The organism is Aeromonas sp. QDB17, assembly GCF_027705305.1.
GTDB lineage: Bacteria > Pseudomonadota > Gammaproteobacteria > Enterobacterales > Aeromonadaceae > Aeromonas > Aeromonas caviae.
On the sequence record NZ_JAPDBP010000027.1, the window covers coordinates 9,504 to 55,508 of the forward strand.

Genomic DNA, 46,005 nt, shown 5'->3' on the forward strand with positions numbered 1-46,005 from the left:
GGTCTGCTGGCTCAGCTTTGCAGCAGCTGGCTGCGGATAAACTGCCACTGATCTTCAAAGCCTGCAGTGGGCTTGATTGTGAACTCGGAGCGGGACGTGCATTGGTTGATGCGGTCTGCTGGCTCAGCTTTGCAGCAACTGGCTGCGGATAAACTGCCACTGATCTTCAAAGCCTGCAGTGGGCTTGATTTTGAACTCCGAGCGGACGTGCATTGGTTGATACGGTCTGCTGGCTCAGCTTTGCAGCAGCTGGCTGCGGATAAACTGCCACTGATCTTCAAAGCCTGCAGTGGGCTTGATTTTGAACTCCGAGCGGACGAACTGGCTGATGCGGCCCTCGGTATAGGCCAGCAGCAGGTTGGCCAGCATGGTCTCGTCGAGCTGGAAGCCCTGGCCTTCCCGCAGCCGTTTCTCGCGCAGTACCTGCTTGATCTGGGTCTCCAGCTTGTCGAACAGAATGCTGATGCGATCCCGCAGCCGATCGTGTTCGCCCAGCAGGGCATCGCCATTGAGAATGCGGGTGATGCCGGGGTTGCGCTCGGCAAACACCAGCAGCAGCTGCAGTATGTGATGGCAGCGGGCCATGGTGTCCTTCTCTTCGGCCATGATCAGGTTGACCCGTGACAGCAGGGAATCCTCGATAAAGTCGATCAGCCCCTCGAACATCCTCGCCTTGCTGGGAAAATGCCGGTAGAGAGCCGCCTCGGACACGCCCACCTCGGCCGCGAGGCGTGCCGTGGTGATGCGCTGGCCCGGGCTGGTTTCCAGCATGTGGGCGAGTGCCTGCAGGATCTGATCGCGCCGACTCTGTTTCTGGTTACTGCTTGCCATGGATTCCCCTAAAAAAACAATGGCTTGATTCTATTATTTGGCACGTGCCCCAGGGGGCCGTGTGGTCTTGTTATTGGCGACCAGAAGAACCAAACCCGCCTTCACCCCGTTCACTCTGATTGAATTCGTCGACCAACTGGAAGCTGGCCTGTACCACCGGCAGGATCACCAGCTGGGCGATGCGCTCGCCAGGCTGCATGGTGAAGCTGTCGTTGCCACGGTTCCAGACCGAGACCATCAACTGACCCTGGTAGTCGGAGTCGATGAGGCCGACCAGGTTGCCCAGCACGATGCCGTGCTTATGGCCGAGGCCGGAGCGGGGCAGGATGGTGGCGCACAGACCCGGATCCTGGATGTGAATGGCCAGCCCGGTCGGCACCAGCGTGGTGTCGCCTGGGGCCAGGGTCAGCGGGGCATCCAGCAGGGCGCGCAAGTCCATGCCAGCGGAGCCCGGTGTGGCGTAAGCGGGCAGCGGGAAGTCGGTGCCGATGCGGGCATCCAGGATTTTCAGTTCAATTTGTGTCGTCATGAATCTTTTTCAATTGGATCGCCTGGCGATCGGGTGGTACTGCAGGAGCCTGGGGCTCCCGGCATGTTCAATGGACTCAGGGTCGATAATGGCGTGCAATCAGGGCGACAAGATGACGGGCCAGCGTCAGCTTATCGGCCAGGGGCAGGGCGGCTTGACCCCCTTGCCAGAAGACGGTCAGGGCGTTGTCATCGGCATTGAAACCCTGGCCTGCACGGGACACATCGTTGGCTGCGATCATGTCCAGCCGCTTACGTCGAAGTTTGTCGAGGGCGTATTGTTCCACATCCACGGTTTCGGCGGCAAATCCGACGGTGAAGGGTTTGTCTGACAACGCCCCCACATCGGCGATGATGTCGGGGTTTTTGACCAGGGTCAGCTGCATCTGGTCGTTGTCGCCGGTCTTCTTGATCTTTTGCTCGGCCACCTGGGCGGGACGGTAGTCGGCGACGGCAGCGCAGCCGATAAAGAGGTCGCACTCACCGACCCGGCTCATCACCGCTTCGTGCATCTGCAGGGCGCTCTCCACATCGATGCGGGTAAGGCCGGCCGGGGTGGCCAGTGCCACCGGGCCGCTCACCAGGGTCACCTCCGCGCCCGCTTCGCGCGCGGCGCGGGCGATGGCGTAGCCCATCTTGCCGGAGCTGTGGTTGCTGACATAGCGCACCGGATCCAGCGCCTCGCGGGTCGGCCCGGCAGTGAGCAGCAGCCTGACGCCTGCCAGGAGTGGCTCGGCGGCGAGCTGCTGGCAGCAGCGTTCCACCAGTTCCAGGGGATCCAGCATCCGGCCCGGGCCCACATCGCCGCAGGCCTGGCTGCCGGAATCCGGCCCCCACAGCTGAATGCCGCGCTCGGAGAGGGTCTGGAGGTTGGCCTGGGTAGCGGCGTTGCGATACATCTGCTGGTTCATGGCTGGCGCCAGGGCGACAGTCGCCGGGGTGGCCAGGCAGAGAGTGGTGAGCAGCTCGTCCGCCATGCCGGCGGCCATGCGGGCCATCAGATTGGCGCTGGCGGGGGCGATCAGCACCAGATCGGCCCACTTGGCCAGCTCGATGTGGCCCATGCCCGCCTCGGCAGCCGGGTCCAGCAGACTGTCGGCCACCGGGTGGCCTGAGACGGCTTGCAGGGTCAGCGGGGTGATGAACTCCTTGGCGGAGCGGGTCATCACCACTCGCACCTCGGCCCCCTGATCTTTCAGGCGACGTACCAGTTCGGCACTCTTGTAGGCGGCGATCCCGCCACTGACACCCAACAGGATGCGTTTATCGGCCAATCTCATCTGCTGCTTCTCTTCCGGCTCACTCTGACTGGTCGGCTAAGATAGCACAGGCAATGGGTGGCGACAGAGGCTGACATGGGGGAGTTGTGGTCGGGCTCGCGGGATTCTTTGCTATGTTTTCTCTCAATAGCCATGAGGGAGAGACAAATGAGCATCAAGGAGTGGCCGGAAGAGGAGCGCCCGAGGGAAAAGCTGCTGCGCCGAGGGGCGGCGACGCTCTCCGATGCCGAACTGCTGGCCATCTTCCTGCGCACCGGGGTCAGCGGGTTGAGTGCGGTGGATCTCTCCCGCCAGTTGTTGCAACAGTTTGGTTCCCTGCGGGCACTGCTGGGAGCCGAGCAGCAGGATTTTTGTGGTGCTCACGGGTTGGGACCTGCCAAGTATGCCCAGTTGCAGGCGGTACTGGAGATGGGGCGGCGCCATCTGGCCGAACAGTTGCAACGGGGAGAGGCGCTCACCTCGCCCGGGCTTACCCGTGACTTTCTGCAAGCCCAGTTGCGGGATCGGGGGCGGGAGGTGTTCGCCCTGCTGCTGCTCGACAACCAGCACAGGGTCATCCGGTTTGTCGAACTTTTTTACGGCACCCTCGACTCGGCGAGCGTCTGGCCCAGAGAAATCGTGCAGATCGCGCTCAAACATAATGCAGCCGCCGTGATTCTGGCGCATAATCACCCGTCCGGCGTGGCCGAGCCCAGTCGGGCGGACCGCCAGATCACGGATCGGATCCTGGCCGCCCTGGCCCTGGTCGATATCAGAGTGCTTGATCACCTGGTGATCGGTGATGGCATCACGGTTTCTTTCGCAGAGCGTGGTTGGTTGTGACTGGGCTCTGGCACTGTATTAGTTGATCTTTGATCACGGATGCTGTATAAAATGCCGCCTTCTGTTTGCCCCGCAATCGAAGGCCAGCGGGGCAGATATTTGCTCGAGCAATGAAGTAAGATTTGGAGAGACTGACATGTCTAGAGTATGCCAAGTAACCGGCAAGCGCCCGGCAGTTGGTAACAACCGTTCGCACGCTAACAACGCTACCAAGCGTCGTTTCCTGCCGAACCTGCACACTCACCGTTTCTGGGTTGAGAGTGAAAAACGCTTCGTGAGCCTGCGCGTATCCGCAAAAGGCATGCGTATCATCGACAAGCGCGGCGTTGAAGTGGTTCTGGCTGAACTGCGTGCCAGCGGCGTTAAGGTATAAGGAATTAGATCATGGCTAAAGGTATTCGCGATAAGATTCGCCTGAACTCCAGCGCCGGTACTGGTCACTTCTATACCACTACCAAGAACAAGCGCACCATGCCCGAAAAAATGGAGATCAAGAAATTTGATCCCGTGATTCGTCAGCATGTGATCTACAAAGAAGGCAAAATCAAGTAATTACTTGGTTTCGCTGCAAAAACCCGGCCTCGTGCCGGGTTTTTTTATGGCTGGAATTCAGTACACTGCCGATTCGAAGGGAGGCTAGCCATGTTCAAACTGAGCCGCAAAGGCTGGAACAACGTGATCATCGTGGTCGTGTTGATCGTCATTACCCTGTTGCACCGGCTGGAGCAGGCCCAGCAGGAGAACAGTGCCAAACGCGCGCGTCCGCTGTTGCCGGAGAGTGCCGTGGTGTTGACCTGGCAGGGGCCGAGCTGGCAGATAGAGCGTATCGGCCAGGGCTGGCGCAGCGTGCCGGATCTGGGGCTCGGCAGCGCCCAGCTGGCGGCCCGCATCGAGATGTGGCAAGGCTGGCTGCTGCCCCCCGGCGAGCCCGTGCGCGGCACCCCGGTGACCCTCAAGATCTGGATCGCCGGACAGAGCGATCCGGTGGAAGTCGGGCTCTATCAGGACGACGGCAAGTTTGCCGCCCTGCTGCCCTCCTCGACCTGGCTCAGCCTGAGTCAGGCGCAATACCGTGACCTGATGCGTCCCATTCCCTGAACGAGAGATCGCCCATGCCTGAATTACCGGAAGTCGAAGTCAGCCGCCAGGGCATCTCCCCCTGGCTTACCGGCATCAAGGTGACCCGCGTGGTGGTGCGGGACGGCCGCCTGCGCTGGCCCGTGCCCGGCGAGATCCAGGAGCTGGTGGATCTCGTCATCCACCGCGTCAGCCGCCGCGCCAAATACCTGTTGCTGGAGACCGACTTCGGCACCGCCATCCTGCATCTCGGGATGTCCGGCAGCCTGCGGGTGCTGGACATCGGCACCCCGGCCGAGAAGCACGATCATGTGGATATCGAGCTGGCCAACGGCAAGCTGCTGCGGCTCAACGATCCGCGCCGTTTTGGCGCCCTGCTGTGGACCCGCGAACCGGCCGAGGCCCATGCCCTGCTCGCCAAGCTGGGGCCGGAACCCCTCACCGATGCCTTCCATGCCGATTATCTGCGGGAGCGGGCGAAGGGGCGCAGCACCGCCATCAAGCAGTTCCTGATGGACAACCACGTGGTGGTCGGGGTGGGCAACATCTACGCCAACGAGGCGCTCTATGCCGCCGGCATTCATCCCAGGCGGGCGGCAGGCAACATCAGCGCCGAGCGGCTGGGCACCCTGGTGAGCGAGATCAAGCGGGTGTTGGCCGAAGCCATTCGCCAGGGGGGCACCACCCTCAAGGATTTCACCAGCGCCGACGGCAAGCCGGGCTATTTCGTCCAGCAGCTGCAGGTTTACGGCCGTGGCGGCCAGCCCTGTTTCCACTGCCACACCCTGCTCACCGAGGTGAAGATGGGCCAGCGAACCACGGTGTTCTGCTCCCACTGCCAACGCTGAAAGTGGGATTTTTGAGCCGGAACCGGCCAAGTTGTAAGAGAGTATTTCCAGTCTGTTGAAGCGGCGTCAGCCCATGACTACTATCTCGCCAGTTCAGGCTGCGAGGTAATAAAATGACAGCTAAATCAATAGACTGGGAGCAGTTATCCCGGCAGGGGCACTATTGTGCCCACGATATGGCCCGCTTCCTCTATCCCGAAGACAGCGCCCGCAAGACCTTCAATCGCGGCAAGTTTTTGCTGCGCAGTCTGCTCTACCGTGCGCAGTTGAACCGGGTATTCGAGCTGTTCCAGAGCGCCCCCCTGCGGGCGCTTCCCGCCCGCCACCCCGAGCTGCTCGACAAGCCGATGCGCCCCTATCGCTTCGCCTGCTCGACGGTGAACCAGCGGGTCAAGATGGTGGAGGATCACTACCGCCTGCTGCTGGGCCTGTACCCCGAGCTCATCGACCCGCTCTATCTGGGGGAGGGGATAGTGCTGGGCCATTATCCCGATGGCGGCTGGCGCATCGTGCTGCGTCACGACGGCACCTTCCGCAGGGAGGCGGAGCTGGCGCTCTCCATCGTCAACGCGCGGGGGGAGCGACTCTACAGCTGTGCTTTCTCCCTGGCGGGCAGCGAACAGGAGCTGGCCCTGGTGATCGGGTCGGTGCAGGGGCCGGAGCCCTGTGTCGAACAGCCCCAGGAGCAGGTACGGGCATTGACCCGGGCGGGTCAGGGTCTGAGACCCAAGTCGCTGGTGGTGATGCTGGTGATGGCGCTGGCCGGGGCCATGGGGGCCCACCGGGTCTGTGCGGTGCGCATGAAGGCCCACATCTTCCAGGCAAGACGGTACAGCAAGAAGAAGAAAGCCTGCCTGCAGGCGGACTACGACGAGCTGTGGCAGGAGTTTGGCGCCCTCGATCAGGACGCCAACTTCATGCGGCTGCAACCCGTGGTGCGCAAGCCGCTGGAGGAGGTGGCCGCCAAGAAGCGGGCCATGTACCGGCGTCGCTACGAGTGGCTGGACGGGCTGGAGCGGGCGATCCGCCAGCAGTTTGCCCGCAGCTAGGCGTGCAGTGCGTTGATGCAACAAGGGCTACCCGTAGGTAGCCCTTGTTCGTTTCTGCCCATCAGGGGAGGGGATTAGCGCTGCTGCCTGGCGGCAATGGCCTGAGCCACCAGGGGGTCGACGAACTGGTGGATGTCGCCACCGTGCAGCGCCACCTCCTTCACCAGGGTGGAGGAGATGAAGGAGTTCTCCTCCGCCGGGGTGAGGAAGACGCTCTCCAGGGTGGGCATCAGGCGACGGTTCATGTTGGCGAGCTGGAACTCGTATTCGAAGTCGGAGACGGCGCGCAGGCCGCGGATCAGCACGTTGGCCTGCTGCTCCCTGGCAAAATCCACCAGCAGGCCGGAGAAGCCCACCACCTTGACGTTGGGCAGGTGAGCCGTCACCTGCCTAGCCAGCTGAACGCGCTCCTCGAGATCGAACAGCGGCCGTTTGCTCGGGCTGTTGGCCACCCCGACCACCACCTCGTCGAACAGTCTGGCGGCGCGGCCAATGAGATCGGTATGGCCGTTGGTGATGGGATCGAAGGTGCCGGGATAGATTACCTTGTTGGTCATGCTGCTGATTCCTGAAACCGGAAAACTGGTCGCATTATAGGGGCTGTTGCCGGTTTGTCGCGACCGGGATGGCGCGGATTTCTGGCGCTGATCGGCGGCCGGGGTCGCACAAATCGGGGTCCCGTGGTGTCTTCGCTTGAGAATCGCCCTGCATCAGGCAAGAATACCCGCATCGCGCATCAAGCCTCCTTCGCTGGTGACAGGGAGCATAGGGATTTTTTATGAAACGTATTCTGGTAGTCCGCAATGACAAGATTGGTGACTTCATGCTGGCGTGGCCGAGCTTTGCCATGCTCAAGCGCTCCATGGAGTGTCATGTGACTGCCCTGGTTCCCGCCTACACGGCGCCCTTGGCCCGCCTCTGCCCCTGGATCGACGAGATCATCCTGGATCCGGGCGCCCGGGCCGACAAGGAGCAGCAACGCGCCCTGCTGGCGCGCATCAAGGCGGCCGCCTTCGATGCCTCCATCTGCCTCTTCTCCAACACCCGCAATGCCAAGCTGGTGTGGAAGGCGCACATTCCCTACCGGCTGGCCCCGGCCACCAAGCTGGCCCAGGTGCTCTACAACCAGCGCCTGGTGCAGCGCCGCTCCCGCTCCCAGAAGCCGGAGTACGAATACAACCTGGATCTGGTGCGCCGCTTCCTCGCCGATCAGCATCAGACCGTGGTGGAGCCACAGGGCCCCTACCTCGACTTCGACCCCGAGAGCCTGCTGCAGGTGCGCGAGCAGGTTGCCGCCCGTCTCAGGCTCGACGCCAGCCGCCCCTGGCTGATGGTGCATGCGGGCAGCGGCGGCTCGGCCAACAACCTCTCCATCGAGCAGTACTCGCGCCTCATCATCAAGCTCAACCAGGCCTGTCCCGAGTTGCAGTGCGTGCTGACGGCAGGCCCGGGGGAGGAGGGGAAGGCGGAGCAGTTGGCGGCCGAACTGCTGGCCCATGGGGGCAACGGCTGGATCTATCGCTCCGACGAGGGGCTGCCGAAGTTCTGCCAGGTGATGGCCAACGCCGCCCTGTTCGTGGCGGGCAGCACGGGGCCCCTGCACATCGCCGCGGCCATGGACGTGCCGACCGTCGGTTTCTTCCCGGCACACCGTTCGGCGACGCCGCTGCGCTGGCGGCCGCTCAACGGCGAGGGGCGCCATCTGCCCTTCAGCCCGCCGGAAGACAGCGACCACCCGGAGGACATGAGCCAGCTCGATCCCAAGGCCATGGCGGCAGAGATCGCCCGCTGGGCGCCGCCCTTCTGGCGCGCCGAGCGCTGAGAGCGCACACAGAACATACAGACAGGGCCCCGCGGGGCCCTGTCTTGTATGGGGATGCGCCCTGCTGGTAGACCGGCCTACCGGGCGTGGCTCCCGACAGCCCATTGACGGGCCTGCCCGGACCCCGGGCAGGGGAAACCTGTCGGTATAAGCCGGAGTCGGGTCATGTTGCCAATATCCATGCATTCGGCTTATAGCGGCCAGTTTTCGTCCGTGGCGCCCGGGTTTGCGCCGTGAGCGGCCCCGCGAGGGCTGCGCCCGCTCCATGGCAATAGGGTTTGCCCCTTGTCCCGCTGGAACAAGGGGTGAGTGATTAATGGGATGTTTGAGGCGCGATACCCTATTTCGGCTGCTGGGGCTGCTGGCGAACCCAGAGATCGGCGTATTTGACGAAGGTGGAGTGGGCGGAGAGGATGGCCAGCAGCAGGCCCTGCTTGCCGTCGAGGAAACCGGCCTTGAGCAGGTACATCTTGAGGAAGCAGCCGACGGCGTGGACCAGCCCCTGGCCGAGGGATCCCTTCTTGCCGCGGGCGGTGCGCTGATCGGCCCATGCGCGGGCGTAGCCGGCGGATTTGACCAGGTAGTGTTCCAGATCCCGGTAGGTGTAGTGGAGGAGGTCGCCCTGCAGGTTGACGATCTTCATGTTGGCGCGCACCTCCACCTTCTCGTGTACCAGCGCCTCGTTGTAGCCGGTCAGCGCCTTGGGGTAGAGGCGCAGCACCCGATCCGGGTACCAGCCGCTGTGGCGGATGAAGCGGCCGAACACCCAGGAGAGGCGCGGGATGGAGTAGATGGTGTCGCTGGCCGGGTTGGCCATGACCCCCTGGATGGCTTCCCTGAGTTCCGGGGTGAGCCGCTCGTCCGCGTCCAGCCACAGCACCCATTCCGACTGGACATGGGACTGGGCGAGGCGGCGCTGACGGCCGAAACCGGGCCAGGTGGTGTTGACGAAGAAGCGGGCGCCAAATTCGGCGGCGATGGCCGGAGTGTCATCCTGACTGCCGGAGTCGAGAATGACGATTTCATCCGCCAGGCCTTCGAGGGAGGCGAGGCAGGCACGGAGGTTGTCGGCTTCGTTCTTGACGATCAGGACGGCCGCCAGGGTCGGTTTTTTCACAGGCAAGGGACTCTTGTTGGTGCCCGGCGGGCGGGTCATGCTCGGATTGGCGCCCATTCTAGCCTAAAACCCCGCGCGGGGCATGACCCGAGGGCCCGGTGGGCCCGCTTTTGAATGAGGGGGAAGGGGGATCTCTGCTACCCGGCAGTCGGTGGCCCAGGGCACGCCGTGTCCGGGTCGAAGAGGGCCTCAGGAGGGATGCACGGGGGAGCAGATCCTGCCAGGTAGGCGTTTTGCGGGGGCAGACGGGTATCTTCTGTTATTTCTTCGGCCTTTCTTGGGGCATAATCTCGCCCAGTAACGATCAACAGCCGGGCCAGTCCCGAGAGAAGACGCGCGATGAAGATATTGGTGATCGGCCCCTCCTGGGTCGGCGACATGGTGATGTCCCAGAGCCTCTACAAGGCGCTCAAGAGCAACCACCCGGGCAGCGAGCTCCATGTGATGGCGCCGGCCTGGTGCGTTGCGCTGCTGGAGCGCATGCCCGAGGTGGACAAGGCCATCCCCATGCCGCTTGGCCACGGTGACTTCAAGCTGGGGGCACGCCGCCGCCTTGGCAAGCAGCTGGCCGCCGAGCAGTACGATCAGGCCATCATCCAGCCCAACTCCATGAAGTCGGCCCTCATCCCCTGGTTTGCCAGGATCCCGGTGCGCACCGGCTGGAAGGGAGAGCACCGCTTCGGTCTGCTCAACGACATGCGCAGCAACAAGCAGGCCTTTCCGCTGATGGTGGAAGGCTATGTGGCTCTGGCCTATCCCAAGGGGCAGATGAAGAGTCGGGACGACATTCCCGCTATTCCCCATCCCTCCCTGCACGTGGATCTCATCAACCAGGGCAAGGCGCTGGAGCGGCTCGGCCTGAATCGTGCCCGCCCCGTGCTGGTGCTCTGTCCGGGGGCCGAGTTCGGCCCGGCCAAACGTTGGCCGGAGGGGCACTACGCCGTGGTGGCGCAAAAGCACCTCGACGAGGGATGGCAGGTATGGATCTTCGGCTCGGGCAAGGACGTGGACGTGGCCAACACCATCCGCGATCGGATCAACCCCCTGTCGCGCCCCAACTGCCACGTGCTGGCGGGCAAGACCAGCCTGCACGAGGCGATCGATCTGATGGCGCTGGCCGGTCGGGTCATCGCCAACGACTCGGGCCTGATGCACGTGGCGGCCGCCCTCAACCGGCCGCTGATCGGCGTCTACGGCTCCACCTCGCCCCTCTATACCCCACCGCTGGCGGACAGGGTCGAGATCGTCCACACCGACATCGAGTGCCGCCCCTGCTTCAAGCGCACCTGCAAGTTCGGCCACCTCAAGTGCCTGATCGAGCTGATGCCGGAACAGGTCATCGAGGCGGGAAATCGGCTGGAGCGTGGTGAAATGGCAGATCTGACCATAGTGCGGCAGCCGGTGGAATCCTCTGCTGCTGAACCAGGTAATAGCTAGCATGATCTACCGGTTGCTCTACAACCTGCTGATCCACCTGGGGTTGCCCCTGGCGCTGCTGGCGCTCTACAAGCCCAAAAAAGGCAAGCCCGGCTTCGGGGCGCGCTGGGCCGAGCATCTGGGACAATTGCCGCCGACCGGACAGGAGGCTCCCCTCTGGATCCATGCGGTGAGCGTGGGGGAGACCCTGGCTATCACCCCCTTCATCCGCGCCCTCAAGGCCGAGCGCCCCGAGCTGCCCATCCTGCTCACCACCACCACCCGCACCGGCGCCGAACAGGCTGCCAAGCTCGGGGATCTGGTGGTGCACCGTTATGCGCCTCTCGACTACCCCTGGGCCGTCTCGGCGTTTCTGAGCACCGTCAAACCCCGCGCCCTCTGGGTGATGGAGACCGAGCTGTGGCCGAACTGGCTGGCGGCCTGCGAGGCACGCCACCTGCCGGTGACCATCCTCAATGCCCGCCTCTCGGAGCGATCCTGTCAGCGCTATGGTCGCTTCCAGGGCGCATTCGATGCCCTGAGCCGCCCGCTGACCCACCTGCTGTGCCAGCATCAGGACGATGCGGATCGCTTCCATCGGCTGGGGATAGGGCGCAACCGGCTGGCGGTGACCGGCTCCATCAAGTTCGACATCCAGTTTGGCGACGAGGTGCAGGCCAGGGGCCGCGCCCTGCGCCAGCAGCTGGGGGAGGCACGACCTGTCTGTATCGCCGCCAGTACCCACCAGGGGGAAGACGAGCAGGTGCTGGCCGCCTTCGATCGGGTGCTCAAGGCCCACCCCTCCGCCCTGCTGATTCTGGTGCCGCGCCATCCCGAGCGTTTCGATCGGGTGGCCGAGCTGTGCGCCCCCTACGGTTGCGTGCGGCGCACGGCGGGCAGTGCGGTCGGCGAGAGGGACAAGATCTACCTGGGTGACACCATGGGCGAGCTGCCGCTGATGCTGGCGGCGGCGGATATCGCCTTTGTCGGTGGCAGCCTGGTGCCTGTGGGCGGTCACAACCTGCTGGAACCGGCGGCGCTGGGCAAACCCTGCCTGACCGGCCCCGTCTATTTCAACTTCAGCGACATCACCCGCCAGCTGGTGGCCCAGGGGGGCGCCGCCGTGGTGGCGGATGCCGAGGCGCTCGGCGACAAGGTGAACGCCTTGCTCGCCGATGCGGGCGCCCGCCGCGAGATGGGGGAACAGGCCCGCGCCGTGGTGCTGCGCAACCAGGGGGCGCTGGCGCGCACCCTCTCCCATTGCCTCGCCAGCCTGGAAAGTGACGACTGAGGCGGGGCGGCGTGGTGGCCGCCCCGCCAGCATGTCTGCCAAACCCCGGGAGACAATCCGCGCCTCTTTCCTTTATGCTCTGCCCTTTGCCCCTGACCCTGTGATGCTCCGATGAACCGCGCTCCCCTGCTGTTGATGATACTGGTCACCCTGCTGGCCGCCGCTGGCTGGCTCTTCTCGAAAGAGGCGATTCGCGAACTGCCCACCGCCGCCTTTATCGGCAGCCGCTTCCTGCTGGCCGCCCTGCTGCTGTTGCCGCTCGCCTGGTTGCGCGAGCCGCCCCCCAGTGGCTCACAACTGCTGCGCGCCGCCGGGTGCGGCACCTTGCTTGGGGCCAGCCTGCTGTTCTGGGTTACCGCCATCAGCCAGAGCGATGCGCTCGGCAGCGGCGCCTTCATCATGAGCGTGGCCACCCTGATGGCGCCGCTTGCCGCCTGGGCCGCCTTCAAGGCCAGACCCGGCCGTCACTACTGGCTGACTCTGCCCGTGGCCGTCGCGGGTCTGCTGCTGCTCTCCAGCAGCACCCACTGGGGCGTGTCGCTCTCCCTGTTCTGGTTTCTGGCGGCGGCCGCCACTCTGGGGGTCCAGCTCGCGGTGCACCGCCACTTCGCCCAGTCCATTCCCCCTACCTGGCTCACCTGCATCCAGTTGGCGGTGACCGGACTGCTCGGCACCCTGCTCTCCCTGCTGACCGAGCAGTGGCCCGCCAGCATCGGCACTGGTATCTGGGGCTGGTTTGCGGCCAGCGTCCTGATCGCCACCACTCTGCGTTACTGGCTGCTCACCCACGCCCTGAGCCGGATGACCACGGCCCATGCCGCCCTGCTGATGCTGCTCGAACCGGTCTGGACTCTTATCCTGAGCACCCTCTTCTATGACGAACCGCTGGGCCCCGCCAAGCTGGCTGGTGCCGGCCTGGTGCTGGGCGCTCTGGTGCTCTACCAGCTCCCCCTGCTGCTGCGCAGCCGAAGGCTGAAGTCACCGGTCTAGCCTGCGCGGGTGGGGGATGCATAGAAAAGAAGGAGAGGGTCTGCATGGCAGACCCTCTTTGCGTGATGGTACATGTCGGGCTCCCTTTGCTCGGGGCTGCCATCAGTCAGGCGGCTGAGCGCTGCGGGAAACGAGCATAAAAAAGCCCCCGGGTGGCGGGGGCTGGTGCATCGATGAGGGAGATCACTCGATGTTCTGGATCTGATTACAAAGCAAAAATTAAATTTGATTTAAAATCAATAACATGAAGTCTTTTTTGTTATTTTTTTAGAAAAAACTACCCAAGGTACTACCCAGGCCATGGCCGTAGCCCTTTTTCACATTGATCACCATCTATTTGTAGCCTGTCGTGTCTTGCTAGGCCGCGCAGTTGCTGAATATAGCCTGTTCATTTTGTCCAATAAAATTCGATTGTATTTGGTGCTAGTTAGCCAGAAAAGTACCATTGCAGCACCAATGAGTCGGCTTGTAGCACTACTGCGAGGCAACAATATGAAAGAGAAAATCCGCATCCTTTCTGGAAATTTTAACCCCCGCGGCAAGGTGGCTGTGATCAACACTCATAAAGGTGACCGAGTTCTGTATCCAGACGGGCTTGTCAAAAAGGGGTGGGTTGGCGCATATGGCCGTGTATTCTGGCTTTGGCATCCGGCAGATAAAGTTCACAGTTCCCATGGTGGATTTGATGAACAAGGCAAGGGTCACAACAGTTGGGACATTGCCGTGAATTACGAGGCTCTGCGCTAATGGGCATCTCCAGACTGTATTGAAAGCATCGATCCGATGCTACCACGTCATCCTGAACCATCCCCACGCTGGCTAAGTGGAGGTGGGAAAAGTGGGAAACCGGGAAAACTGGGCCTGGATGTAAGGTTGCAATGGTTGGTGCTTATGTTTTGTCTCTGGCCAGGCTTCATTTCACTTGGTTGACTACAGAGTTAAACGCCGCGCTCTGGTGCTGAGTCCATCCAGAATCGAGTCCGCAATCTGGACGGGAAATGTATCTGGTAACTGCTGACGGACGGCCGAGATCACTTCATCCAGACTACTTGCCATTTCGTTTAGGATCATTTCCATTTGCACCTTTTCAAATCCAACCGCTTTGGCAGTCTGATAGAAATGGCGAGGATATATCTGCTCTATCGCATATTTCTTGCCCTTGGTCGCGGTCAGACCCATGGCCAGCTTTGCATCGCGTGGGTGTAGACCTCGACCGCCAAACACTGGATAGACAGATAGGATGTCGTAAAAAGGGGTCAGGCGAAAACGCCCTTCCGGTTCAATAAAGACCGAGAAATTCTTTGCATGACCATCGGTGGCCGCCAGCAGCCAGAACAGGACCTGAGATTTCATGAACAGGTAGCGATCCTGTTCTGGTGTCGCAGAGCCCAGCAAGGTTTTCATGATGTCAGTGATCCCTGGTCCTCCATGGCTCTCGTATTTCCGTGCTGACGGAACATTCAATACCTGACAGAAATCCTCTTGGGGAAGGCGCATGATCCAACTGCGATCGGCAGCGTAACGTCTGTCGAAGCGTTCCACAGCCAGTGCTTTGACCTGGCCAACCTGCATCATGAAGCAGTGAGGTACGGGTAGACCAAACTCCTTGGCAATCAGAGTGCAGAGATATTCGTTTTCTACGCTCTGGGAGAGGTCTATCGAGTAGGAGTGGCTTTCAATCTTGCCGATAGGGAGTTTGATAATGTGGGTTGTCGGCGTTGCTTTGAGTGGCAAGTACCAACGGCCATCGATATAGAGCAGCGCAGTCTTTTCTTGCGCCCCGGCGATAGAGATCCGGAACTCCTCTTGCTCCCTGACCATCCCCAAAGGGATTCCTGATTTGTAACTGGTCAGGATCTGTTCCAGCTCGTCATCGGAAAGTGCCTTGTAGTCGATTCGCCTGGCATCTGGAACATCGTGCCCTTCGGTAACCAGCTGTAATGCTCCTACGCTATCCTGGCCAATGCAACTGAGCAGATCGAAGGGCTGGGTTGATGCCGCTTGATAGCGTGCTACAACCCTGTTCCTCACCTCCGTATTATCTGGCAGCAGGTTGTCGAAGAAGTTATAGGCTTCATCGCCCCGGTAGGCCTGATGGCGCAATGGCATGGAGAGTGAGATCGGACGGCTGCCCGGTTGTGCTAGCCATGACTCATGGTACTGAAACTGATGGGCACCGCTGGTAGTTTTGGTGAATGTGCCTACCCGATAGCCGTTCATGTAGACAGCCAGATTGGCCATTACCACTCCTCCTTCCAGCCCGATGCCGGACTCTCGGATGACTCATTGCGGGGTTTGATATCCACTGACAATTCGAGTGCTGCGAGGATCTTGAACAGGGTTTCCAGCTTGGTGGACTCAGGATTGAGCTCGAAGCTGGAGACTGTGTCTTGCCTAATCCCCACTTTCTCGGCCACTTTGCCTTGAGAGAGCTTTTGAGAAAGCCTGGCATCCTTGATACAGGCGCTCAGCTGCTTGGCGCTGGTTACTTTCATGATTCGACAACCTGGTAGCGTGCCTTCTTCCAATTTACACGCTATGGCAGGTATATCAATATTTACCTGTTATAGGAGGTAAATGTAACTTACACGCTGTAGGCGGTATCTAACATTTATCCCCTATAGCGGGTAAGAGAACAGCAGACGGGGAGATTACCAAGCCATGGGGTAAAGAACTGCCGCGCTACGCTTGGCTGCTGGCTTGTTCGGTGAGTCGAAAAGATGACTCACCTCAAAGCCCAGCTTCTGTAGATTTCCTCCTTTGGCATCCCATTCAGCAGATCAGGAATGGTGAGCAACGTCGCTTAAATACTCAAATACAACTCAAAAGCGACTTTGTGATGACGGATCACACTTAAAGTTTGTGCTGTCAGATCAAAAGGCTATCGAAAGGTTGTGTTTCGATCGTCATGTGATGGTTCTAAAAAAGTATACCCCATTAAAACCACTTAATACCCTCTCGAAAATTATATTGAAACCACTTATATTGATGTCGTTTTCAGAAGACGGCTGCACTGAACGTCAGAAGCCGACTGCACTATAGCAGCGGAGGGGTTGGATCCATCAGGCAACGACGGGCTGCTGCCGGCCATCAGCGGACGCAGGGAGGACTTTCCGCAACCGGCCGTTCGATGCGGCACCGATGGCCTTCGCGCAGGGGTAGTGAATCCGCCAGGATTGACTTGCGCTGCCCTACCTCTCACTAGTGAGGGGCGGCAGCGCATCAAGCGGTGAGCGCACTCCGGCACCGCCAACTTTCAGCACATGCGTGTAAATCATCGTCGTAGAGACGTCGGAATGGCCGAGCAGATCCTGCACGGTTCGAATGTCGTAACCGCTGCGGAGCAAGGCCGTCGCGAACGAGTGGCGGAGGGTGTGCGGTGTGGCGGGCTTCGTGATGCCTGCTTGTTCTACGGCACGTTTGAAGGCGCGCTGAAAGGTCTGGTCATACATGTGATGGCGACGCACGACACCGCTCCGTGGATCGGTCGAATGCGTGTGCTGCGCAAAAACCCAGAACCACGGCCAGGAATGCCCGGCGCGCGGATACTTCCGCTCAAGGGCGTCGGGAAGCGCAACGCCGCTGCGGCCCTCGGCCTGGTCCTTCAGCCACCATGCCCGTGCACGCGACAGCTGCTCGCGCAGGCTGGGTGCCAAGCTCTCGGGTAACATCAAGGCCCGATCCTTGGAGCCCTTGCCCTCCCGCACGATGATCGTGCCGTGATCGAAATCCAGATCCTTGACCCGCAGTTGCAAACCCTCACTGATCCGCATGCCCGTTCCATACAGAAGCTGGGCGAACAAACGATGCTCGCCTTCCAGAAAACCGAGGATGCGAACCACTTCATCCGGGGTCAGCACCACCGGCAAGCGCCGCGACGGCCGAGGTCTTCCGATCTCCTGAAGCCAGGGCAGATCCGTGCACAGCACCTTGCCGTAGAATGGGTCGTCTCAGAAAACGGAAAAAATCGTACGCTAAGCACCGCAAAGAAACTCGTGATGGACAGGCACGCTACGGTCGCGGGTCGTGCCTGCCCATTGCTCAGTTGCCCTTGACGCGCAACAGTGTCAGCGTACCGGCAGCCATCAACACGGCCGCCAGCCCGAAACCGACCACAGGCGAGACCGCCGTCCACACCACGCCGACCGAGGCGCTGGAAATGAACTTGGCAGCGCCATTGACGGTGCCCAGCGCGCCATAGCTCATCGCCAGCGTGTCCGGCTGCACCATCTCGGCCGTCACGGTGGACTCCAGCGCTTCCTGGACCGCCACGTACAGACCGGCAATGAAGAACACCCCGGCCAGCAGCGGCACGCTGGCTATGCCCAGCCAGAATGCGAGCGCCGTCAGCACCGCCGTCAGTGTGCCCAGCACATAACCGGCAATCAGCACCGGCAAGTGGCCGACACGATCCGCCAGCACGCCCACTGGGTAGGAAACAGCGACCTGCACGAGGTTGCGCCACACATAGAGAAGGCCAGCCACCTGTGCCGCCTGGATAACGCCCAGCGAGGGGGTCAGCAAGGTCGTGGCCGCCAGGATCAACAGGCTGTGCGAGAAATCACCGATGCCAAAGATGCCGACCGCGCCGAGATAGCGTTTGAACCGGGCGGGCAGGCCACGCAGCGAGCTGAAGAACTTCAGGGCCGGGTTGGGCGAATGCTCCGGGTCTTTGACCAGCGTGAGAAACGCCAGCACGGCTAAGACACCCGGAATCACCGACAGCCATAATAGGGGTCGTCTCAGAAAACGGACAACAAAGCACGGTAAGCAAACCGGCATTGCCCTTAAGCTGTAGTCACATTGCGACTACAATAGAGCCTCTGAAACCTTCAAGGGAAATGACCATGAGCACCGCCGATACCTATGTCCGCGCTCGCATCGACACCAGCACCAAGGAGCGTGCCGCTGATGCGCTCGAAGCAATGGGGTTGTCCATCTCTGACGCCATCCGCTTGCTGATGCTGCGCATTGCTGATGAGCGCCGGATGCCCTTCGATGTGAAAGCCCCTAACGCCACCACGCGCAAGGCCATTGCCGAACTTGAGGCTGGGAAAGGCAAGCGTTTCGCCAGCGTTGATGACCTGATGGCAGACTTGCATGCGGACCCGACTTCAGGTTCAATGCCTTGAGGCAGAACTTTGAAGGAGATCACGATGAACCCGAGCGAAAAAGCAGTCCTGGCCGGCGGTTGTTTCTGGGGCATGCAGGACCTGGTGCGCAAGCTGCCTGGCGTGTTGCGCACCCGTGTGGGCTACAGCGGCGGCGATGTGCCCAACGCCACCTACCGCAACCACGGCACCCACGCCGAGGCGTTGGAGGTGGAGTTCGACCCCACGCAGACGAGCTTTCGCGACCTGCTGGAGTTCTTCTTCCAGATCCACGATCCGAGCACCCCGGGGCGCCAGGGCAATGACCGCGGCAGTTCCTACCGGTCGGCCATTTTCTACACCTCGGACGAGCAGCTGGCCACGGCGCAGCAGACCATTGCCGATGTGAATGCCTCGGGTTTGTGGCCGGGCAAGGTGGTCACCGAGCTCGCGCCCGCGGGGCCGTTCTGGGAGGCCGAGCCCGAGCATCAGGACTACCTGGTCAAGCACCCCAACGGCTACACCTGCCACTACCCCCGTGCGGGCTGGAAGCTGCCGCGACGCGAGATCGGCTGACGGCCAACGCTCAAGAACGGTGGGGGTCGGCGCGCCAGTGGGCGGGCCGACCCGGTGTGTCTGTTTTTTTCCTGAGGAGATGGTGATGCAATCCCGGTGCATTCAACAGGCGCCCGAGCTGCGGGTGCCGTGGTGGATCGACGGCGAAGGGCGCAGCATGGCACCGCTGAAGCTGTCCGATCTGGGCGACGGGTTCAAAGTGATCTTCTGCTTCCAGCACTGGTGTCCGGGCTGCCACAGCCATGGCTTTCCGACCCTGCAGAAGCTGATCAAGGCGTTGGGCGATCGCGGCTTCGCGTTTGCCGCGGTGCAGACCGTGTTCGAGGGCGCCGAGTCCAACACCTTCGAGCGCCTGCGCGAGACGCAGTTGCGCTACGGCTTGAACATTCCGTTCGGACACGACCCTGCGATCGGACGCGCGTCGTCGCTCATGGCGGACTACGGGACGCGCGGCACGCCGTGGTTTTTGGTGATCGATCCGCTGGACGAGGTGCTCTACAGCGACTTCGAGCTCGACGAGCGGCAGCTGATCGGGGCGTTCGGCGCTTCGAACGATGGTCTCAAGGCGGCCTGAAGTCATGCGTGCGTCCACACCAAAGGCCGTGTCGGAGCCGAAGACGCCGGGGACGGGCCCGGCGTTTCGGCTGCCGTTTGACAACAGCTTCTTCCGGGACATGCAGGGGTTCTATGTGCCTTGGAAGCCCGAGCCGTCCCCGGCCCCGGCCTGGGTGCAGTTCAACGACGCCCTGGCGCTGGAGCTGGGGCTGGAGCCGGCGACGCTGAAGTCTGCGACCGGTCTGGCGTGGCTGTCCGGCGTGGAAATGCCGGCTGAGGCGGCGCCGCTGGCGCAGGCCTACGCGGGACACCAGTTCGGCCAGTTCTCGCCACACTTGGGGGATGGCCGCGCCTTGCTGCTCGGGGAACTCATCGACACGGCAGGACAGCGTCGGGACCTGGCCCTCAAGGGGTCGGGCCGTACGCCGTTTTCGCGCCGTGGCGATGGCAAGGCGGCACTGGGCCCGGCGCTGCGCGAGTACCTCATGGGCGAGGCCATGCACGCGTTGGGCATTCCCACGACGCGTGCGCTGGCGGTGATCCGGACCGGTGAGCGGGTGAACCGCGAGGGCTCGCCCCCCGGGGCGATCTTGGTGCGCGTGGCGGCCAGCCACTTGCGGGTGGGCACTTTTGAGTTCTTCGCGGCGCGGGAGGAGGAGGTGATGCTTCGGCGGCTGCTCGACTATGCCGTGGCGCGGCATGACCCCGCCCTCGCCAAGCTTTCCGACAAGCCCATTCCGATGCTGGAGGCCGTCTGTGAGCGGCAGGCGCAGCTGATTGCACGCTGGATGGGCGTGGGCTTCATCCACGGGGTGATGAACACCGACAACATGAGCATTTCGGGCGAGACCATCGACTATGGTCCGTGTGCGTTCATGGAGGGTTTCGATCCGGCCACGGTGTTCAGCTCGATCGACCGTCAGGGGCGATATGCCTACGGCCAGCAGCCGGCCATGGCGCAATGGAACCTGGCCCGTCTGGCCGAAGCGTTGCTGCCGGTTCTGGACGCCCGCGATATCGACGTCGTGGAACGGGTGGAACAGGTGGTGGCCGGGTTTGCCGTGCGCTTTGACCGGCATTGGACCGGGCAGCTGCGCGCCAAGCTGGGCTTGGCCGCTGAAGAGCCGGACGACCGCGCCCTGGCGGACGACTTCCTGCAGCTGCTGCAGCGGGAAAAGGTGGACTTCACGCTGGCGTTCCGCCTCCTGTCCGACGCCATCACGGGGCCGGATGCCGCACTGCACGACCTGTTCGGACGGGAGCGCCCGGCGCTCTCGGACTGGCTGGCGCGCTGGCGCCAGCGCATGGCCCGGGAGGGAAGGACCTTGCAGGACTGCGCCGCAACGGCGTGGTCGGTCAATCCCTTCGTGATCCCGCGCAATCACCAGGTGGAGGCGGCGCTGTCGAGTGCCGTGGACGAGGCCGACCTCGGTCCGTTCGAGCGCCTGCTGGCGGTGCTGGGGCGGCCGTACGAGACGGTGGAGTCCGCGCGGCCATTCACGCTGCCGGCCTCGCCCGAAGTGGCCGCAGCCCACCGCACCTTCTGCGGCACCTGATTGGGGTACCCAACGATTTCTGAAAGGAGACTTCGCATGACCACAACGAAACAGGAACCCGGTGTCCTTGGCGAAGCGGCCGCTCCCCTGGGTGTGACCCGGTGGGTGGACGCGTCGGGCCAGGCGCTGGAACACTTCGACCTGGACCGCATGCCCGGCCGGTTCAAGCTCATCTTCTGTTTTCAGGACGCCTGCCCGGGGTGCCATGCGACCGGCTTTCCGGCGCTTGCCCGGGTGGTCGACGCGTTTCGGGGGAGCGACTTCGTCGGGTTCGCCGCAGTCCAGACCGTGTTCGAGGACTTCGGTTCGAACACCTGGGAGCGCATGCTGGCCAATCACTCCCGCTACGCGCTGGGCATTCCCTTCGGGCACGACGCCGGTGACGAACAGGACGGCGCGGGTTCGGAGCTGATGCGCCGCTACCGCAACGGCGGCACACCCTGGTTCATCCTGATCGATCCCGATGGCAGAGTGGTCTACAACCATTTCCGAATCGACGCCGACAAGCTCGTCACCTTTCTCAAGCGGCTGGAAAACGAACCGGCGGCACCGGAGCCTGGGCCCGACATGTTGACTTGGAAAGGAGTGATTCAACTGGTGGAAACGGGCAACCCGACGCCACCGCGCCGAGTTGAGCGCAGCGAAGCCGAGTGGGCCCAACAGCTGACGCCCGAGCAGTTCCGAATCACGCGGCTCAAGGGCACCGAACGGGCGCACAGCTCCTCGATGTGTACGCTGTTTTCGCCCGGGATCTACCGGTGCGTGTGCTGCGGCACTGAACTATTCGATGCGTCGACCAAATATGACAGCCGCAGCGGCTGGCCCAGCTTCACGCAGGCCATTGCCCCGGGTCTGGTGGGCTATCACGGAGACAACAGCCACGGCATGGTGCGGGTGGAGACGACGTGCAACGTCTGCGACGCCCACCTGGGTCACGTGTTTCCCGACGGACCCAAGCCCAGCGGTCTGCGCTACTGCATCAACGCCCTGGCACTGGAGAAAGCATGAGCAGCGAAAAGGTAGGCTTCGCTGGCAGCAGCCAGGGTCTGCTGGTGGGTGTCTTGGAACGCCCGGACCATGCACCGTTACAAGCCCTGGCGGTGTTTGCCCACTGCTTTACCTGCGGAAAGAACTCTCTCGCCGCGACCCGCATCAGCCGGGCGCTGGCTCAGCAGGGCATCGCCACGCTGCGCTTTGATTTCACCGGTCTGGGCGAGAGCGAAGGCGACTTCGGGCGCGGTGGCTTTTCGTCCAGCGTGGCGGACATTGTGGCGGCGGTGCACTGGATGCAGAGCACGATCGGCATGCCTGCACTGTTGGTCGGACACAGCCTGGGGGGGACGGCGGCCATCGCGGCGGCTGCCCGCCTCGACGGCATACGGGCGGTTTGCACGCTGGGCGCACCCGCGACGGCCGACCATGTGCTTCGTCACTTCGGTCCGACCAAGTCCGAAGAGGATGGGCAGATACAGAACCGTTTTTCCTCTGCAAACCAACGTCTTATGAGTCGATATTTATACTTTCCCGAACTCACATCCAGATCCAGAACCTCGGCTCTGCAGCTTCTCCGATCGATATCCTTGAGCTTTTTTCCGAGTAACTTGGGCATTTCCCTGCCGTCCTGTCGGTAAGCTGCCTGTACTTTGGGATTGAGATTTTGACTCCCTCTGACCAGATAGCTTCCTTTGGCTTTGGTCACATCAGCAAAGTACTCGCGGCTGATGTAACCGGCATCCGCCAATAACAGTTTGTTATTTAACGAATTTGCGGCCGGAAGATGCTTGCGCTCCGATTCGGTATCCGCCGTGATACTCATCGATATCGGCGACTGGTCCAGCAAGGACATGGTCATATGACACTCTACCGCAGCGGGGCTGTGCTTATTGAATCGGCCCGGGAAATGTTCTGCCAATTGTGGATGTAACGCGAATGACGACCCGTCCTGCAGCAGTACCTGCTCAAAGCCTGCCAGTCCGTGGGCGTCCGGTAGACACTCCTTGAGGCGTAAGGCGATGGCTCGTTCAACCAGTGCGCGCATGAACAAGGGAAAACCCTGCTTGCGTAACTGGTTGTGAAAGGGTTTATACGCTATTTGGTCAGTATCATGGAGCTGCAACGCATTGAAATGGCGATGCAAACCAGCAATACCATCCACCTTGTCGCAACCAAGCCCTGAGAGCAGAGCCGGGAGTAGTCTCGCAGGCTGGATATCCCGGAGTCGCTGACAAAAACCGGTAAATTTACCGATCCGGTTGAGTTCAGAAGAGCTAAGAAGTTGCTTGAGGTACTGGGTTGCATTGATAATAGTCATGGCTTCGGGCGTGTCGGTTTTTTTTTGCGATTAAATCAGATCACAAACGAAGCCTTTTTTCTATCTATTTCAATTGGTTGTAGCTAAAGATCCTGTACATGACAGGTCACTGCAGCGGCCAAACTGTTGCCACATCTCAGTTCAGGAGGAAACGCAATGACTCAGGAAAGGATCCAGACCCGCTACCCACTCGGCGGCCCCTTCGCCACCCAGGCTGAGCTGGAGCAGGCCATCACCCAGGCCATAACGACCCACAGACAAGATTTCTTCCCTCTGCTGGAACGGCTGGTGGACGTGGGGGACACCCGGGTCAACCTCAGTCAGGAGAACCCGCTGCGGGTGCTCAGCATCGAACTCGCTGACGGCCGTGAAGGAGTGGCCCATATCAACTACGAGTCCAACTTCGCCGAGAGCTGCCTGATTATCAACGAATACGACCAGCACCAGACCAGCCTGGCCTTTCGCCTCGACGGGGATGCACTTATCTTCGACGTCGAACTGCCGATCGCGTGGAATTTCAATAACTGAAGATTCAGCGGTGTAATGCCGCCTGGTTGCTACACCCGGTCAGCCAGCTCCCCTCACCCTAACCCTCTCCCAAAGGGAGAGGGGATCAGCCCGTGCCAACCTCCAGCCGTGGTAGTCACTCCATACTCTGCTGTTATTTCAGGCGCCTGTAATCTTCCCCATATGGCTGTCATCTGAATAGCAATATCCAGCATATAGCCACCATAACCCTCACTCATGTACAGGATCTTTAGCGGCAACCAATTGAAATAGATATAAAAAAGGCTTCGTTTGTGATCTGATTTTATCGCCAAACAAAATCAACACGCGCGAAGCCTATGACTATTATCAACGCTAATTACTATCTGGAGCAACTCTTGGCTCCCGCCGCACTCGAGCGCATTGCTCGGCTCTGCAAGTTTTGTCTGCGTCAGCGTGCCATTACCCCAGCCATGCTCGTACCTGCACTGCTGCGGGCCATGGGAGGCGACCAGGTCAATGACATTGCCGGTTTACACCGCCATTTCAATGCCTTGCAACTGGTAAACACCCATCAGGTTTCTTACAAACCGTTTCACAATCAGCTGCGCAAAGAGAGCTTTGCCCTGTTTATGAAAGCCCTGGTCGAGCGGGCCATCGCCTTGCGTATCGACCATCAAGGGGTCAGCTCACGAAACGGAAAAAATCGTACGTTAAGCGCATGCCATGTTGGCGCGACGGTCTCTTGACGACCCGATCCTGCCGTTCAGTCCATCAAGAACTGAACAGCAGCTAATAAATTACAGGAGCCGTTCGTGATGAACGGTCACGCGCGGCCAGTCGATGCAGCCATTGAGGAAAAGTGGGTTGAGCAACTATTTTTTCAACGCCTTACCAGGTTTTTTTGGGGCCGAGTTCTGAAGGGGGCCTCTGTGCTCAACTAATCTCTGCAATAGCTGATTAGTTTTCCGTTGCTCTAGTAGTAGCTCGCGGAGGAGGGAATCTGTCTTTGATTCCTTTTCTGGCTCAAGCCACTGCTTGGTATTTAAGTCATACCAAAAACCACTATTGTCAGGCAGCTCGATGCCACAAACGACTCGATCACCTTCCTGACGCGCTTCTCCTCTACTTTGAATCGCCTCCTTTAGCTCCTTACGTGCAGCATGCTGTCCATGATTCAAAAAAATTGTTGCCGCTTTACGCGTCACCCCTTCCTTCACTTCACCGCGCTCACGAAACACGAAATCAAGAACCCCTTCCTGATCCGCATGGCCTGAGTAATAGCCCTGTATTTCAATGGCTTTCAAAGTGACCTCAGTCGGCGTAATTGTTTTCTCGCCAATCACCAGGTCCTCGCTAGGCAAAGGCTTCCCTTGGTCTCTGGCCTTGCAAATACTGATCAGGCGTTCTCCTAAGGTGCCTTTTGCCATATAACCGGTAACCAGAACCGTTGCTTGCCGTCTGGATGCGACAAGTTTTTCAAGATGCTTAACAACAGGTCCACCTTCGCACATTCCGCCACCAGTAATGACTATGCATCCTCTCTTTTGAGTTTCGCCAAACCGAGGAGTTTTGAACGCGGTTTCATACCGGAACTCATGTATGCCAACCGGAATTTTGACCGCTTCGAGATTGGCTACGGGGAAAAGTGTCTGTATGAACTCATCAACCTCCTCCTCGCTTTTCAGGCCTAATCGCTCAGCCATTTTCCGGTTTCGATACACCGTTTTTTCCGGATATTTCTTCTGGCGCCTGCAAAGTTCATCACGAAACACCCCGCTCATCTCTCGTCCTAGTGCAGAATCGAGGACGATGTCCACTGGGTATGTGTGGGAGTTAGAAATGAGTTTCTGAATATCAGCAATTGAGTGTTTTGCCCCCTCCTTGAACGACCACAATGCTTTTCCGGGCTCTGCGGACTTAACGATTTCCTCAGTCCACTGAGCGGCACAGTTGGGCTCTAGCAATGCAATCGCGTCACTCAAGGCGCCATTCAATTGGTATCCCCAGGACATACCGTCAAAGTCATTCACCCAAGGATTTTTGGGGTAGAAGGGAGATTGGCATTGATCTGGTGCCGAAAAATACTTCGAAAAAACGAACTGAAGATCGAAAAGCAGTTCTTGCGTACGCTGCAGAGAAAAGGCAGGTACCACTAGCACTGATTTTTTGTCGAAGACCTCTCGTTGAACGATCTCGCGTAGGACCTCAATCCTGGCGTCAAAATCGGAGAAGTGTTTTTCGCGAATACGGCCACCGTAGGTCGACTCAACGACTATTGCCTCGGGCCATCCGAAAATTCCCTGCCGCCCCGCCAGTAGCGGCTGAAATGGGTTTTCTTTGGTGTTGTTGCCAAGGTCCCCGCTCATGACAATATAGACCTTCTCATTTGCCTCATTGATCCAGCCCAGAACAATTGAACAGGCCCCCAGAACGTGAGCAGAACGCGAAAATGAAGCGAACAGGTCATCAGAGATCGGTAACATCCGCGAAAGCCCGAAATCTGATCTTTCGTCAATGTAATCAAACCTGACACGTTTTACGTCTTCCTCGCTGTACAGTCCTTTGACGTGGCGAACTGAATCCATCAGAGAGATCAGGGTTAGGCGAGCTGTGGCCTTTGTACAGATTACCCGGCCAGTAAAACCTTCCCGATACAGCTTTGGGAGCAGCCCGCAATGATCTAGATGCGCGTGCGTAAGCAGGACAAACTTGATTTCGCACGGAGAGAAAGGAAATGGCCGTCCGTTGTCCGCTTCGTCATTCCCTTCTCCTTGCACCAAGCCGCAATCGACCAAGAACTGCGTGTTTTTTCGATCGTAGGAAAAGTGTGTGCATGAACCAGTGACATGTCCATCAGTTGCGCCAAGAAATCGAATCTTCATTATCCGCTCCCAATTTTCTCTGCTTTACAAGCTCAGTCATGGCCAAGCCGGTAAAAGCGGTTCGTGCCATTGACATAGATGAAGCTACTTTATACCGACAATCCCCGGCTCGCGTAATTAGTGATGGCGAATCGTCCGGGTTGCAGATATGGCCGGAAGGGCGGGTAGAAAAGTACAGCAGTCATGCGAATGACTCGTCAGCGGAAGTAGCGTACGGCAGGAATTGGCCGGGTGCCGACACCCAGCGTCAGTGCGTCAATCTAAGCTATACCCTAACTTGGCGTCAACCCATCCAAGCCATAAGCGTCAGAATAGAGTCGCCTTGCCAATTGTTTGACATAAGCCGGCAAAGGTCATAGAGTTATTCCTGACACATCCAATCAGGAAAACACCTTGCACGGTCAACGCATCGGTTACATCCGCGTCAGCAGCTTCGATCAGAACCCGGAACGGCAGCTTGAACACGTCCAGGTGGACAAGGTGTTCACCGACAAGGCGTCAGGCAAGGACACCCAACGTCCCGAGCTGGACCGTCTGCTCGCCTTCGTGCGTGAGGGCGACACCGTAGTGGTGCACAGCATGGATCGTCTTGCACGCAACCTGGACGATCTGCGCCGCTTGGTGCAGGGCCTCACCCAGCGCGGCGTGCGCATCGCGTTCGCGAAGGAACACTTGACCTTCACCGGGGAAGACTCGCCGATGGCAAACCTTATGCTGTCAGTGATGGGTGCATTCGCCGAGTTCGAACGCGCCTTGATCCGTGAGCGTCAGCGTGAAGGCATCGCGCTCGCCAAGAAACGCGGAGCGTACCGAGGCCGCAAAAAGGCGCTTTCGCCGGATAGGGTGGCCGAGTTGCGGCAGCGTGCAGCCGCTGGCGAGAAAAAGGCCCACCTCGCCCGCGAGTTCGGCATCAGCCGCGAGACCTTGTACCAATACTTAAGAACGGACGACTGACCATGCCCCGCCGCTCCATCCTGTCCGTCGCTGAGCGGGCCAGCCTGTTGGCCTTACCCGATACCGAAGATGAGTTGATCCGGCTCTACACCTTCAGCGAGGCCGACCTGTCGTTGATTCGCCAGCGGCGCGGCGACGCGAACCGGCTCGGTGTAGGGGTGCAGTTGTGCTTGCTGCGCTTTCCTGGTCAGGGACTGCTTCCCGATGCCACAGTGCCTGTGTCCTTGCTGCAATGGATCGGACGGCAACTGCGCACTGATCCCGCATGCTGGCCGCTGTACGCCGAGCGCGATGAAACCCGGCGCGAACACCTGCTCGAACTGCGGGCATACCTGGGCATGGTGCCGTTCGGTTTGGCCCATTACCGCCAGGCCGTCAAAGCAACGACCGAGCTGGCCTTGCAGACGGATAAGGGCATCGTGTTGGCTGCCAGCGTCCTTGACGCGCTGCGCCACCGGCACATCATCTTGCCGACGCTGGATGTCGTCGAGCGCGTCTGCGCCGAGGCCATCACCCGCGCCAACCGGCGCATCTATGAAGCCCTGTCCGAGCTGCTGTCGAGCGGGCACCGGCATCGCCTCGACGATCTGCTGAAACGTCGTGACAACGGCAAGACGACTTGGCTGGCCTGGCTGCGCCAGTCGCCTGTCAAACCGAACTCCCGTCACATGCTCGAACACATTGAGCGGCTCAAGGCGTGGCAGGCGCTCGACCTGCCTTCCGGCATCGAGCGGTCAGTACACCAGAACCGCCTGCTCAAGATCGCCCGCGAGGGTGGCCAGATGACGCCCGCCGACCTGGCCAAGTTCGAGCCGCAGCGTCGTTACGCGACCCTGGTGGCGCTCGCCATCGAGGGCATGGCCACCGTCACCGACGAGATCATTGACCTGCACGACCGCATCCTGGGCAAGCTGTTCAACGCCGCCAAGAACAAGCATCAGCAGCAGTTCCAAGCGTCCGGCAAGGCGATCAATGCCAAGGTGCGATTGTTCGGCCGCATCGGTCAGGCGCTGATCGAGGCCAAGCAAGCTGGCCGCGATCCGTTCGCCGCCATCGAGGCCGTCATGTCCTGGGACGCCTTCGCCGAGAGCGTCACCGAAGCTCAGAAGCTCGCGCAGCCCGAGGACTTCGATTTCCTGCACCGCATCGGCGAGAGCTACGCCACGTTGCGCCGCTACGCGCCAGAATTCCTTGCCGTGCTCAAGCTGCGGGCCGCGCCCGCCGCCAAGGACGTGCTCGATGCCATCGACGTGCTGCGCGGCATGAACAGCGATAACGCTCGCAAGGTGCCCGCTGATGCGCCGACCGGCTTCATCAAGCCGCGCTGGCAGAAGTTGGTGATGGCCGACGCCAGTATCGACCGGCGCTACTACGAGCTGTGCGCACTGTCAGAACTCAAGAACTCGCTGCGCTCGGGCGACATCTGGGTACAGGGGTCGCGCCAGTTCAAGGACTTCGAGGACTACCTAGTGCCGCCCGCGAAGTTCGCCAGCCTCAAGCTGGCCAGCGAATTGCCGCTGGCCGTGGCTACCGATTGCGACCAGTACCTGAATGAGCGGCTGACGTTACTGGAAACACAGCTTGCCACGGTCAACCGCATGGCGGCAGCCAACGACCTGCCGGATGCCATCATCACCGAGTCGGGCCTGAAGATCACGCCGCTGGATGCGGCAGTGCCCGACACCGCGCAGGCACTGATTGACCAGACAGCGATGATCCTGCCGCACGTCAAGATCACCGAACTGCTGCTTGAAGTCGATGAATGGACGGGCTTCACCCGGCACTTCACGCACCTGAAATCCGGCGACTTGGCCAAGGACAAGAATCTGCTGTTGACCACCATCCTTGCCGATGCAATCAACCTTGGCCTGACCAAGATGGCCGAGTCCTGTCCCGGCACGACCTACGCCAAGCTGGCGTGGCTGCAAGCCTGGCATACCCGCGACGAAACCTACTCGACGGCGCTGGCTGAACTGGTCAACGCCCAATTACGGCATCCCTTCGCTGGGCATTGGGGTGACGGCACTACATCATCATCGGACGGCCAGAACTTCCGAACCGGGAGCAAGGCCGAGAGCACCGGGCATATCAACCCGAAGTACGGCAGCAGCCCTGGGCGGACTTTCTACACCCACATCTCCGACCAGTACGCGCCGTTTCACACCAAGGTGGTCAACGTCGGCGTGCGCGACTCGACCTATGTGCTCGACGGCCTGCTGTACCACGAATCCGACCTGCGTATCGAGGAACACTACACCGATACGGCGGGCTTCACCGATCACGTCTTCGCCCTGATGCACCTCTTGGGCTTCCGCTTCGCGCCGCGCATCCGCGACCTGGGCGACACCAAGCTCTACATTCCGAAGGGCGAAGCCGCCTATGACGCGCTGAAGCCGATGATCGGCGGCACGCTCAACATCAAGCACGTCCGCGCCCATTGGGAAGAAATCCTGCGGCTGGCTACCTCGATCAAGCAGGGCACGGTGACGGCCTCGCTGATGTTGCGCAAGCTCGGCAGCTATCCGCGCCAGAACGGCTTGGCCGTCGCCTTGCGCGAGCTGGGACGCATCGAGCGCACGCTGTTCATTCTGGACTGGCTACAAAGCGTGGAACTGCGTCGCCGCGTGCATGCCGGGTTGAACAAGGGCGAAGCCCGCAACGCGCTGGCCCGTGCCGTGTTCTTCAACCGCCTGGGCGAAATCCGCGACCGCAGTTTCGAGCAGCAGCGCTACCGGGCCAGCGGCCTCAACCTAGTAACGGCGGCCATCGTATTGTGGAACACGGTCTATCTGGAGCGGGCGGCGAACGCCCTGCGCGGCCACGGTCAAGCCGTCGATGACGGCCTGTTGCAGTACCTGTCGCCACTCGGCTGGGAACACATCAACCTGACCGGCGATTACCTCTGGCGTAGCAGCGCCAAGATCGGCGCGGGGAAGTTCAGGCCGCTACGTCCGCTCTCCGGGTCTTAGCGTACGATTTTTTCCGTTTTCTGAGACGACCCCTAGAAGAACAGCAAGGCCGCCAATGCCTGACGATGCGTGGAGACCGAAACCTTGCGCTCGTTCGCCAGCCAGGACAGAAATGCCTCGACTTCGCTGCTGCCCAAGGTTGCCGGGTGACGCACACCGTGGAAACGGATGAAGGCACGAACCCAGTGGACATAAGCCTGTTCGGTTCGTAAGCTGTAATGCAAGTAGCGTATGCGCTCACGCAACTGGTCCAGAACCTTGACCGAACGCAGCGGTGGTAACGGCGCAGTGGCGGTTTTCATGGCTTGTTATGACTGTTTTTTTGTACAGTCTATGCCTCGGGCATCCAAGCAGCAAGCGCGTTACGCCGTGGGTCGATGTTTGATGTTATGGAGCAGCAACGATGTTACGCAGCAGGGCAGTCGCCCTAAAACAAAGTTAAGCGTCATGAATGGAGAGCCCCATCAAGTGTTGCAAGAGAACAAACTCCTCGTGAGTGCGTTCGTCGATGCGATTAATGCGCAGGACTGGTCGCGCGTCCTGGCTTTGGTTGCGAGCGACTTCGCCCGCCACAGCACAGCTGCGGGCGAACCCGGCGTCCGATCAGCCGAAGATCTTGTGGCGTTCCTGAAAGCAGAGTTCGCCACGTTCCCCGATGCCACTGAAACACTGCTGGACCTCGTCGCAGAAGGAAACAAGGTCGCTGCGCGGCATCAATTTCACGGTACACAGCTGGGACCGATGGGCCTGTTCCCACCAAGTGGTAAGGTGCTCAACGCAAGCTACATTGCGATCTACCGAATCGAGAACCAGCGCATTGCAGAGGCATGGGCCGAATGGGACAACCTCGCCGGGCTCAAACAGCTTGGTTATGCAAATGAAGCCTAACTTGGCGTTCCAGCCGACCGGCTACGCCGGCGGCTGAATTTGGTCGTTAAGCGTCATGAATGGAGAGCCCCATCAAGTGTTGCAAGAGAACAAACTCCTCGTGAGTGCGTTCGTCGATGCGATTAATGCGCAGGACTGGTCGCGCGTCCTGGCTTTGGTTGCGAGCGACTTCGCCCGCCACAGCACAGCTGCGGGCGAACCCGGCGTCCGATCAGCCGAAGATCTTGTGGCGTTCCTGAAAGCAGAGTTCGCCACGTTCCCCGATGCCACTGAAACACTGCTGGACCTCGTCGCAGAAGGAAACAAGGTCGCTGCGCGGCATCAATTTCACGGTACACAGCTGGGACCGATGGGCCTGTTCCCACCAAGTGGTAAGGTGCTCAACGCAAGCTACATTGCGATCTACCGAATCGAGAACCAGCGCATTGCAGAGGCATGGGCCGAATGGGACAACCTCGCCGGGCTCAAACAGCTTGGTTATGCAAATGAAGCCTAACTTGGCGTTCCAGCCGACCGGCTACGCCGGCGGCTGAATTTGGTCGTTAGGCTTGGTCGAGCCAAGATTTGAGTAACACCATGGGCTCGGTTTCAGCGTCAGTGGCACCAGGTTTCAGCCACTTGGCCAAAGCTGAGTCGGGACCTCTGATTTTCACGGCTGGCTGTAATTTGATGCATCGCATTCCGGTGGCCCATTGGTTTGCAGTGTAATTTCGGGGCGGCGCAGTTCGGGTTTATTTCAGCCTTAGCGCCGCTAGTTACTTTGGCTTCGGCCGCAGCGTGACTTCGGTTCGCTTGAGTGCCTAACAGTTCATTCAAGCGGACGCCGTAAAGCTTCGCTTTTCGGTTTCCTCGCCTGCGGCTCGGCGCCGCTTAATTCAACGTTAGATGCACTAAGCACATAATTGCTCACAGCCAAACTATCAGGTCAAGTCTGCTTTTATTATTTTTAAGCGTGCATAATAAGCCCTACACAAATTGGGAGATATATCATGAAAGGCTGGCTTTTTCTTGTTATCGCAATAGTTGGCGAAGTAATCGCAACATCCGCATTAAAATCTAGCGAGGGCTTTACTAAGCTTGCCCCTTCCGCCGTTGTCATAATCGGTTATGGCATCGCATTTTATTTTCTTTCTCTGGTTCTGAAATCCATCCCTGTCGGTGTTGCTTATGCAGTCTGGTCGGGACTCGGCGTCGTCATAATTACAGCCATTGCCTGGTTGCTTCATGGGCAAAAGCTTGATGCGTGGGGCTTTGTAGGTATGGGGCTCATAGTTAGTGGTGTAGTAGTTTTAAACTTGCTTTCCAAAGCAAGTGCCCACTAATAAACTCAGTCATCTAACAAGTCGTTGCAGCACCGCTCCAGCACTTCGTGCCTGCGCTGGACAGTTTTTAAGTCGCGGCTTTATGGTTTTGCTGCGCAAAAGTATTCCATAAAATCACAACTTAAAAACTGCCGCTGAACTCGGCGTTGAACGACAGCTTTCCCAAAAGCTCTACGGCTGCTCTGGGTCGACACCGGTAATCGGATCGTTGCCGCACTGAACAGCGCCCCGTTCCAGGTCGCCTCCATTTATGCGGCTGAACCGAGGGAGAGCAGCTTTACGCCGTCTGGCCGCAGTTCGCCCTTGGGCGACACGTGCCGGTAGAGCGTCTGCCGGGTAATCCCGAGTTCTTCGCAGAGATCGCCCACCTTGGTTTCCGGTTGCCCCATGCTGGCCATCGCCAGGCGTAGCTTGGCGGCGGTCATCTTGAAGGGGCGCCCCCCTTTCCTGCCGCGAGCGCGCGCCGAGATAAGTCCAGCGACTGTTCGCTCGGAAATCAACTCACGCTCGAACTCGGCCAGCGCGGCAAAAATACCGAACACAAGCTTGCCGGCGGCAGTCGTCGTGTCGACCGCCGCACCGTGACCGGTCAGGACCTTCAGGCCCACGCTACGCGCAGTTAGGTCGTGCACGGTGTTGATCAGGTGGCGCAGATCACGGCCAAGCCGATCGAGCTTCCACACGATCAGCGTGTCCCCTTCACGAAGCGCCTTCAGGCAAGCAGCCAACCCTGGGCGATCATCGCGCCTGCCCGAGGCCAGATCCTCGTAAAGGTGCGCAAGGCTCACACCAGCGGCGATGAGCGCATCGCGTTGCAAATTGGTGGACTGGGATCCGTCCGCCTTCGATACCCGCATGTAGCCGATCAGCACCTTTTCACCCGTCACGTATACGTTCGATTATGTGACAGTGTGCGCCGGAAAGTTCGGGCCGTCAAAATTTGTCACTTAACCCGTCATTCTGTCTAAGACATGCAAAGGGTCCATCAGGCTCATAATGTGACAGAAATTCAAGGGGGATGCCTTCCTTCGCGAAGGTGGAGCGCAACCGTTCCAGGGAAGCGGGATCGCACCGACCAAAGGAAGCCAACGCGAACAGCGAGCGGGCCGTCTCGGGGTCGTGCCGCGCTTCAATGATCGCCTCATCAATGGCCTGGACCGCCCGTTGCCAGTGATCGACGGGTTCGGGCTTCGGCGCTCTCGCTGGCAGTCCACTGGTGAACCCGGTTTGGGGCTCGGACCAGAATAGCTTTGCCTGCTCGCCCGGCGGGCTTATATCCCTCACTTCAATCAAGTGGATCGCCGTTGCCGCCGCCTCCAGCATCTGCAACCGTACTGCCGGGTTCAGGGTTTCATACGGTCGCCACAGACTTTGCCCTGCACGCAGCGGATGCCCGCAGCCTTCCCAGACTTGGCGGAGATACCCCGCGTAGGTGCCGCACGCCGAAAGCGGGGTGTTCAGCTCATCGAGCAGCGTGCGTAGCAGCCGAAACCACAATCCTGCGTGGATGCGTCGGCGCGGCAACTCCACGTGGCCGGTCGTCAGAGCCTGCCAGGTACGCTGGTCCATCGCCGCAATCGCATCGCTGGCAGTGCGCGGTTTCTCGGCGTTCTCCCAGCCGAGAAACCGCCCTGGCACGCCCCAATAGGATTCCAGCCAGCAGCCATGCAGTGGGCAGCTCAGCATCAGGGGCAGCTTCCACGCGAGCAGTACGGCTTGGTTCTCCGGATCGTTCAGGCAGAGCGGACAGGCGCGGTGTATCGGTTGGGTGGGCAGCCAGGCACGCCAGCTCGTGATGGATCGCGTCTTACGGCGGAGTCTCGGCAGCAGTACCGAGAGCTGGAACGCATAGGTTTCCAGGGCATCTGGAATCTGATCATCGAGGCTATCCAGTAGCCAAGGCACCCAGCCGGCGAAACTCATGCAGCGCAGCCGATCCAGCTCGATACCGCTCCGCTGGGAGAGCATCGCCAGCAGCGCCAGTGGAGGCGCGGTGTCCAGGTCATCAACCTGGCCGTGACCAAGATCGTGCTCTAGCAGCTCGGACACTTCCATGTGATAGCAAAGGGCCACGCGGTTGAGCCACGAAGACAGGGCTTCGCCTTCCCTGGGTGCCGGATGCAGTGGCCAGCGTGGCGCTGGCTTCACATCAGTTCCCGCTCGAATTGCCGCCGCCGCTCGCTGGGACCGGTGTAATCGGCCATGCTGAGCGTGCGGTGGTTGATCGCTTCCTCACCACTCTCCACGGCGGCCACGGCCGCCGCCATCAATAGGTGCGCCAGCTCGCCAATAGTGCCCTCGCTGCGCGTGAGCAGGTAGCGAGCCATGTCCAGCGTGGCAATCGACGAAGGTCGCCGCAGCGGGAGCGAAGCCGCGAAGCTGGCCAGCAGTGAACAGCAATCGTCGTTGGCCTCCCACACCGGCAGCATCATCGGCTCGAAGCGGTTTTCCAACTGGTCATCCGAGCGGATAGCCAGGTAGGCGTCGCGCGTGCCGACCCCAACCAGCGGGATGCGCAGTTCGTTGCCGAGGAAGCGCAGCAGATTGAGGAATTCCCGGCGGTTGACGCTGTTGCCGGCCAGCACGTTGTGCAACTCGTCGATCACCAGCATGCGCACACCGACCTTGCGCAGCAGTGCCAGCGCCAGTTGCTCCATTTCCGGCAGCCGTGGGCGCGGCCGCAATGGCGCTCCCATCGCCGCGAGCAGCGCGACGTAGAAGCGGATCACCGATGGCTCGGACGGCATCTGCACGACCAACACCGGGATGTGCTCCTGATCCTTGTCGGAGCTGGCCAGGTGGGTACGGCGGAACTTCTCGACGATCATCGACTTGCCGTTGTTGGTTGGCCCGACCAACAGCAGATTGGGCATGCGTTGTTTGTTCGGCCACGCATACAGGGCTTCCAGCCGGTTCAGCGCCTCGACTGCGCGCGGATAGCCAATCCAGCGGTCGGCGCGAAGGCGATGGATGCGTTCGTCAGCCGGAAGACGGGCAAAACCCTGAGCCGCCGGCAGCAGGTGGGACAGGTCGATGATGGGATATTCGTCCACGGCTACCACTCCTCAATCTGGTCGAACGGTTTGGCCGGTGGCTTGTTGTCTGCCTGTGGGTCAGCCATGTCCGCGTCCGGTGGTGGCGCGGTTTTGACGGGCGGTGCCGTCGTCTTGAGATGTTGGCGTCTATCCGCGTCGCGCCGCGCCTTGCGCGTAGCCTTCTGCGCGGTGGTCACGATCTCGCGCATCTGGCCGATCATGCGAAACAGCGCCGACTCATCCACCTGTTCGCGACCTTGCTGCCGCAATTTCGCCAGCGCCTGTCGTTGTTCCCAGAGAGTGACAGCCGGGTGCGACAAGGTACGGTAGGGAATTTCCAGGTAGTGCTGACCCTCCGGTTCCAGCACCCAGATACGGCTGATGTCGCGTGGGTCGCGCCGGATCAAAAAGGCGGGCAAGCGGTCGCGCCGAGCAATCCACGGCTTGAGCGCATCGGCGTAGTAGTGGATGTGGTCGATGACGAAGCCGGTACGGGTCAGCGTGCGGCGGATGATGGGCAGAAAATCGACCAGAAAAGCAGTGGTGCGAGTTATGACGGTTGGCGCGCCGGCCCGCGCGATCGCTTCGGCCCAGCGCGCGGCCGGCGGTTGGAGTAGGCCGTTGTGCACGGAGCCGTGATAGGTGCCGACCGCCAATGTAAGCCAGCGCTCCAGTTCGCGCAGTGTCAGGGCGGCCATCTTCTCGGAGGCGTATTCCCCGCGCTGGTCAGGGTTGGAGAAGGTCGTCCCCGGTAATTCGTCGTGGATCATCTGCATCGCCGTACCGATGATCCGTTCAACGATGCCGCCGTAGTGCGGCTGCCCAAGCGGACGATAGTCCAACCGGATGCCATGCTGTTCGCAGCCACGGCGCAGCGCCTCGCTCTTGAACTCGGTCGCGTTATCCAGGTAAAGCAGCCTGGGCTTGCCACTCATCGGCCAGTCCATCTCTACGTCCAACCCCTCCAACCAAGGGCGCTTGTCGCTGCCGGCATGCGCAAGGCACAGGCCGACCGAGACGGCGGACGGCGCTTCCAACGTGACCACCATGCCAACCACGCAGCGGGTGAACACGTCGATGGCGAGGGTCAGGTATGGACGGCCAATCGGTTGCCGGTCGCGCTCGTCCACCACGATCAGGTCGATGACCGTATGGTCAATCTGCACCTGCTCCAGTGGCGCGGAGATTGGCGGAGGAACGCCACCGACACCTTGCAGGGTGCGGGACGCATCCTGGCCTTCCCGAAGGCGAGTGGTCTTGAGCGGATCGAGGCCGGCAATCCGCAACGCCACGGTGTTGCGCGCCGGCACCCGCAGCTTTTGCAGCTTGCACACCCGCACAACTTCACGGTGGAACGCCGCCAAGCTGCGCTTCTGCTTGGTCAGGAAGCGCTTTTGCAGTAGCTCGCGGATGATTCGTTCGACCGACTCCGGCAAGCGGCCTTTACCTTTGCCACCGCTCGACTGCCCAAGAGCCAACTCAGTGACCAGCCCCGAACCTTGGCGGGCACGGCGGATCAGGACGTAGACCTGCCGCTGGGACAGACCCAGCGCCTGGGCTGCTGCGTCGGCCGCTTCATGCCCGACCGTTTCCGACTGTGCCAGCGGCCCGATGATCTCCGCACGACGGCGCGCACGCGCCCATGCCTCATCAGGCAGAGTGGCCACGCCTTGTTCGGGAATCCGTGGGGTGTCGGCCGCCATGCTCACCTCGCTTTGGTGCACACGAGCATTGAGCATAGACGAGTTTCGTGCAGAGGAGTCCTGATATCCAGCTATCAGGAGCCGTATGCACAACCGGCTTCATACCTCGTTGATTGGTGCAATCGTCTTCTGAAAATGACAATTGAACCAATAATTAGGAACCACTTTAAACAGACCGATGGGGGTTTCAATGTTCATACGGGCGTATTTACGTGCATCGACAGTGGAACAGGATGCTGAGCGGGCACGAGAGCTGCTGATTGGTTTTGCTGCTGAGCATGGCCATCAGATTGCCAGTTTCTATGTAGAGAATGAGTCGGGGGCGACGCTGGACAGGCCTGAGCTTATGAGGCTGATCCGCGACGCTGCAGATCGTGACATTGTGCTGGTAGAGCAGATTGATCGTCTGGCTCGCCTCAATCAGACGGATTGGCAAACACTGAAGCAGCTTTTGGCACAGAAACAGCTCTCCATCGTTTCTCCTGAGCTTCCGACTTCCTGGGTGGCATTACAGGGGGACAGCCGCTCCGAGTTCACCAGCGCCATCTTGCAGGCTGTAAATGGCATGCTGTTGGATATGCTCGCAGCCGTCGCTCGTAAAGACTATGAAGATCGCCGTCGCAGGCAGCAGCAGGGTATTGCCAAGGCCAGGGATGAAGGGAAATACCGTGGTAGGCAGAAGGATGAGAAGAAGCGTCAGCACATCGCTAGGCTGTTGGTGACAGGCCACAGTTATTCCGTGATTCAGGAGATGCTTGGTTGCTCAAGGTACCTTATCGCCAGTGTGGCCAAGGAGACACGCAGTTAGCTCCAGAAGTAGTAATTTTTGATGACCGGCCCACCCTTGCGCTGTGGGCGTGGGGTTGTCTTGAGGGTTTTCGCTGTCCAGATGAGTGCGATGCTCAGCGCAGTGAACAGCCCGGCGGGCCAGTGCCAGCAGGTGAGTGCAGCAAGAGCCATTAACTGCAACCTGGCCGTGATGGGGCGCCTGGTGGCCCAGGCCAGTATTGGCCAGCACCAGTAAACCGGTGGCAGGCAGATCAGCAGCCATGCAAACACCGTGTCGCCAAGTGCCATCAAGCCCAGCGCAACCACCGCCATGAGGGCGATATCAGCGATCGGTTTCATGGTGTTTCTCTTTTGCATGCGCCTTGTAGCTATACAGACTCCACACGAAGACAAGCGTGAAGAAGGCCAGCAAGCCTACCATTCCCCAACTGAACGCATCCATCGTGTTACTCCACCAATGAACATGATTTCAGCATGGCACTGAAGGTCTTGGTATTCAATCAACTTATTGAAAATGTTGACTTTGTTCGTTCGTGACAAAGTTGGAGTACTGGAATCCAGTGGCTTATTGACCAGTGGAATCAGCGCCCTTATCCCCGGCCAATCCCTGTCCAATTCCTTTCCACATAACTATCTATCTGGAATCTTGGTGCGGATATTCCAGATAGTGGAATGTCGCTTCAGAACGAGCACCTGGAATATTGATAGGGGCCTTCCCATCTATCTGGAATGTTCGTGCTGTTTTTCGCTCTGGAATGTTGGCCACTCTGTCTGAGGTGAGTGGGAAAACCCGGTGTGCTGGAATTGATGGGGGCAGATTCCCATCTATCTGGAATCTTGGCCTCTGCATTCAGCGAGAGCCAAACCGGCTGACTTGCTATGGGACTAACTCAAGCGATGCCCTTCAACAATCATTCACTACGACCTAGTTACGCCATTGCCAGACGTTTCCTTGACCCGAAGGCATGCCATCAAGAGCTGCACCCATGTTGCTTTATGAGTCTGAAATCAATAAAACCCGGCTGAATTTATGAGAGAATCTTGAGCAATATTGTCCCCCGACCGGAAGAGTGCTCATGGCTGAGATCAACAAAGCAACCCTCACCGAAGCCGACATCATCTCAAAGTACCTGCTGCCTGCTATCAAGGCTGCGGGGTGGGATGACCTGACCCAGGTTCGCCAGGAGGTGAAGCTGCGGGATGGCAAGGTGGTGGTGCGCGGCCAGATGGCGGCACGCAAGAAGGTCAAATCGGCCGATATCGTGCTCTATCACAAGATGGGCTTGCCACTGGCGGTGATCGAGGCCAAAGCCAACAAACATGAGATTGGCAAGGGGATGCAACAGGGGCTCGATTATGCCCGTCTGCTGGATGTGCCGTTCACGTTTGCCAGCAATGGTGATGGCTTTGTATTTCATGACAAGACCAATCCGGCCAAGCTGGAATCCGAGATCGCGCTGGAGGACTTCCCCAGCCCGGGCCAGCTTTGGGACAAACTCTGCACCTGGAAGGGTTACACCCAGGCACAGTTGCCTGTCATCAGTCAGGACTATTACTCGGATGGCAGCGGCAAATCTCCCCGCTATTACCAGCTGCAGGCCATCAACAAGACCGTAGAAGCCATCTCGAAAGATGAGGATCGGGTATTGCTGGTAATGGCCACCGGCACCGGCAAGACCTACACGGCATTCCAGATCATCTGGCGTTTGTGGAAGGCGGGCGCCAAGAAGCGCATCCTGTTTCTGGCCGATCGCAACATTCTGGTAGATCAAACCAAGATCAATGATTTTCAGCCCTTTGGCTCGGCCATGACCAAGGTCACCGGGCGCACGATCGACCCGGCTTATGAGATCCACCTTGCCCTCTATCAGGCGCTCACCGGGCCGGAAGAGTCGCAGAAAGCCTTCAAGCAGGTCTCACCCGACTTCTTCGACCTGATCGTGGTGGATGAGTGCCATCGGGGCAGCGCCGCCGAAGACAGCGCCTGGCGCGAGATCCTCGAATACTTCTCATCGGCCACCCAGATTGGTCTCACCGCCACGCCCAAAGAGACCGAAACCGTCTCCAGCACCGATTACTTCGGTGACCCTGTTTATACCTACTCCCTCAAAGAGGGGATCGAAGATGGTTTTCTTGCCCCCTACAAGGTGGTGCGGGTCGATATCGATGTCGATCTGCAGGGGTGGCGTCCCACCAAAGGGCAGATGGACAAACAGGGCAACCTGATTGAAGACCGTATCTATAACCAGAAGGATTTCGACCGCACCCTGGTGATCGACGAGCGTACCCAGCTGGTGGCCGAAACCATCACCAACTACCTCAAGAAAACCGACCCGATGGCCAAGACCATCGTGTTCTGCAACGACATTGATCATGCCGACCGGATGCGACGGGCGCTGGCGAACCTTAACCCCGAGCAGATGCTGAAAGATGATCGGTATGTGATGAAAATCACCGGCGATGATGACCTTGGCAAAGCCCAGCTCGACAACTTCATCAACCCGAAAAAGCCCTATCCGGTCATCGCTACTACCTCCGAGCTGATGACCACCGGCGTCGATGCCAAAACCTGCAAGTTGGTGGTGCTGGACCAAAACATCCAGTCCATGACCAAGTTCAAACAGATCATCGGCCGTGGCACCCGTATCGACGACAAGTACGGCAAGCTCTGGTTCACCATTCTCGACTTCAAGAAGGCCACCGAGCTGTTTGCAGATCCCCGTTTCGACGGTGAGCCGGAGCGCGTCATGGTGGTCAAACCGGCAGACATCAACAATCCGGATGAAGGCTTGGGCGATATCATCGGCGATGCCGATCCGCTGCCAACCGATGAACCCGGCGACAATGACGATCCGTTTGCTCCCGGAGTCGATGAACAACCCGGAAGCTACACAAGCGGTAGTGACGGTGGCCACAGTGGCGCAGGGAGTCAGGGCGCAGGCCCGCTGGGTGGCCCCGAGCCCGGGGTCAGCAAGTATTATGTCAACGGCGTGGCGGTCAGCGTCATCGCCGAGCGGGTGCAGTATTACGATGCCGATGGCAAGTTGGTGACCGAATCCTTCAAGGACTACACCAAAAAGACCCTGCTCAAAGAGTTTGCCACCCTCGATGCGTTCACCAAACGCTGGCAAGCCGCCGAACGCAAGCAAGCCATTATGGATGAATTGGCTCAGGCGGGCGTGCTGTGGGAGGTGTTGGAGCAGGAAGTGGGCAAGGAGCTCGACCCGTTCGACCTTATCTGCCATGTGGTATACGATCAGCCGCCACTGACCCGCCGCGAGCGGGCCAACAACGTCAAAAAGCGCAACTACTTCACCAAGTACAACGACACCGCCCAGCAGGTGCTTACCAGACTGCTCGACAAGTATGCCGATCAGGGGGTGACCGAGATTGAGACCAAGGATGCGCTAAAAGTGGCCCCCTTTACCGAGTTGGGTCGTCCGCTGGAGTTGGCCAAGAAGGGTTTTGGTGGCCCCAAACAGTTCGAGCAGGCAATCACCGAACTGGAGCAAGAAATTTACCGTGAGCAGCAGAGCGCCTGACGACCTGACGGCTTCTGAACTACCATGCGGCCATTCCAATGATGGCCGCTTGTTTTATCGATACTCCTGACGCATTCGCCCCTGTATTCGTCACCATTTTTGTAAAAAGCAGAGAATCCCATGTCATCCATCAGCTCAGTCATCAAATCCATTCAGGACATCATGCGCAAGGACGCCGGTATTGACGGTGATGCCCAGCGCCTCGGCCAGCTCTCTTGGCTGCTGTTTTTGAAAGTGTTCGACGCCCAGGAAGAGGAGTTGGAGTTTGAGCAGGATAACTACCGCTGCCCTATCCCCGAGCGCTTCCTGTGGCGCAACTGGGCGGCCGATAGCGAAGGACTGACCGGCGATGCCCTGCTCGATTTCGTCAACAACGATCTGTTCGACAGCCTGAAAAACCAGCCTGCCAGTATCGGTCTCAACCCCCGTGGCTATGTGGTGAAAGAGGCGTTCAGCGATGCCTTCAACTACATGAAAAACGGCACCCTGCTTAAGCAGGTGATCAACAAGCTAAACGAGATCGACTTTACTGACAGCAGCGAGCGCCACCTGTTTGGCGATATCTACGAGCAGATCCTGCGCGACCTGCAAAGCGCCGGTAACGCGGGTGAGTTCTACACCCCCCGCGCCGTCACCCGCTTTATGGTCAACCGCATCGACCCCAAGCTCGGCGAGCGGATCATGGACCCGGCCTGTGGTACCGGCGGCTTTCTCGCCTGCGCCTTTGATCATGTCAAAGAGCACTATGTCGAGACCGCTGCCGACCACCAGACCCTGCAGCAGCAGATCCTGGGGGTCGAGAAGAAGCAACTGCCACACCTGCTCTGTACTACCAATATGCTGCTGCACGGCATCGAGGTGCCGGTGCAGATCCGCCACGGCAACACCCTCGACAAACCGCTGTCGAGCTGGGATAGCGATATCGATGTGATCCTCACCAACCCGCCCTTTGGTGGCACCGAAGAGGATGGTATCGAGCAGAACTTCCCCGCTGATCTGCGCACCCGTGAAACCGCCGACCTGTTCCTGCAACTGATCATCGAAGTGCTGAAAAAGGGCGGTCGTGCCGCCGTGGTGCTGCCCGATGGCACCCTGTTTGGCGAAGGGGTCAAAACCAAGATCAAGCAACTGCTCACTGCTGAGTGCAACCTGCACACCATAGTGCGGCTGCCCAACGGCGTGTTTGCCCCCTATACCGGCATCAAGACCAATATCCTCTTCTTTACCAAGGGCCAGCCCACCAAGGATGTCTGGTTCTACGAGCACCCCTATCCGGCTGGGGTGAAAAACTACAGCAAGACCAAGCCGATGAAGTTCGAGGAGTTCGAAGCCGAGATTGCCTGGTGGGGCGATGAGGCTGACGGCTTTGCTGCCCGGGTTGAGAACGAACAAGCCTGGAAGGTCAGTATCGAGACCATTATCGAGCGCAACTTTAACCTCGATATCAAAAACCCCCATGTCGGCGAGCAGATAAGCCATGACCCTGACGAGCTGCTGGCGCGCTATGCCACAGAGCAGGCTGAAATCCAGACCCTGCGTGACCAGCTAAAAGCCATTCTGGGCGAAGCCTTGGGTAAAGAAGTGGTCAAGCAGGGGGGGCAGGCATAATGGCGATCGAAAGTCTGATTACCGACCATCTGGATCTCTGGAGTGCGGCGGTGCGCCCGAAAAGCAGTGCCGGGCGCGGCAGCAATAGCAAGCTGGAACTCACCGGCATCAAAAAGCTGCGCGAGCTGATCCTGGAGCTGGCCGCGCGCGGCAAACTGGTACCGCAAGATCCCAGCGATGAACCCGCCTCCGTGCTGCTTGAGCGCATTGCCGCCGAAAAGACGAGGTTGGTGAAAGAGGGTGAAATTAAAAAGCCAAAAACCTTGCCGGAAATTAGCGAGGAAGATAAGCCGTTTGGATTACCGGAAGGGTGGGAGTGGGTCAAGCTGGGGGACATTGGTTATGACCATGGTCAGAAGACTCCTGACTCTTCATTTACCTATATTGACGTGGGCGCAATTAATAAAGAAATGGGCTTTATTGATTCACCGACAGTAATGGCTGCTTCCGATGCACCATCTAGGGCTAGAAAAATTTTAAAGTCTGGAACAATTATTTATTCTACAATTAGACCCTATCTTCTTAATATAGCGGTTGTTGATAAGGATATGTATCCGGAGCCAATTGCGAGCACTGCATTTGCAATTATTCACCCATTTGATGGTGTTTTAAGTCGCTACGTATATAGGTATCTTCGTTCACCATGTTTTGTAACTTATGTTGAAAATGTTCAAACAGGAATTGCCTATCCGGCGATTAATGATAAGCAGTTTTTTAATGGAATAATTCCACTTCCTCCAACAGAAGAACAACACCGCATTGTCGCTAAAGTCGATGAGTTAATGGCCATCTGCGACCAGTTGGAGCAGCAAAGCGAGGCGCAACTGGCGGCGCACCAGACTCTGGTGGAGGCCCTGTTGGCGACCCTGACAGACAGCACCGACGCCGATGAGCTGGCCCAAAACTGGACGCGGCTAAGCGCTCACTTCGATACCCTCTTTACCACCGAGGCCAGCATCGACGCCCTGAAGCAGACCATCCTGCAACTGGCGGTGATGGGCAAGCTGGTGCCGCAAGACCCGAGCGATGAACCCGCCGCAGCCTTGCTGGAGCGTGTCGCCGCCGAAAAAGCCCAGCTGGTCAAAGAGAAGAAAATCAAAAAAGAGAAACCGCTACCTGCGATCAGCGAAGACGAAAAACCGTTTGAACTGCCGCAGGGGTGGGCATGGTGTTATCTGCAAGAGATTACTTTTCTGATAACGGATGGGAAACATGGTGATTGTAATAATTTAGATAATTCTGGATTCTATTTTTTATCAGCCAAAAACATCCAGAACGGCAAACTGGTTTACGATAATGCTAGGCAAATTGTTGAAGCAGAGTTTGCAGAGGTACATCAGCGAACCGACTTGGAAGCAGGTGATATTTGCATGGTAAATACGGGTGCTACAGTTGGTAAAATGGCTATAGCCCAAGATCATATTTATACAAGAAAAACCACATTTCAAAAGAGCGTTGCCGTAATTAAAGTTGCAAATAATTACATTTCAAATAGATATGTGGCATTATTTCTTGAGTCTGAGATCCCCAATCTATTAAAGCTATCTGGTGGCAGCGCCATTAATAACTTATTACTTGGCGATTTAAAAAGAAAACTATTACCGCTTCCTCCACTCGTAGAACAGCATCGCATTGTCACTAAAGTCGCTGAGTTAATGGTCATCTGCGAACAACTTAAATCCCGCCTGCAAACCAGCCAGCAGACCCAACTTGCCTTGGCCGAGGCTCTTGTAGAGCAGGCGCTTTAGTTATGGGGGACGTAACTTATCGGGTTCAAACCGTGGGAGCACTGCTTGAGCAGCGCCTTGCCATTCCTTCATACCAGCGCCCCTACAAATGGCAACAAAAACACGTCAATCAATTGATCGATGATGTGTTAACCCACCGTAGTAAACAGTGCTATCGCCTTGGAACAGTGGTGTTGCACAGGGATGCGTTAAAGCCATCTTATAAAGGTGAACTTAATATCGTTGATGGTCAGCAGCGCCTGCTGACCTTAACTTTGCTTTGTTCATTGCTTGACCATAGTTGTGAGTTTTCAACGCCGCTATTGGAACACGCTTTTGCGTCAAGGATCAGCATCAACAACCTTGAGCATAATGCCAAAGTCATTGAAAACCGCCTTGTGGGGCTAAAGGATGACGAACGTAAATCACTGCTGCACTTTGTGCTTAATAAGTGTGAACTGATCGAAGTGACGCTCGATGATTTGAGCGAAGCCTTTCAGTTTTTTGACTCGCAAAATGCCAGAGGCAAGGCACTCGCACCCCATGATTTGCTAAAGGCATACCATTTGCGCGAAATGATGGATGCCACAGAGCAAGCCGAACGACTACACCATGTCAGCCTGTGGGAGCAAGGGGTCAGTCCAGATGATGAGTCCGCTAACCTTCACATCATTATGGGCGAGTTCTTGTTCCGTCTGCGCCGATGGTTGGATGGTGATTATGGCGTTCAGTTCAGTCGCCATAATCTTGAGGTGTTCAAAGGCGTTAACCTGGCTACAGCTGATTATCACTATATACAGTCTATGCTCGCTCTGGATTTCGCTATTGAGCATTACAATACTGATCTTGCCAGGAAGTGGGCAGGGCGGGATCGCACTTTGTTAATGAAATTTGAACAGGCAGATCGTCTGTGATCTAATCGCGTCTCCATGCAGGAG

General features: G+C 59.2%; 41 protein-coding genes and 6 pseudogenes. 29 read left to right on the forward strand and 18 right to left on the reverse strand.

The features are described 5' to 3' along the window. Positions 1–11: 11 nt before the first annotated feature. The 4 genes and pseudogenes from OKC41_RS18480 to coaBC all read right to left on the reverse strand — a co-directional run. Positions 12–113 (reverse strand): annotated as a pseudogene (locus OKC41_RS18480) (nucleoid occlusion factor SlmA); the annotation flags it as partial. A gap of 121 nt (positions 114–234) precedes the next feature. After that, a complete protein-coding gene (gene slmA / locus OKC41_RS18485; protein ID WP_010676117.1) occupies positions 235–831 on the reverse strand; it encodes a nucleoid occlusion factor SlmA in 597 nt (198 codons plus the stop codon). 70 nt (positions 832–901) lie between these two features. Next, positions 902–1,360, reverse strand: a complete 459-nt coding sequence (gene dut, locus OKC41_RS18490; RefSeq protein ID WP_010676116.1) for a dUTP diphosphatase — start codon at positions 1,358–1,360, stop codon at positions 902–904. Between the two features lie 76 nt (positions 1,361–1,436). Next, positions 1,437–2,639, reverse strand: coding sequence for a bifunctional phosphopantothenoylcysteine decarboxylase/phosphopantothenate--cysteine ligase CoaBC (gene coaBC, locus OKC41_RS18495; RefSeq protein WP_201894984.1), 1,203 nt, complete (start codon positions 2,637–2,639; stop codon positions 1,437–1,439). A 147-nt stretch (positions 2,640–2,786) separates the two neighbouring features. On the opposite strand from coaBC, the gene radC reads away from it, so the two are divergent. The 6 genes from radC to OKC41_RS18525 all read left to right on the forward strand — a co-directional run bounded on the left by radC (position 2,787) and on the right by OKC41_RS18525 (position 6,435). Continuing rightward, positions 2,787–3,461: a DNA repair protein RadC gene (radC, locus tag OKC41_RS18500; protein ID WP_039040991.1), complete on the forward strand. Its 675-nt coding sequence runs from the start codon at positions 2,787–2,789 to the stop codon at positions 3,459–3,461. 136 nt (positions 3,462–3,597) lie between these two features. Next, on the forward strand, positions 3,598–3,834 hold the full coding sequence (gene rpmB / locus OKC41_RS18505) for a 50S ribosomal protein L28 (protein WP_005307492.1): 237 nt from the start codon (positions 3,598–3,600) through the stop codon (positions 3,832–3,834). Positions 3,835–3,845: 11 nt separating this feature from the next. Beyond that, positions 3,846–4,013 (forward strand): 50S ribosomal protein L33, encoded by a 168-nt coding sequence (gene rpmG / locus OKC41_RS18510; RefSeq protein ID WP_005323752.1) that lies wholly within the window; start codon positions 3,846–3,848, stop codon positions 4,011–4,013. A gap of 90 nt (positions 4,014–4,103) precedes the next feature. Beyond that, positions 4,104–4,559: a hypothetical protein gene (locus tag OKC41_RS18515; RefSeq protein WP_102983710.1), complete on the forward strand. Its 456-nt coding sequence runs from the start codon at positions 4,104–4,106 to the stop codon at positions 4,557–4,559. A 14-nt stretch (positions 4,560–4,573) separates the two neighbouring features. After that, the gene (gene mutM, locus OKC41_RS18520; RefSeq protein ID WP_010676112.1) at positions 4,574–5,386 is read left to right on the forward strand and encodes a bifunctional DNA-formamidopyrimidine glycosylase/DNA-(apurinic or apyrimidinic site) lyase; all 813 of its coding nucleotides are present in this window, start codon (positions 4,574–4,576) and stop codon (positions 5,384–5,386) included. 176 nt (positions 5,387–5,562) lie between these two features. Further along, positions 5,563–6,435 (forward strand): VirK/YbjX family protein, encoded by an 873-nt coding sequence (locus OKC41_RS18525; protein WP_270672264.1) that lies wholly within the window; start codon positions 5,563–5,565, stop codon positions 6,433–6,435. 74 nt (positions 6,436–6,509) lie between these two features. Here the strand turns inward: OKC41_RS18525 and coaD are convergent, their stop codons facing one another. After that, positions 6,510–6,992, reverse strand: a complete 483-nt coding sequence (coaD, locus tag OKC41_RS18530) for a pantetheine-phosphate adenylyltransferase (RefSeq protein WP_010676110.1) — start codon at positions 6,990–6,992, stop codon at positions 6,510–6,512. Between the two features lie 221 nt (positions 6,993–7,213). Here coaD and OKC41_RS18535 point away from each other — a divergent pair, with 221 nt between their 5' ends. Beyond that, on the forward strand, positions 7,214–8,257 hold the full coding sequence (locus OKC41_RS18535; RefSeq protein WP_041214218.1) for a glycosyltransferase family 9 protein: 1,044 nt from the start codon (positions 7,214–7,216) through the stop codon (positions 8,255–8,257). Positions 8,258–8,597: 340 nt separating this feature from the next. On the opposite strand, the gene OKC41_RS18540 is transcribed toward OKC41_RS18535, so the two are convergent. Continuing rightward, the gene (locus OKC41_RS18540) at positions 8,598–9,374 is read right to left on the reverse strand and encodes a glycosyltransferase family 2 protein (RefSeq protein WP_010676108.1); all 777 of its coding nucleotides are present in this window, start codon (positions 9,372–9,374) and stop codon (positions 8,598–8,600) included. Positions 9,375–9,713: 339 nt separating this feature from the next. Here OKC41_RS18540 and waaF point away from each other — a divergent pair, with 339 nt between their 5' ends. The 4 genes from waaF (at position 9,714) to OKC41_RS18560 (ending at position 13,818) form a co-directional block, all read left to right on the forward strand. Continuing rightward, positions 9,714–10,811: a lipopolysaccharide heptosyltransferase II gene (waaF, locus tag OKC41_RS18545; RefSeq protein ID WP_041214219.1), complete on the forward strand. Its 1,098-nt coding sequence runs from the start codon at positions 9,714–9,716 to the stop codon at positions 10,809–10,811. Between the two features lies 1 nt (position 10,812). Further along, positions 10,813–12,081, forward strand: coding sequence for a lipid IV(A) 3-deoxy-D-manno-octulosonic acid transferase (waaA, locus tag OKC41_RS18550; RefSeq protein WP_201894985.1), 1,269 nt, complete (start codon positions 10,813–10,815; stop codon positions 12,079–12,081). 111 nt (positions 12,082–12,192) lie between these two features. Further along, a complete protein-coding gene (locus OKC41_RS18555; protein WP_049636086.1) occupies positions 12,193–13,071 on the forward strand; it encodes a DMT family transporter in 879 nt (292 codons plus the stop codon). Between the two features lie 300 nt (positions 13,072–13,371). Further along, positions 13,372–13,818 (forward strand): hypothetical protein, encoded by a 447-nt coding sequence (locus OKC41_RS18560; protein ID WP_236292954.1) that lies wholly within the window; start codon positions 13,372–13,374, stop codon positions 13,816–13,818. Positions 13,819–14,001: 183 nt separating this feature from the next. Here OKC41_RS18560 and OKC41_RS18565 read toward each other — a convergent pair whose 3' ends face one another. From OKC41_RS18565 to OKC41_RS18580, 4 genes and pseudogenes are all read right to left on the reverse strand, one after another. Next, complete coding sequence (locus tag OKC41_RS18565; RefSeq protein ID WP_270672255.1) at positions 14,002–15,312, reverse strand: type II toxin-antitoxin system HipA family toxin; 1,311 nt, start codon at positions 15,310–15,312, stop codon at positions 14,002–14,004. After that, complete coding sequence (locus tag OKC41_RS18570; RefSeq protein WP_017410478.1) at positions 15,312–15,566, reverse strand: helix-turn-helix domain-containing protein; 255 nt, start codon at positions 15,564–15,566, stop codon at positions 15,312–15,314. Before OKC41_RS18570 ends, OKC41_RS18565 begins: the two co-directional genes overlap by 1 nt. Before the next feature lie 696 nt (positions 15,567–16,262). After that, positions 16,263–17,012, reverse strand: a pseudogene (gene intI1 / locus OKC41_RS18575) (class 1 integron integrase IntI1); the annotation flags it as partial. A gap of 100 nt (positions 17,013–17,112) precedes the next feature. Next, entirely contained in the window at positions 17,113–17,769 is a 657-nt protein-coding gene (locus tag OKC41_RS18580; protein WP_197724694.1) for an MFS transporter, read from the reverse strand. A 149-nt stretch (positions 17,770–17,918) separates the two neighbouring features. Here OKC41_RS18580 and OKC41_RS18585 point away from each other — a divergent pair, with 149 nt between their 5' ends. The 6 genes and pseudogenes from OKC41_RS18585 to OKC41_RS18610 all read left to right on the forward strand — a co-directional run. Then, positions 17,919–18,203 (forward strand): type II toxin-antitoxin system RelB/DinJ family antitoxin, encoded by a 285-nt coding sequence (locus OKC41_RS18585; protein ID WP_043006371.1) that lies wholly within the window; start codon positions 17,919–17,921, stop codon positions 18,201–18,203. A 24-nt stretch (positions 18,204–18,227) separates the two neighbouring features. Beyond that, entirely contained in the window at positions 18,228–18,737 is a 510-nt protein-coding gene (gene msrA, locus OKC41_RS18590) for a peptide-methionine (S)-S-oxide reductase MsrA (protein ID WP_008652077.1), read from the forward strand. Positions 18,738–18,816: 79 nt separating this feature from the next. Further along, complete coding sequence (locus OKC41_RS18595) at positions 18,817–19,311, forward strand: peroxiredoxin (protein WP_227654340.1); 495 nt, start codon at positions 18,817–18,819, stop codon at positions 19,309–19,311. A 4-nt stretch (positions 19,312–19,315) separates the two neighbouring features. Further along, positions 19,316–20,848, forward strand: coding sequence for a YdiU family protein (locus OKC41_RS18600; protein WP_074423286.1), 1,533 nt, complete (start codon positions 19,316–19,318; stop codon positions 20,846–20,848). Between the two features lie 567 nt (positions 20,849–21,415). Further along, positions 21,416–21,856: a peptide-methionine (R)-S-oxide reductase MsrB gene (gene msrB / locus OKC41_RS18605; protein ID WP_034054008.1), complete on the forward strand. Its 441-nt coding sequence runs from the start codon at positions 21,416–21,418 to the stop codon at positions 21,854–21,856. Then, a pseudogene (locus OKC41_RS18610) lies at positions 21,853–22,290 on the forward strand (alpha/beta fold hydrolase); the annotation flags it as partial. The gene msrB and the pseudogene OKC41_RS18610, both read left to right, overlap by 4 nt. 23 nt (positions 22,291–22,313) lie before the next feature. Here the strand turns inward: OKC41_RS18610 and OKC41_RS18615 are convergent. Next, positions 22,314–23,159: pseudogene (locus tag OKC41_RS18615) on the reverse strand (IS4-like element ISApu2 family transposase); the annotation flags it as partial. A gap of 156 nt (positions 23,160–23,315) precedes the next feature. On the opposite strand from OKC41_RS18615, the gene OKC41_RS18620 reads away from it, so the two are divergent. After that, positions 23,316–23,687, forward strand: coding sequence for a hypothetical protein (locus OKC41_RS18620; RefSeq protein WP_004099020.1), 372 nt, complete (start codon positions 23,316–23,318; stop codon positions 23,685–23,687). A gap of 317 nt (positions 23,688–24,004) precedes the next feature. Continuing rightward, a pseudogene (locus tag OKC41_RS18625) lies at positions 24,005–24,325 on the forward strand (IS4 family transposase); the annotation flags it as partial. A 195-nt stretch (positions 24,326–24,520) separates the two neighbouring features. Here the strand turns inward: OKC41_RS18625 and OKC41_RS18630 are convergent. Continuing rightward, positions 24,521–26,530 (reverse strand): MBL fold metallo-hydrolase, encoded by a 2,010-nt coding sequence (locus tag OKC41_RS18630; RefSeq protein WP_270672256.1) that lies wholly within the window; start codon positions 26,528–26,530, stop codon positions 24,521–24,523. A gap of 393 nt (positions 26,531–26,923) precedes the next feature. Here OKC41_RS18630 and OKC41_RS18635 point away from each other — a divergent pair, with 393 nt between their 5' ends. Beyond that, a complete protein-coding gene (locus OKC41_RS18635) occupies positions 26,924–27,484 on the forward strand; it encodes a recombinase family protein (RefSeq protein WP_053821786.1) in 561 nt (186 codons plus the stop codon). Positions 27,485–27,486: 2 nt separating this feature from the next. Continuing rightward, a complete protein-coding gene (locus OKC41_RS18640; protein WP_053821785.1) occupies positions 27,487–30,453 on the forward strand; it encodes a Tn3 family transposase in 2,967 nt (988 codons plus the stop codon). 35 nt (positions 30,454–30,488) lie between these two features. On the opposite strand, the pseudogene intI1 (OKC41_RS18645) reads toward OKC41_RS18640, so the two are convergent. Then, a pseudogene (gene intI1, locus OKC41_RS18645) lies at positions 30,489–30,755 on the reverse strand (class 1 integron integrase IntI1); the annotation flags it as partial. 145 nt (positions 30,756–30,900) lie between these two features. Here intI1 (OKC41_RS18645) and OKC41_RS18650 point away from each other — a divergent pair. The 3 genes from OKC41_RS18650 (at position 30,901) to qacE (ending at position 32,663) form a co-directional block, all read left to right on the forward strand. Then, positions 30,901–31,341, forward strand: a complete 441-nt coding sequence (locus OKC41_RS18650) for an ester cyclase (protein ID WP_103244642.1) — start codon at positions 30,901–30,903, stop codon at positions 31,339–31,341. A gap of 76 nt (positions 31,342–31,417) precedes the next feature. Beyond that, entirely contained in the window at positions 31,418–31,837 is a 420-nt protein-coding gene (locus OKC41_RS18655; RefSeq protein ID WP_233721058.1) for an ester cyclase, read from the forward strand. A 493-nt stretch (positions 31,838–32,330) separates the two neighbouring features. Beyond that, the gene (gene qacE, locus OKC41_RS18660) at positions 32,331–32,663 is read left to right on the forward strand and encodes a quaternary ammonium compound efflux SMR transporter QacE (protein WP_010890145.1); all 333 of its coding nucleotides are present in this window, start codon (positions 32,331–32,333) and stop codon (positions 32,661–32,663) included. A 248-nt stretch (positions 32,664–32,911) separates the two neighbouring features. Here qacE and OKC41_RS18665 read toward each other — a convergent pair whose 3' ends face one another. The 4 genes from OKC41_RS18665 to OKC41_RS18680 all read right to left on the reverse strand — a co-directional run bounded on the left by OKC41_RS18665 (position 32,912) and on the right by OKC41_RS18680 (position 37,401). Continuing rightward, complete coding sequence (locus OKC41_RS18665; RefSeq protein WP_003155741.1) at positions 32,912–33,535, reverse strand: recombinase family protein; 624 nt, start codon at positions 33,533–33,535, stop codon at positions 32,912–32,914. A gap of 61 nt (positions 33,536–33,596) precedes the next feature. After that, positions 33,597–34,811 carry a TniQ family protein gene (locus OKC41_RS18670; RefSeq protein WP_270672257.1) on the reverse strand — a complete coding sequence of 405 codons (1,215 nt, stop codon included), beginning with the start codon at positions 34,809–34,811 and terminating at the stop codon, positions 33,597–33,599. Further along, positions 34,808–35,716, reverse strand: a complete 909-nt coding sequence (locus tag OKC41_RS18675) for a TniB family NTP-binding protein (protein ID WP_270672258.1) — start codon at positions 35,714–35,716, stop codon at positions 34,808–34,810. Before OKC41_RS18675 ends, OKC41_RS18670 begins: the two co-directional genes overlap by 4 nt. A gap of 2 nt (positions 35,717–35,718) precedes the next feature. After that, positions 35,719–37,401, reverse strand: a complete 1,683-nt coding sequence (locus OKC41_RS18680) for a transposase family protein (protein ID WP_270672259.1) — start codon at positions 37,399–37,401, stop codon at positions 35,719–35,721. A 190-nt stretch (positions 37,402–37,591) separates the two neighbouring features. Between OKC41_RS18680 and OKC41_RS18685 the strand changes: the two genes are divergently transcribed. Beyond that, positions 37,592–38,209 carry a recombinase family protein gene (locus OKC41_RS18685; RefSeq protein ID WP_031227892.1) on the forward strand — a complete coding sequence of 206 codons (618 nt, stop codon included), beginning with the start codon at positions 37,592–37,594 and terminating at the stop codon, positions 38,207–38,209. On the opposite strand, the gene OKC41_RS18690 is transcribed toward OKC41_RS18685, so the two are convergent. Beyond that, the gene (locus OKC41_RS18690) at positions 38,206–38,529 is read right to left on the reverse strand and encodes a hypothetical protein (RefSeq protein WP_101778626.1); all 324 of its coding nucleotides are present in this window, start codon (positions 38,527–38,529) and stop codon (positions 38,206–38,208) included. The two genes, OKC41_RS18685 and OKC41_RS18690, sit on opposite strands and share 4 nt — an antisense overlap. Before the next feature lie 737 nt (positions 38,530–39,266). Here OKC41_RS18690 and hsdR point away from each other — a divergent pair. The 4 genes from hsdR (at position 39,267) to OKC41_RS18710 (ending at position 45,981) form a co-directional block, all read left to right on the forward strand. Continuing rightward, complete coding sequence (gene hsdR, locus OKC41_RS18695; RefSeq protein ID WP_270672260.1) at positions 39,267–41,732, forward strand: EcoAI/FtnUII family type I restriction enzme subunit R; 2,466 nt, start codon at positions 39,267–39,269, stop codon at positions 41,730–41,732. A 120-nt stretch (positions 41,733–41,852) separates the two neighbouring features. Continuing rightward, positions 41,853–43,340, forward strand: coding sequence for an N-6 DNA methylase (locus tag OKC41_RS18700; protein ID WP_270672261.1), 1,488 nt, complete (start codon positions 41,853–41,855; stop codon positions 43,338–43,340). After that, positions 43,340–45,088 carry a restriction endonuclease subunit S gene (locus OKC41_RS18705; RefSeq protein ID WP_270672262.1) on the forward strand — a complete coding sequence of 583 codons (1,749 nt, stop codon included), beginning with the start codon at positions 43,340–43,342 and terminating at the stop codon, positions 45,086–45,088. The genes OKC41_RS18700 and OKC41_RS18705 overlap by 1 nt, the downstream gene beginning before the upstream one ends. Positions 45,089–45,120: 32 nt before the next feature. Next, positions 45,121–45,981 carry a DUF262 domain-containing protein gene (locus OKC41_RS18710; protein ID WP_270672263.1) on the forward strand — a complete coding sequence of 287 codons (861 nt, stop codon included), beginning with the start codon at positions 45,121–45,123 and terminating at the stop codon, positions 45,979–45,981. Positions 45,982–46,005: the final 24 nt, after the last annotated feature.

Excerpts from the sequence above, each read along its gene's own strand:
- rpmB (WP_005307492.1), top strand. The coding sequence starts at position 3,598 with ATGTCTAGAGTATGCCAAGTAACCGGCAAGCGCCCGGCAGTTGGTAAC.
- OKC41_RS18565 (WP_270672255.1), bottom strand. The coding sequence starts at position 15,312 with ATGGCCAATCTGGCTGTCTACATGAACGGCTATCGGGTAGGCACATTC.
- OKC41_RS18620 (WP_004099020.1), top strand. The coding sequence starts at position 23,316 with ATGACTCAGGAAAGGATCCAGACCCGCTACCCACTCGGCGGCCCCTTC.
- OKC41_RS18555 (WP_049636086.1), top strand. The coding sequence starts at position 12,193 with ATGAACCGCGCTCCCCTGCTGTTGATGATACTGGTCACCCTGCTGGCC.
- OKC41_RS18525 (WP_270672264.1), top strand. The coding sequence starts at position 5,563 with ATGGCCCGCTTCCTCTATCCCGAAGACAGCGCCCGCAAGACCTTCAAT.
- OKC41_RS18705 (WP_270672262.1), top strand. The coding sequence starts at position 43,340 with ATGGCGATCGAAAGTCTGATTACCGACCATCTGGATCTCTGGAGTGCG.
- coaD (WP_010676110.1), bottom strand. The coding sequence starts at position 6,992 with ATGACCAACAAGGTAATCTATCCCGGCACCTTCGATCCCATCACCAAC.
- qacE (WP_010890145.1), top strand. The coding sequence starts at position 32,331 with ATGAAAGGCTGGCTTTTTCTTGTTATCGCAATAGTTGGCGAAGTAATC.
- OKC41_RS18515 (WP_102983710.1), top strand. The coding sequence starts at position 4,104 with ATGTTCAAACTGAGCCGCAAAGGCTGGAACAACGTGATCATCGTGGTC.
- waaA (WP_201894985.1), top strand. The coding sequence starts at position 10,813 with ATGATCTACCGGTTGCTCTACAACCTGCTGATCCACCTGGGGTTGCCC.
- OKC41_RS18690 (WP_101778626.1), bottom strand. The coding sequence starts at position 38,529 with ATGAAACCGATCGCTGATATCGCCCTCATGGCGGTGGTTGCGCTGGGC.
- hsdR (WP_270672260.1), top strand. The coding sequence starts at position 39,267 with ATGGCTGAGATCAACAAAGCAACCCTCACCGAAGCCGACATCATCTCA.
- msrA (WP_008652077.1), top strand. The coding sequence starts at position 18,228 with ATGAACCCGAGCGAAAAAGCAGTCCTGGCCGGCGGTTGTTTCTGGGGC.
- OKC41_RS18570 (WP_017410478.1), bottom strand. The coding sequence starts at position 15,566 with ATGAAAGTAACCAGCGCCAAGCAGCTGAGCGCCTGTATCAAGGATGCC.
- slmA (WP_010676117.1), bottom strand. The coding sequence starts at position 831 with ATGGCAAGCAGTAACCAGAAACAGAGTCGGCGCGATCAGATCCTGCAG.
- coaBC (WP_201894984.1), bottom strand. The coding sequence starts at position 2,639 with ATGAGATTGGCCGATAAACGCATCCTGTTGGGTGTCAGTGGCGGGATC.
- OKC41_RS18600 (WP_074423286.1), top strand. The coding sequence starts at position 19,316 with ATGCGTGCGTCCACACCAAAGGCCGTGTCGGAGCCGAAGACGCCGGGG.
- dut (WP_010676116.1), bottom strand. The coding sequence starts at position 1,360 with ATGACGACACAAATTGAACTGAAAATCCTGGATGCCCGCATCGGCACC.
- waaF (WP_041214219.1), top strand. The coding sequence starts at position 9,714 with ATGAAGATATTGGTGATCGGCCCCTCCTGGGTCGGCGACATGGTGATG.
- radC (WP_039040991.1), top strand. The coding sequence starts at position 2,787 with ATGAGCATCAAGGAGTGGCCGGAAGAGGAGCGCCCGAGGGAAAAGCTG.
- OKC41_RS18535 (WP_041214218.1), top strand. The coding sequence starts at position 7,214 with ATGAAACGTATTCTGGTAGTCCGCAATGACAAGATTGGTGACTTCATG.
- OKC41_RS18700 (WP_270672261.1), top strand. The coding sequence starts at position 41,853 with ATGTCATCCATCAGCTCAGTCATCAAATCCATTCAGGACATCATGCGC.
- OKC41_RS18650 (WP_103244642.1), top strand. The coding sequence starts at position 30,901 with ATGAATGGAGAGCCCCATCAAGTGTTGCAAGAGAACAAACTCCTCGTG.
- OKC41_RS18680 (WP_270672259.1), bottom strand. The coding sequence starts at position 37,401 with ATGGCGGCCGACACCCCACGGATTCCCGAACAAGGCGTGGCCACTCTG.
- OKC41_RS18630 (WP_270672256.1), bottom strand. The coding sequence starts at position 26,530 with ATGAAGATTCGATTTCTTGGCGCAACTGATGGACATGTCACTGGTTCA.
- OKC41_RS18640 (WP_053821785.1), top strand. The coding sequence starts at position 27,487 with ATGCCCCGCCGCTCCATCCTGTCCGTCGCTGAGCGGGCCAGCCTGTTG.
- msrB (WP_034054008.1), top strand. The coding sequence starts at position 21,416 with ATGTTGACTTGGAAAGGAGTGATTCAACTGGTGGAAACGGGCAACCCG.
- OKC41_RS18560 (WP_236292954.1), top strand. The coding sequence starts at position 13,372 with ATGGCCGTAGCCCTTTTTCACATTGATCACCATCTATTTGTAGCCTGT.
- OKC41_RS18595 (WP_227654340.1), top strand. The coding sequence starts at position 18,817 with ATGGTGATGCAATCCCGGTGCATTCAACAGGCGCCCGAGCTGCGGGTG.
- mutM (WP_010676112.1), top strand. The coding sequence starts at position 4,574 with ATGCCTGAATTACCGGAAGTCGAAGTCAGCCGCCAGGGCATCTCCCCC.
- OKC41_RS18685 (WP_031227892.1), top strand. The coding sequence starts at position 37,592 with ATGTTCATACGGGCGTATTTACGTGCATCGACAGTGGAACAGGATGCT.
- OKC41_RS18585 (WP_043006371.1), top strand. The coding sequence starts at position 17,919 with ATGAGCACCGCCGATACCTATGTCCGCGCTCGCATCGACACCAGCACC.
- rpmG (WP_005323752.1), top strand. The coding sequence starts at position 3,846 with ATGGCTAAAGGTATTCGCGATAAGATTCGCCTGAACTCCAGCGCCGGT.